This is a genomic window from Amycolatopsis benzoatilytica AK 16/65, from assembly GCF_000383915.1.
Classification (GTDB): domain Bacteria; phylum Actinomycetota; class Actinomycetes; order Mycobacteriales; family Pseudonocardiaceae; genus Amycolatopsis; species Amycolatopsis benzoatilytica.
The window spans coordinates 5,456,620-5,509,812 of the sequence record NZ_KB912942.1; the positions used below are offsets into that span (position 1 = coordinate 5,456,620).

Annotated in this window: 62 protein-coding genes (2 of these 62 cut by a window edge); 25 read left to right on the forward strand and 37 right to left on the reverse strand. The window is 70.1% G+C overall.

Annotated elements, in window-relative coordinates; genetic code table 11:
- The 5 genes from AMYBE_RS0125070 to AMYBE_RS0125090 form a co-directional block, all read right to left on the reverse strand.
- Positions 1–614, reverse strand: the 5' portion of a protein-coding gene (locus AMYBE_RS0125070) for a DUF4097 family beta strand repeat-containing protein (RefSeq protein WP_020662144.1). The gene continues 232 nt to the left of window position 1, outside the view; only the first 614 of its 846 coding nucleotides appear in the window; its start codon is at positions 612–614; its stop codon lies off the left edge, out of view.
- A 67-nt stretch (positions 615–681) separates the two neighbouring features.
- Positions 682–1,200: a YlcI/YnfO family protein gene (locus AMYBE_RS0125075; RefSeq protein WP_020662145.1), complete on the reverse strand. Its 519-nt coding sequence runs from the start codon at positions 1,198–1,200 to the stop codon at positions 682–684.
- A 416-nt stretch (positions 1,201–1,616) separates the two neighbouring features.
- Positions 1,617–2,849 (reverse strand): iron uptake transporter deferrochelatase/peroxidase subunit, encoded by a 1,233-nt coding sequence (gene efeB / locus AMYBE_RS0125080; RefSeq protein WP_020662146.1) that lies wholly within the window; start codon positions 2,847–2,849, stop codon positions 1,617–1,619.
- An 18-nt stretch (positions 2,850–2,867) separates the two neighbouring features.
- Positions 2,868–4,910: an iron uptake transporter permease EfeU gene (gene efeU, locus AMYBE_RS0125085; protein ID WP_027927982.1), complete on the reverse strand. Its 2,043-nt coding sequence runs from the start codon at positions 4,908–4,910 to the stop codon at positions 2,868–2,870.
- Positions 4,911–4,994: 84 nt separating this feature from the next.
- Entirely contained in the window at positions 4,995–5,561 is a 567-nt protein-coding gene (locus tag AMYBE_RS0125090) for a TetR/AcrR family transcriptional regulator (RefSeq protein WP_020662148.1), read from the reverse strand.
- Between the two features lie 70 nt (positions 5,562–5,631).
- Here AMYBE_RS0125090 and AMYBE_RS0125095 point away from each other — a divergent pair, with 70 nt between their 5' ends.
- Positions 5,632–6,213 (forward strand): dihydrofolate reductase family protein, encoded by a 582-nt coding sequence (locus AMYBE_RS0125095; RefSeq protein ID WP_020662149.1) that lies wholly within the window; start codon positions 5,632–5,634, stop codon positions 6,211–6,213.
- 87 nt (positions 6,214–6,300) lie between these two features.
- On the opposite strand, the gene AMYBE_RS0125100 is transcribed toward AMYBE_RS0125095, so the two are convergent.
- Together AMYBE_RS0125100 and AMYBE_RS42315 are read right to left on the reverse strand one after the other, a co-directional pair.
- On the reverse strand, positions 6,301–7,122 hold the full coding sequence (locus AMYBE_RS0125100) for an aldo/keto reductase (protein WP_020662150.1): 822 nt from the start codon (positions 7,120–7,122) through the stop codon (positions 6,301–6,303).
- A gap of 23 nt (positions 7,123–7,145) precedes the next feature.
- A complete protein-coding gene (locus AMYBE_RS42315) occupies positions 7,146–8,321 on the reverse strand; it encodes an MFS transporter (RefSeq protein WP_020662151.1) in 1,176 nt (391 codons plus the stop codon).
- A gap of 1,082 nt (positions 8,322–9,403) precedes the next feature.
- On the opposite strand from AMYBE_RS42315, the gene AMYBE_RS0125110 reads away from it, so the two are divergent.
- Entirely contained in the window at positions 9,404–9,679 is a 276-nt protein-coding gene (locus AMYBE_RS0125110) for an FCD domain-containing protein (protein WP_169515270.1), read from the forward strand.
- A gap of 91 nt (positions 9,680–9,770) precedes the next feature.
- Here the strand turns inward: AMYBE_RS0125110 and AMYBE_RS0125115 are convergent, their stop codons facing one another.
- Positions 9,771–10,226: a MarR family winged helix-turn-helix transcriptional regulator gene (locus tag AMYBE_RS0125115; protein ID WP_020662153.1), complete on the reverse strand. Its 456-nt coding sequence runs from the start codon at positions 10,224–10,226 to the stop codon at positions 9,771–9,773.
- Positions 10,227–10,296: 70 nt separating this feature from the next.
- Between AMYBE_RS0125115 and AMYBE_RS0125120 the strand changes: the two genes are divergently transcribed.
- Together AMYBE_RS0125120 and AMYBE_RS0125125 are read left to right on the forward strand one after the other, a co-directional pair.
- Entirely contained in the window at positions 10,297–10,689 is a 393-nt protein-coding gene (locus AMYBE_RS0125120) for a nuclear transport factor 2 family protein (RefSeq protein WP_020662154.1), read from the forward strand.
- 199 nt (positions 10,690–10,888) lie between these two features.
- Positions 10,889–11,236, forward strand: a complete 348-nt coding sequence (locus AMYBE_RS0125125; RefSeq protein ID WP_020662155.1) for a helix-turn-helix domain-containing protein — start codon at positions 10,889–10,891, stop codon at positions 11,234–11,236.
- 112 nt (positions 11,237–11,348) lie between these two features.
- Here AMYBE_RS0125125 and AMYBE_RS0125130 read toward each other — a convergent pair whose 3' ends face one another.
- The 4 genes from AMYBE_RS0125130 to AMYBE_RS0125145 form a co-directional block, all read right to left on the reverse strand.
- Complete coding sequence (locus tag AMYBE_RS0125130; protein WP_020662156.1) at positions 11,349–11,939, reverse strand: ClpP family protease; 591 nt, start codon at positions 11,937–11,939, stop codon at positions 11,349–11,351.
- A complete protein-coding gene (locus AMYBE_RS0125135; RefSeq protein ID WP_020662157.1) occupies positions 11,936–12,550 on the reverse strand; it encodes a ClpP family protease in 615 nt (204 codons plus the stop codon). The genes AMYBE_RS0125130 and AMYBE_RS0125135 overlap by 4 nt, the downstream gene beginning before the upstream one ends.
- A gap of 148 nt (positions 12,551–12,698) precedes the next feature.
- Positions 12,699–14,114, reverse strand: a complete 1,416-nt coding sequence (gene mptB / locus AMYBE_RS0125140; RefSeq protein WP_020662158.1) for a polyprenol phosphomannose-dependent alpha 1,6 mannosyltransferase MptB — start codon at positions 14,112–14,114, stop codon at positions 12,699–12,701.
- Positions 14,115–14,155: 41 nt separating this feature from the next.
- Positions 14,156–15,085, reverse strand: a complete 930-nt coding sequence (locus AMYBE_RS0125145) for a hypothetical protein (RefSeq protein WP_020662159.1) — start codon at positions 15,083–15,085, stop codon at positions 14,156–14,158.
- Positions 15,086–15,150: 65 nt separating this feature from the next.
- Between AMYBE_RS0125145 and AMYBE_RS0125150 the strand changes: the two genes are divergently transcribed.
- From AMYBE_RS0125150 to AMYBE_RS42325, 7 genes are all read left to right on the forward strand, one after another.
- The gene (locus AMYBE_RS0125150) at positions 15,151–15,690 is read left to right on the forward strand and encodes a PadR family transcriptional regulator (protein WP_020662160.1); all 540 of its coding nucleotides are present in this window, start codon (positions 15,151–15,153) and stop codon (positions 15,688–15,690) included.
- A gap of 87 nt (positions 15,691–15,777) precedes the next feature.
- Positions 15,778–16,923, forward strand: coding sequence for a WXG100 family type VII secretion target (locus AMYBE_RS0125155; RefSeq protein ID WP_020662161.1), 1,146 nt, complete (start codon positions 15,778–15,780; stop codon positions 16,921–16,923).
- 16 nt (positions 16,924–16,939) lie between these two features.
- Positions 16,940–17,266 (forward strand): hypothetical protein, encoded by a 327-nt coding sequence (locus AMYBE_RS42320; RefSeq protein WP_020662162.1) that lies wholly within the window; start codon positions 16,940–16,942, stop codon positions 17,264–17,266.
- Positions 17,263–18,066 (forward strand): ESX secretion-associated protein EspG, encoded by an 804-nt coding sequence (locus AMYBE_RS0125165; RefSeq protein ID WP_020662163.1) that lies wholly within the window; start codon positions 17,263–17,265, stop codon positions 18,064–18,066. Before AMYBE_RS42320 ends, AMYBE_RS0125165 begins: the two co-directional genes overlap by 4 nt.
- 29 nt (positions 18,067–18,095) lie before the next feature.
- Complete coding sequence (locus AMYBE_RS0125170) at positions 18,096–18,503, forward strand: YbaB/EbfC family nucleoid-associated protein (protein ID WP_020662164.1); 408 nt, start codon at positions 18,096–18,098, stop codon at positions 18,501–18,503.
- Complete coding sequence (locus AMYBE_RS0125175; RefSeq protein WP_020662165.1) at positions 18,500–18,808, forward strand: type VII secretion target; 309 nt, start codon at positions 18,500–18,502, stop codon at positions 18,806–18,808. Before AMYBE_RS0125170 ends, AMYBE_RS0125175 begins: the two co-directional genes overlap by 4 nt.
- Complete coding sequence (locus AMYBE_RS42325) at positions 18,805–19,704, forward strand: hypothetical protein (RefSeq protein ID WP_020662166.1); 900 nt, start codon at positions 18,805–18,807, stop codon at positions 19,702–19,704. Before AMYBE_RS0125175 ends, AMYBE_RS42325 begins: the two co-directional genes overlap by 4 nt.
- A 130-nt stretch (positions 19,705–19,834) precedes the next feature.
- On the opposite strand, the gene AMYBE_RS0125185 is transcribed toward AMYBE_RS42325, so the two are convergent.
- The 3 genes from AMYBE_RS0125185 to AMYBE_RS0125195 form a co-directional block, all read right to left on the reverse strand.
- Positions 19,835–21,286 (reverse strand): BTAD domain-containing putative transcriptional regulator, encoded by a 1,452-nt coding sequence (locus tag AMYBE_RS0125185; RefSeq protein WP_020662167.1) that lies wholly within the window; start codon positions 21,284–21,286, stop codon positions 19,835–19,837.
- Positions 21,283–22,362 (reverse strand): histidine kinase, encoded by a 1,080-nt coding sequence (locus AMYBE_RS0125190; RefSeq protein ID WP_020662168.1) that lies wholly within the window; start codon positions 22,360–22,362, stop codon positions 21,283–21,285. Before AMYBE_RS0125190 ends, AMYBE_RS0125185 begins: the two co-directional genes overlap by 4 nt.
- Before the next feature lie 241 nt (positions 22,363–22,603).
- Positions 22,604–23,767 (reverse strand): IS110 family RNA-guided transposase, encoded by a 1,164-nt coding sequence (locus tag AMYBE_RS0125195; protein ID WP_020658590.1) that lies wholly within the window; start codon positions 23,765–23,767, stop codon positions 22,604–22,606.
- A gap of 370 nt (positions 23,768–24,137) precedes the next feature.
- Here AMYBE_RS0125195 and AMYBE_RS0125200 point away from each other — a divergent pair, with 370 nt between their 5' ends.
- Both AMYBE_RS0125200 and AMYBE_RS0125205 read left to right on the forward strand, forming a co-directional pair.
- Positions 24,138–24,809 carry a TetR/AcrR family transcriptional regulator gene (locus AMYBE_RS0125200; protein ID WP_020662169.1) on the forward strand — a complete coding sequence of 224 codons (672 nt, stop codon included), beginning with the start codon at positions 24,138–24,140 and terminating at the stop codon, positions 24,807–24,809.
- Positions 24,810–25,045: 236 nt separating this feature from the next.
- The gene (locus AMYBE_RS0125205; RefSeq protein WP_020662170.1) at positions 25,046–25,939 is read left to right on the forward strand and encodes a C1 family peptidase; all 894 of its coding nucleotides are present in this window, start codon (positions 25,046–25,048) and stop codon (positions 25,937–25,939) included.
- A 71-nt stretch (positions 25,940–26,010) separates the two neighbouring features.
- On the opposite strand, the gene katG is transcribed toward AMYBE_RS0125205, so the two are convergent.
- Positions 26,011–28,245 (reverse strand): catalase/peroxidase HPI, encoded by a 2,235-nt coding sequence (katG, locus tag AMYBE_RS0125210; RefSeq protein ID WP_020662171.1) that lies wholly within the window; start codon positions 28,243–28,245, stop codon positions 26,011–26,013.
- Positions 28,238–28,693, reverse strand: a complete 456-nt coding sequence (locus AMYBE_RS0125215; RefSeq protein ID WP_020662172.1) for a Fur family transcriptional regulator — start codon at positions 28,691–28,693, stop codon at positions 28,238–28,240. The genes katG and AMYBE_RS0125215 overlap by 8 nt, the downstream gene beginning before the upstream one ends.
- 146 nt (positions 28,694–28,839) lie before the next feature.
- On the opposite strand from AMYBE_RS0125215, the gene AMYBE_RS0125220 reads away from it, so the two are divergent.
- On the forward strand, positions 28,840–29,670 hold the full coding sequence (locus AMYBE_RS0125220) for an SAM-dependent methyltransferase (RefSeq protein ID WP_020662173.1): 831 nt from the start codon (positions 28,840–28,842) through the stop codon (positions 29,668–29,670).
- Positions 29,671–29,741: 71 nt separating this feature from the next.
- On the opposite strand, the gene AMYBE_RS0125225 is transcribed toward AMYBE_RS0125220, so the two are convergent.
- Positions 29,742–30,434 carry a TetR/AcrR family transcriptional regulator gene (locus tag AMYBE_RS0125225; RefSeq protein WP_027927987.1) on the reverse strand — a complete coding sequence of 231 codons (693 nt, stop codon included), beginning with the start codon at positions 30,432–30,434 and terminating at the stop codon, positions 29,742–29,744.
- Between the two features lie 199 nt (positions 30,435–30,633).
- Between AMYBE_RS0125225 and AMYBE_RS0125230 the strand changes: the two genes are divergently transcribed.
- A complete protein-coding gene (locus AMYBE_RS0125230; RefSeq protein WP_020662175.1) occupies positions 30,634–30,867 on the forward strand; it encodes a hypothetical protein in 234 nt (77 codons plus the stop codon).
- Positions 30,864–30,995, forward strand: coding sequence for a hypothetical protein (locus AMYBE_RS46710; protein ID WP_020662176.1), 132 nt, complete (start codon positions 30,864–30,866; stop codon positions 30,993–30,995). The genes AMYBE_RS0125230 and AMYBE_RS46710 overlap by 4 nt, the downstream gene beginning before the upstream one ends.
- Before the next feature lie 242 nt (positions 30,996–31,237).
- Here AMYBE_RS46710 and AMYBE_RS0125240 read toward each other — a convergent pair whose 3' ends face one another.
- Both AMYBE_RS0125240 and AMYBE_RS0125245 read right to left on the reverse strand, forming a co-directional pair.
- Positions 31,238–32,032 carry an SDR family NAD(P)-dependent oxidoreductase gene (locus AMYBE_RS0125240; protein ID WP_020662177.1) on the reverse strand — a complete coding sequence of 265 codons (795 nt, stop codon included), beginning with the start codon at positions 32,030–32,032 and terminating at the stop codon, positions 31,238–31,240.
- Between the two features lie 137 nt (positions 32,033–32,169).
- Positions 32,170–32,913, reverse strand: coding sequence for a LysR substrate-binding domain-containing protein (locus tag AMYBE_RS0125245; RefSeq protein WP_020662178.1), 744 nt, complete (start codon positions 32,911–32,913; stop codon positions 32,170–32,172).
- A 44-nt stretch (positions 32,914–32,957) separates the two neighbouring features.
- On the opposite strand from AMYBE_RS0125245, the gene AMYBE_RS0125250 reads away from it, so the two are divergent.
- Positions 32,958–33,335 (forward strand): DUF5997 family protein, encoded by a 378-nt coding sequence (locus AMYBE_RS0125250; RefSeq protein WP_020662179.1) that lies wholly within the window; start codon positions 32,958–32,960, stop codon positions 33,333–33,335.
- Between the two features lie 123 nt (positions 33,336–33,458).
- Here AMYBE_RS0125250 and AMYBE_RS0125255 read toward each other — a convergent pair whose 3' ends face one another.
- The 6 genes from AMYBE_RS0125255 to AMYBE_RS0125280 all read right to left on the reverse strand — a co-directional run bounded on the left by AMYBE_RS0125255 (position 33,459) and on the right by AMYBE_RS0125280 (position 38,457).
- Positions 33,459–34,067, reverse strand: a complete 609-nt coding sequence (locus AMYBE_RS0125255; protein WP_020662180.1) for a response regulator transcription factor — start codon at positions 34,065–34,067, stop codon at positions 33,459–33,461.
- A 46-nt stretch (positions 34,068–34,113) separates the two neighbouring features.
- Positions 34,114–35,205, reverse strand: a complete 1,092-nt coding sequence (locus AMYBE_RS46715; protein WP_020662181.1) for a sensor histidine kinase — start codon at positions 35,203–35,205, stop codon at positions 34,114–34,116.
- A 4-nt stretch (positions 35,206–35,209) separates the two neighbouring features.
- A complete protein-coding gene (locus tag AMYBE_RS0125265; RefSeq protein ID WP_020662182.1) occupies positions 35,210–35,626 on the reverse strand; it encodes a hypothetical protein in 417 nt (138 codons plus the stop codon).
- 142 nt (positions 35,627–35,768) lie between these two features.
- Positions 35,769–36,638, reverse strand: a complete 870-nt coding sequence (locus tag AMYBE_RS45860) for a hypothetical protein (RefSeq protein WP_084470144.1) — start codon at positions 36,636–36,638, stop codon at positions 35,769–35,771.
- A 269-nt stretch (positions 36,639–36,907) separates the two neighbouring features.
- Entirely contained in the window at positions 36,908–37,597 is a 690-nt protein-coding gene (locus AMYBE_RS0125275; protein WP_020662183.1) for an alpha/beta fold hydrolase, read from the reverse strand.
- A gap of 86 nt (positions 37,598–37,683) precedes the next feature.
- A complete protein-coding gene (locus AMYBE_RS0125280) occupies positions 37,684–38,457 on the reverse strand; it encodes an AraC family transcriptional regulator (protein WP_020662184.1) in 774 nt (257 codons plus the stop codon).
- 86 nt (positions 38,458–38,543) lie between these two features.
- Here AMYBE_RS0125280 and AMYBE_RS0125285 point away from each other — a divergent pair, with 86 nt between their 5' ends.
- Positions 38,544–39,308: a sulfite exporter TauE/SafE family protein gene (locus tag AMYBE_RS0125285; RefSeq protein WP_020662185.1), complete on the forward strand. Its 765-nt coding sequence runs from the start codon at positions 38,544–38,546 to the stop codon at positions 39,306–39,308.
- A gap of 13 nt (positions 39,309–39,321) precedes the next feature.
- On the opposite strand, the gene AMYBE_RS0125290 is transcribed toward AMYBE_RS0125285, so the two are convergent.
- Positions 39,322–39,684 (reverse strand): ArsC/Spx/MgsR family protein, encoded by a 363-nt coding sequence (locus tag AMYBE_RS0125290; protein ID WP_020662186.1) that lies wholly within the window; start codon positions 39,682–39,684, stop codon positions 39,322–39,324.
- A 129-nt stretch (positions 39,685–39,813) separates the two neighbouring features.
- Between AMYBE_RS0125290 and AMYBE_RS0125295 the strand changes: the two genes are divergently transcribed.
- Entirely contained in the window at positions 39,814–40,347 is a 534-nt protein-coding gene (locus AMYBE_RS0125295) for a GNAT family N-acetyltransferase (RefSeq protein ID WP_020662187.1), read from the forward strand.
- Between the two features lie 172 nt (positions 40,348–40,519).
- Here AMYBE_RS0125295 and AMYBE_RS0125300 read toward each other — a convergent pair whose 3' ends face one another.
- The gene (locus AMYBE_RS0125300) at positions 40,520–41,152 is read right to left on the reverse strand and encodes an FMN-dependent NADH-azoreductase (RefSeq protein ID WP_027927990.1); all 633 of its coding nucleotides are present in this window, start codon (positions 41,150–41,152) and stop codon (positions 40,520–40,522) included.
- A gap of 81 nt (positions 41,153–41,233) precedes the next feature.
- On the opposite strand from AMYBE_RS0125300, the gene AMYBE_RS0125305 reads away from it, so the two are divergent.
- From AMYBE_RS0125305 to AMYBE_RS0125315, 3 genes are all read left to right on the forward strand, one after another.
- Entirely contained in the window at positions 41,234–41,710 is a 477-nt protein-coding gene (locus AMYBE_RS0125305; RefSeq protein ID WP_020662189.1) for a MarR family winged helix-turn-helix transcriptional regulator, read from the forward strand.
- A gap of 16 nt (positions 41,711–41,726) precedes the next feature.
- The gene (locus AMYBE_RS0125310; protein WP_020662190.1) at positions 41,727–43,310 is read left to right on the forward strand and encodes a non-homologous end-joining DNA ligase LigD; all 1,584 of its coding nucleotides are present in this window, start codon (positions 41,727–41,729) and stop codon (positions 43,308–43,310) included.
- A 96-nt stretch (positions 43,311–43,406) separates the two neighbouring features.
- A complete protein-coding gene (locus tag AMYBE_RS0125315; protein WP_020662191.1) occupies positions 43,407–44,402 on the forward strand; it encodes an LLM class F420-dependent oxidoreductase in 996 nt (331 codons plus the stop codon).
- On the opposite strand, the gene AMYBE_RS0125320 is transcribed toward AMYBE_RS0125315, so the two are convergent.
- On the reverse strand, positions 44,389–44,940 hold the full coding sequence (locus AMYBE_RS0125320; protein ID WP_027927991.1) for a helix-turn-helix domain-containing protein: 552 nt from the start codon (positions 44,938–44,940) through the stop codon (positions 44,389–44,391). The genes AMYBE_RS0125315 and AMYBE_RS0125320 overlap by 14 nt on opposite strands.
- 42 nt (positions 44,941–44,982) lie before the next feature.
- Between AMYBE_RS0125320 and AMYBE_RS0125325 the strand changes: the two genes are divergently transcribed.
- On the forward strand, positions 44,983–45,504 hold the full coding sequence (locus tag AMYBE_RS0125325; RefSeq protein ID WP_020662193.1) for a GNAT family N-acetyltransferase: 522 nt from the start codon (positions 44,983–44,985) through the stop codon (positions 45,502–45,504).
- A 42-nt stretch (positions 45,505–45,546) separates the two neighbouring features.
- On the opposite strand, the gene AMYBE_RS45865 is transcribed toward AMYBE_RS0125325, so the two are convergent.
- The 4 genes from AMYBE_RS45865 to AMYBE_RS0125345 form a co-directional block, all read right to left on the reverse strand.
- Positions 45,547–46,545 (reverse strand): hypothetical protein, encoded by a 999-nt coding sequence (locus AMYBE_RS45865; RefSeq protein ID WP_020662194.1) that lies wholly within the window; start codon positions 46,543–46,545, stop codon positions 45,547–45,549.
- Positions 46,542–47,105 (reverse strand): hypothetical protein, encoded by a 564-nt coding sequence (locus AMYBE_RS42335; protein ID WP_034289193.1) that lies wholly within the window; start codon positions 47,103–47,105, stop codon positions 46,542–46,544. The genes AMYBE_RS45865 and AMYBE_RS42335 overlap by 4 nt, the downstream gene beginning before the upstream one ends.
- 198 nt (positions 47,106–47,303) lie before the next feature.
- On the reverse strand, positions 47,304–48,293 hold the full coding sequence (locus tag AMYBE_RS0125340; RefSeq protein WP_020662196.1) for a glutathione S-transferase family protein: 990 nt from the start codon (positions 48,291–48,293) through the stop codon (positions 47,304–47,306).
- A 32-nt stretch (positions 48,294–48,325) separates the two neighbouring features.
- Positions 48,326–48,805, reverse strand: coding sequence for a MarR family winged helix-turn-helix transcriptional regulator (locus AMYBE_RS0125345; RefSeq protein ID WP_027927993.1), 480 nt, complete (start codon positions 48,803–48,805; stop codon positions 48,326–48,328).
- 103 nt (positions 48,806–48,908) lie between these two features.
- Between AMYBE_RS0125345 and AMYBE_RS0125350 the strand changes: the two genes are divergently transcribed.
- Positions 48,909–49,466, forward strand: coding sequence for a YceI family protein (locus tag AMYBE_RS0125350; protein ID WP_020662198.1), 558 nt, complete (start codon positions 48,909–48,911; stop codon positions 49,464–49,466).
- A gap of 76 nt (positions 49,467–49,542) precedes the next feature.
- Here AMYBE_RS0125350 and AMYBE_RS0125355 read toward each other — a convergent pair whose 3' ends face one another.
- The 4 genes from AMYBE_RS0125355 to AMYBE_RS0125370 all read right to left on the reverse strand — a co-directional run bounded on the left by AMYBE_RS0125355 (position 49,543) and on the right by AMYBE_RS0125370 (position 52,586).
- Positions 49,543–50,130, reverse strand: coding sequence for a TetR/AcrR family transcriptional regulator (locus tag AMYBE_RS0125355; RefSeq protein WP_020662199.1), 588 nt, complete (start codon positions 50,128–50,130; stop codon positions 49,543–49,545).
- Positions 50,131–50,173: 43 nt separating this feature from the next.
- Positions 50,174–50,725 carry a hypothetical protein gene (locus AMYBE_RS0125360; RefSeq protein WP_020662200.1) on the reverse strand — a complete coding sequence of 184 codons (552 nt, stop codon included), beginning with the start codon at positions 50,723–50,725 and terminating at the stop codon, positions 50,174–50,176.
- 71 nt (positions 50,726–50,796) lie between these two features.
- Complete coding sequence (locus AMYBE_RS0125365; RefSeq protein ID WP_020662201.1) at positions 50,797–52,296, reverse strand: alpha/beta hydrolase; 1,500 nt, start codon at positions 52,294–52,296, stop codon at positions 50,797–50,799.
- Positions 52,293–52,586, reverse strand: a complete 294-nt coding sequence (locus tag AMYBE_RS0125370) for a hypothetical protein (RefSeq protein ID WP_020662202.1) — start codon at positions 52,584–52,586, stop codon at positions 52,293–52,295. Before AMYBE_RS0125370 ends, AMYBE_RS0125365 begins: the two co-directional genes overlap by 4 nt.
- Positions 52,587–53,046: 460 nt before the next feature.
- Between AMYBE_RS0125370 and AMYBE_RS0125375 the strand changes: the two genes are divergently transcribed.
- Positions 53,047–53,193: the beginning of a sugar porter family MFS transporter gene (locus AMYBE_RS0125375; RefSeq protein WP_020662203.1), read on the forward strand. Its footprint extends 1,245 nt past the window's final position; the window shows 147 of its 1,392 coding nt (coding positions 1–147); it begins with the start codon at positions 53,047–53,049; its stop codon lies off the right edge, out of view.

Consider the following 53,193-nt stretch of genomic DNA (forward strand, 5'->3'; position numbering starts at 1 on the left):
TTGGACGTCTTCGCATCGACGCTGGCCTCCGCCGAGTCGACGGTGATGTCGCCGTTGGCCGAGCGCACCCGCACGTCGCCGGTCGCGGAGGCGATCGTGGTGTCGCCGTTGGAGTTCTTGACCGCCGCGGTGCCGGCGATCGGGCCGAGCTGGATCTTGCCGGAAGCGGTGGTGATCTCCGCGTTGCCCGCGATCTCCTCGACGGTGATGTGGCCGACCGAGGTGTCGACGGTCAGCGGGCCGGTCCGGTCCAGGCTGACGTTGCCCGCCGCGGTCTTGAACCGGGACTGGCCGAGTACGCCGGTGGCGGAGAAGCCGCCGGCCTGCACCTCGGCCGACACCCGGGAGCCGGCCGGCAGCTCGATGGTCACGTCGACCGAGCGGGTCTTGCGAGAGAAGTCGAACAGCCCCGCTTTCGGGCCGGTGACGTGCAACGTCCCGTTGCTGAAGTCGGCGCGGACCTGCTTGGCGGCCTTGACGTCGGACTCGTCGGATTCGTCGGTCGGCCGGACCTCGACGGTGGTGTCGGCGCGGTCGGCCGCGACGAACCGGACCTGGCCGACGCCGAGGTCGAGGGTGACGGCGATGGGCTCGGGCGTCTCGAATTTAGGCATGGTTGTCCCCTGACAGTGTTGTGATGGAACGTCTCCGCAGTTCAGAGACGTGGATGAAGAACGGGTTCTAGCGGACCCAGCCGGTGAAGCTCTGCTTGGCGAATGTTCCGGCTTCGGATGCGTCGAAACGCACTTCGCGCTCCGAGCGCAGGGCGGCGGACGCGGCGCGGACGAGCCACGCGTTGACCGACCGGCCCTCCTTGGCCGCGGCTTCCTCCACTGCGGCTTTGAGCTGTTCGGGCAGCCGGACGTTGATCCGGGCCGACGGGCCGTCCTCGGCGAACAGCGGTTCGGCCTCCGGGACGGGTTCGGCCGCCGGCGCGGCCGGCTGCGGGGTTTCGGCAGGCGGCGCGGTCACGACGAACTTCGGGTCGCGGCCGCGCAGGCGCAGCTCGACCGAACCGGGAGCCAGGTCCCGGGTGATCTCGTCGGCCGCGCCGGACAGCGCTTCCAGCAGGGTCATCCGGATCGCCGATTCGAGCGAGCCGGTCAGACGCTCGACCAGCGCACGCCCCTCTTCGCCGCCGGTTTCGGCCAAGGTGGCGAACTCGCGGCCGAGGTGATTCACGTACGTGGTGAGGTCCATGGCACCACTATGGCACACCGATGGCACCACCACAAGCCATCATGGCTCAATTTGGCACCACGATGGCTCAGCAGCCACTAAACCCGCAGGTCAGCAAGTGGCACCACCACAAAAATTGGCCACCTGACCGCCTACACCAGGCCGCCCTGTCCCGCCCCGCCCCGCCACCCGCACCCCAATGTGGCATTGGGTGCATCACACGCACCCAATGTGGCATTCGGTGCATCACACGCACCCAATGCGGCACTCGGTGCACCACACGCACCCAATGCGGCACTCGGTGCACCACACGCACCCAATGCGGCATTCGGTGCACCACACGCACCCAATGCGGCATTCGGTGCATCACATGCACCCAATGCCACATTGGGGCTCGTTGGGGCGTGCGGCCGGCGGATCGGGCACGGTGGTTTGGGCTAGGAGAACAGTCCGCTGGCGTACCAGTCGTCGCGGTCGCGAACACCGGGCAGCGTGAAGAAGTAACCGCCGCCGAACGGCTGGACGTAATCCACCAGCGGCTCGCCGGCCAGCCGTTCCTGCACGGTTTCGAACTGCCGCCGCACGTCCTGCTGGTAGCAGACGAACACATGCCCGGCCTGGAGCTGGCCGTTCGCGTCGACGCCGAGGTCATAGCTGTAGGAACGGCGCAGGAGACGCTGGTTCTCGGTTGCCGGGGTGCGCGGGTTGGCCATCCGGATGTGCGAGGTGAGTGGGATGACCGAGCCCTTCGGATCCGCCTGGTAGTCCGGGTCGTCGGTTTCGGCGTTCCCGTCGAGCGGCGCGCCGGAATCGCGGCGGCGGCCGAACATTTTCTCCTGCTCGTTGATCGACACCCGGTCCCAGAACTCGACCAGCATCCGGATCAGCCGGACCACCTGGTAGCTGCCGCCGCGCGCCCAGGCCGGCTCCGCCGGGTCGTCGACCCAGACCAGGCCGCTCGCCTGCCCGCCGACCGGATTCGCGGTGCCGTCCTTGAACCCGAGCAGGTTCCGGCCCGCGCCGGACGGCCGCGGCGGCGGGTTGTAGCCGTGCATCTTCCAGCGCAGCTGCATCGCGGCGCGAGTGTGCCGGGTGAGGTCGCGGATCGCGTGGTGCACCGTGTCCGGGTTGTTGGCGCACAACTGGATCAGCAGGTCACCGTGCATCCAGGCGGCCTCCGGCGAATCGTCCGGGAAGATCCGCATCGGAGTCAGCTTCTTCGGTTTGCGATCGGCGAGACCGACTTTGTCGAAGAGGCTGGAGCCGAACGAGACGGTGACGGTAAGGCCGTCGGCGGGCACCGCCGGGCCGAGCACGTCGCTGTCCGACGGCGGTTTGCCCACCCCGAGATTCGGCGGAGTACCGCCAGCGGTCAGGAAACGCGCGCGATCGGTGAGCGTGCGCAGGAGCGCGATCAGGTCCGTCTTGGAGCTGCTGAGCAGGTCGAAGGCCGCGAACGCCGCGGACGCCTGCTTCTCCGCCGGACTGGGCGTGAGCACACCGGACTGGTTCGCGCCGTGAAACGGGTGCTCGGTCGCCGGAGCCGGCGCGGCACCGGCGGCGCGTTCGTCCGCCTGGGCGCCGCCGATCAGTACGCCGCCGGTCAGCGCGGTGCCGGCCGCTCCGGCCGCCGCGCCCTTCAGGAAATTGCGGCGATTGACGTTCGTCACTAGGGATTCACCAGCCGATCAGTGGCTCGGAGGGACTTCGAGCAGAGTGGGTGCCGCGGAAAGCGTCTCGACGACCGCACCGGCCGCGCCGTTCACCGCCTGCCGCTGCGCGAGCGGCACGGCGCTCGGTGCGCGATAACCGGTGGCTGCCAACGCTTCGTGCAGCTTGTCGAGCTGTGCGGTCGCCTCCCGGACGAGGCCTGGGGAACGCTCGTTGAGCAGCGGAGCCAGCTCGGCGAGAACGGTACGAGTGACTTCGACGTCTGCATCCGTTGCGGCGTAGGCCATTGCGCTGCCTTGATCGTCCATTCCGGACAGATGGTCGCGGATCGCGTCTTCGAGGATCTCGTGCACACGGACCGTCAGCTTCGTCGGATCCCCCGCGACGTCGTCGGTGTCGAGTTTTCCGCGCAGCGCGGCGAGATCCGCGGAGAGCTTGTCCGCGACCGGGACCAGCGAAGCCGGCCCCTGGCCGTGCCACAGCCCGTACTCCAGCCGATGCAAGCCGGTGAAGCGGGGATCGGCCGCGCCGCCCGGAAGTCCATCGGGCAGCCCGTCGACCGCGGTACCGGCGTCACCGAAGCTGTTGTAGGAAGCGCCGACGCGTTCCCAAGCCACTTGAGCGGTGACCCAGTCCTTCTTCGCCGCGTCGGCGTTGCCCGCCGCCAGATCTGCGCGGACGGCACCCACGGCGGTCGCCACGGCGGCGAGCTGCTGCCCGGCGTAGCCGAGGTACTTCTTGTTCGGGCCGTCGAGGTCGCCGGTGGTCACCGGTTTGACTGCGGTGCCGACGGTTTCCTTGGCTCCGCCGCTGACCTGGACCGGTGCCGAGGCACTGGCGGGCTGGCCGGACATCAGGCAGCGGAACGTGTACTCGCCGTCGGCGAGCGAAGCGGACATCGTGGCGCTCGTCGCCGGCCCGATCGTCTCGATCTCGGCGACGATCGCGCCGCTGCTGTCGTCCAGCCGGATCTCGCCGGCGTTGGCGGTCTTGTTGGCGACCGTGATGCTCTGCGTGCCGGGCCGCGCGGACTTCCACTCCGGCGCGCAACCCTGGTCGGTCACCGAAACGGCTGCCGCGGAACCGGCCGCCGCGGACGGCAGGACCGCGATCACCAGCGCCGCCACCGCGACCGGCACCAGCACGAGCGCGCCCGCGACGATCGCGGTGTGCCTGCCCGCCAGCCGTTCCCAGCGCCCAGCCGCCTCGGCGGGCTTCTCAGCGGGCTTTTCGGCGGGCCGCCGCCCGGCCTTGACGAACAGCGGGACGACGACCGCGAGGTACCCGATCCAGGCCGCGACTTGCAGCACCGTCATCCGGGGGGTCAGCTCGGTGACGCCGCTGATCAGGGAAACCCACCAGGAGTTCGGGTCGACAGAGCCGGCGAGGTCGAACGCCACCCAGCTCTGGCCGGGCAGGACGCCGCCGTCCTGGAGGTCGCCGAGACCGTAAGACAGCACGCCGGCCGCGATGACGATCAGTACGAACGCCGTGCGGCTGAAGAAAACGCCGAGATTGAGCCGGACCGCGCGGCGGTACAGCAGCCAGCAGAGCAGGATCGCGATACCGAGCCCGAGTGCCGCGCCGGTCAGTGGCGCGACCGTGGCGCCGGACGCCTTCACTGCCGTCCAGAGGAACAGCGTGGTCTCCAGGCCCTCGCGACCGACCGCGAGAAACGCGGTGAGGGCGAGCGCTCCCGCACCGATCGCTGCCGCGCGTTCGACTTCGCCGCGCAAATGGGCGGAAAGCCCGACCGCGGTCCTTCGCATCCAGAACACCATGGCGGTGACCAGGAAAACCGCCAGCACGCTCAGCGTGCCGCCGACGATCTGCTGCGCACGAGAAGAAAGGACATCGGTGGAAAAGGTGAGAATAGCGGCGAAACTACCCGCTACGGTCACCGCGCCCAAAACGCCGAGCCATACCGGAGCGGTCGACACCGAGCCGTCGTCTGGCCGGATCTTGCGCAGAGCGGCCAGCAGGATGCTGACCACGAGGCCCGCTTCCAGACCTTCGCGCAAGCCGATCATGAGATTGGGAACCGCGTCTGCCCACTGCACGGAGATTACGATAGGCAAACCTAATTCGCGGGCCGACAGGGGCCCCGCGATCAGTGCATTTTTTCCACGCTTCTCTGAAAAGTCCTATTCGGTGGCCACGATCCGCTCGACCGCCGCGGCGATCAGCTCGTCGCGTTCTTCTTCGGAGAAAACGTCCGGCAGAGTGAGCTGCTCGACGATCAGCCAGTTCAGCGTGAGGATGAGGAGCTTGACCGCGGTCGCGTCGCCGGGGAGACCGGAGGCGAGGTGATACGAGACGTTCGCGTCGACGTCGGCACGGACCCGTACGGTGAGGACCTCGCGCAGTTCCGGCCGCCGCGTCGCTTCGAGGCGGAGTTCGAGCAGTGCGAGGTAACCCGTGCGGAACGCGGCGATCCGGCCGACGAGCTCGCGCATGATCTGGGCATACGCGGCGCGGTCGCGACCCGGCGGGATCGTGTCGTCGTCCGGCTGCAACCGCTCGTAGACCCGGGCACCGGCCTGCGTGAACAGCTCGTCGCGGTTGGCGAAGTAGTTCGACGCGGTGCCGACCGGAACGCCCGCCTCGCTGTCCACCGCGCGAAAGGTCAGCCCGCGGGCCCCCTCGCGGGCCAGCACCTCGATCGCGCCATCGACCAGTGCCGCGCGCCGCTCGTCGTTCCTGCGCACCATTGACACCACTCCAGTTGTAGTTGTACGGTTCAAACCACTTCAATCAGAGTACTATAAGCGGAGTTGGTTGATGCGAAAGCTCGTGTACTACGTGGCGGTCTCCCTGGACGGCCGCATCGCCGGGCCTACCGGAGAGTTCGATTTCTTCCCCCAAGGCGACGAGCAGCAGACCGCGTCGTACCTGGGGTTCTTGAACAGCCTCTATCCGGAGACCGTGCCCACCGCGTTCCGGCCCATGCTCGGTCTGGACGACCAGCCCAACCGGCGGTTCGACACCGTGCTGATGGGCCTGGCCACCTACCGCGTGGACCCGTCGGTCACCAGTCCGTACGCGCACCTGCGGCAGTACGTGGTGTCGAGCACGCTGAAGCCGGACGTCGACCCGGCGGTGACCGTGGTCCCGGGCGACCCGGTCGGGCTGGTGCAGTCGCTGAAGAAGGAGGACGGCCTGGACATCTGGCTGTGCGGCGGCGGAAAACTGGCCGGAGCACTGTTGCCGGAGATCGACGAGCTGGTGATCAAGAGCTACCCGGTGGTCGCCGGAGCGGGCGTGCCGATGGTGGACGGCGGGTTCGATCCGACGGCGTTCGAGGTGACAGAGCGAACAGCGTTCCCGAATGGGGTCACCGCAACCCGGCTGGTCCGGCGTTGAGCCGGCCCCGCGAGTCCGGTCCGGGAAGGGCCCCTGGAGGGAATCCAATTCCCTCCAGCGGCCCTTCCCGGACGGAGCGGGAGCGGGTCAGTTGAGCTGGTCGGGGTCCGGCCCGGTGCGCAGGCCGCGATCGGCGGCGGCGATCGCGGCGAGGTCGGCGTCGGAGAGGGAGAAGTCGAAGACGTCCAGGTTCTGCCGGATCCGGGCCGGGGTGACCGACTTCGGGATCACGATGTTGCCCAGCTCCAGGTGCCAGCGCAGCACCACCTGCGCGGCGGATTTCCCGGTGCGCCCGGCGATTTCGGTGATCGCCGGATCGTTCAGGACCGCCCCCTGGGCGAGCGGGCTCCACGCCTCGGTGGCGATGCCGTGCTCGGCGTGGAAGGCGCGCAGTTCCGCCTGCTGCAGGCCGGGGTGCAGTTCGATCTGGTTGACCGCGGGCACGAGGTCGCTGTCGTCGATCAGCCGCCGCAGATGGGCGGGCTGGAAGTTGGACACGCCTGCGGCGCGGATCCGGCCGTCGCGGGCGAGCTGTTCCAGGGCGCGCCAGGTGTCGAGGTAGCGGTCGCGGGCGGGGGTCGGCCAGTGGATCAGGTAGAGGTCGACCTGGTCGAGACCGAGTTTCGCAAGGGAGGCGTCGAAGGCGCGGAGCGTCGAGTCGTAGCCCTGGTCCGCGTTCCAGAGCTTGGTGGTGACGAACAGCTCGTCGCGAGACAGGCCGGACTCGGCGATGGCGCGGCCGACGCCTGCTTCGTTGCCGTAGATCGCTGCGGTGTCGATGCTGCGGTAACCGGCTTGGAGGGCACTGGCGACGGCGGCGGCGGTCTCGTCGTCGGGAACCTGGAAGACGCCGAAGCCGAGTTGCGGGATGTCGACGCCGTTGTTGAGGCGAACGGCCGGGACGGTCATGTCAGCTGCCTTTCGGATGGAAATCAGTACTGGACAAGGGTTTCGGCGGCAACGGGCGGTCGGCGTTCGAGCGCGGCCGACCAGACCGCGAGGCCGAGCGCCGAACCGGCGAGCGCGGTGCCGACCCAGTTCGGCGAGGTGTAGCCGAAACCGGCTGCGATCACGATGCCGCCGAGCCACGCGGAAAGCGCGTTGCCGAGGTTGAAGGCACCGATGTTGACCACGGAAGCGAGCGTCGGCGCGCCGTGCGCCTGGTCCAGCACCCGCTTCTGCAGCGGCGGGACGGTGGCGAAGCCGAGCGCGCCGACAAGGAAGATCGTCGCGGCGGCGAGGACCTTGCTGTGCGCGGTGAAGGTGAACAGTGCCAGGACGATCGCGAGGCCGCCCAGGCTGACGTACAGCATCGGCATCAAGCGGCGGTCCGCGAACCGGCCGCCGAGCAGGTTGCCGAGGAACATGCCGATGCCGAACAACACCAGCAGCCAGGTGACGGCGGCCGGCGAATAGCCGGCGACGGTGGTCATCATCGGCGCGATGTAGGTGATCGCGGCGAAGACGCCGCCGAAGCCGAGGACCGTCATCGCCATCGCGAGAATCACCTGGATGTTGCGGAACGCGGCGAGCTCGTGGCGAAGGTGCACTCCCTCCGGCCGCGGCAGGTCCGGGACGAGCTTCGCGACACCGGCCAGGCCGACGACGCCAAGCGCCGCGACGATGCCGAACGTGACCCGCCACCCGACCGCCTGCCCGACGAACGTGCCGAGCGGCACGCCGACGATGTTGGCGACGGTCAGCCCGGTGAACATGAACGCGATCGCCCCGGCCTTCTTCTCCGGCGCGACCAGCTCCGCGGCGACCACCGAGCCGATCCCGAAGAACGCCCCGTGCGCCAGCGACGCGACGATCCGCCCGGCGAGCATGACGCCGAACGCGGGCGCGACCGCGGACAACGCGTTCCCGGCGATGAACAGGCCCATCAGCAGCATGAGCATCGTCTTGCGGTTGATCTTCGTGCCGAGAACCGTCATCACCGGCGCCCCGGCGACGACCCCGAGCGCATACCCGGTCACCAGCATCCCGGCGGCCGGGATGGACACACTGAATTCACCGGCGATCTCGGGCAGCAGCCCCATGATCACGAATTCGGTGGTGCCGATCCCGAAGGCTCCGATCGCCAGCGCAACCAGCGCGAGTGGCATGACCCCGACTCCTCTGTGTCTGTCTGCAGTCCCGCGCGGCGGTCTCCGCGTCGTCGGCATGCTGCCGTTGCGGAGACGTTCTACGGGCTTCGTCAATAGTTGCACGTGCAGTTAGTTGCAGACGCGTGTTATTGACGGAGGTCACAGTAGAAGGCGGGCAGTGGTCAGCTGTCGCCTGCATGTCGTCGATTACATACAGTCGACCGTTGGTGGAAAGCCGGCCGCCCGGCGCCAGCCTCGACCATCAAGCCCGGCGCATGCCCAGAGCGTGCCGCAGGCGTCCGGCGATCCCTCGCGGACAGCGCCCGCCTCGACCGGCTCCGCGTTTCCGGGACGTCGAGGCCAAAGTCTTTGCTCACCACGGGTCCCGCGGTGAAGAGGGCTACGCGGGCCACCCTCAGCCGCGCTCAAGGAGATCTCGCGACGGAGGTCGGCGGGCCGCAGCGGCACCTCCAGCAGAGGCGCGACAGCATCGCGGGATTCGTCGAGAAGCACCCCGCAAAAGTCCGCTCCGATGCGAGAGCGGCCGCTATCCATCTCCGCACGCAACCCCCTGACGCAGCAGGTAATCCATGAGTCAGCGGCCTCAGAAGCTGTTCGCGATGGCTCCCCGTTTTGCTCCCGACCTCTTTACGCTGGCGATGCTCGGCCGGATGCGCGCGGCGGCCGACCCCGCTCCGACTGTCTGTCGAGCATCCACTGTGGACGCTGCTGCGGCGGCACAGCCGGATCGCGCGGCAACAAACTCGCCTGGCTTGACGTGCGCGCGGTCAGCGAGCTGACCCTGTCCGCCGCTGGCGAACCGGCGGCGCATCCGGTGCATCGACCTGGCGCGGCTCGCCTAGCCAGGACCGGCGGCGCAAGTGCTTCCCCGCACTCGCGCCACCGGCCTCAGCCGGCGAGCAGATCCTCCGGCACAATCCCCTCAACCGCAAGCTGTGCCTACCGCTCCGTCAGCACCGGCACTCGGCTGTCCGCCGCGTTATGCGTCACCTTGGCGGTCGCCCTGAGGAATTTCCCCGCCGGGCGCAGGAACCGCACCCGATCACCGCCGTACGCGGACTCCGCGCACAGCTGCGCGGGTGAGCCAGATTCCGGGGAATCCGTTCCTGTCCCGGATATGGGAGGTGCTGGAGCCGAGCCTGCGTACGCCGCGGGCAGGCGCGGACCCGTTGTCCGACCGGGATTGGCAGGCCCTGGCGGACGAACACGGCCGGCTGGTTTCGCTGTTGCGGGAGCGCGACGGGGAAGCCGCCGCGGACGCGTTCGCGGCGCACGCGGCGGGTTTGCCCCTGGAACCGGATTCGGGGGCGCAGAAGAAGAAACCCGCGCGCGGAAGCACGGCGCGAAAGAAGTAACCCCGCGAGACGCACGGATCGAATGCCGCGCGATCCGAGCGGGGCGCGAAATACCCAGATCGAAGGCCGCGCGATCCGGCCGGCGTGCCGTTTACGACGCGTCTGATTCCCGCTCCGCCAGCACCTTTCCCAGCAATCGCAAGAAAGTCTCCCGTTCTTCGCCGGTCAACGGTGCCATCAGCTCGTCCTGCACCTCGTCCAGCGCCTTGTCCAGCCGCTTCACCTGCCGCGCGCCCGCCTTGGTCAGGTGCACGATGTTGCGCCGCCCGTGGTCCGGGTCCGGCGTGCGCTCCGCGTACCCCGCCTCGGCCAGCTGGTTGACAGCCGCCACCACGTCGCTGCGATCCACCCGGCACCGCCGCCCCAGCTCCGCCTGACTCGCCGGGCCGAACTCGTCCAGCGCGGCCAAGATCCGGTAGTGGTACCCGCGCGCGCCGGCCGCGGCGAAGCCGTCGGAAACCAGTCGCCGCACGTGCACGGACAGCTGGGTGACCAGCCAGCTCGGCCGCTTCGTCAACCGTCGCAGGATTTCGTCCATGCCGGCCATGCTATCAGTGTTGGCGGAACCAACAACTTTGCTCTATTGTTGGTCGCACCAACATTGAAGGAGACCGGACATGCAGACCCTCGACCGCCTCGACATCGCCGACCTGTTCGCCCGCCTCGCCCGGACCCTGGACGAGCACCGGCACGACGAACTCGACCGCGTCTACCACTCCGACATCGCCGTCCACTCGCCGCGCGGGGAGTTGCGCGGGCTCACGGAGGTGACCGAATTCCTGAACGCGCAGCACACCGACCTCGCCCAGCACGTGCACAGCGACATCCTGATCGACGTCGACGGCGACCGGGCGACCGCGACCGCCAACCAGCTCGTCTACTTCTACCGCGAGGGCGAACCGCCCCACCGCCGCAGCGGACTGAGGCTGACCACTGCCGCGGCCCGGACCGCGGACGGCTGGCGGTTCACCGAGATGGGCATCAGCCCGTCCTGGATCCAGGACGCCTGAGAACAGCCGGTGCCCGCACCCGGGCGCGGGTGCCAGGTCCGGAAAGCCGTGAAGGGAACATTGAGGGACTCTGAGTCCCTCAATGTTCCCTTCACGGCCGGCGGCTCAGCCGGGCGCGCCTTGCCCGCCACCCCTGCCCCGTTCTGCCGTGAGCGGAACAGCTGTCGCTCGCGCCCGCGCGGATGCGAGGCTGGGGCCTATGGCGGACATCCTTCCTTTCCACCAGCGCCGCGCCCCCGCTCCGGACGACGAGGCAGAGCCGCTGTGGCGCGAGGTGCTGGGCCGGAACCTCCGGGCAGCCCGCGAAACCCAGGGCGAACGCCTGATCGACGTAGCCCAGCGAGCCGGTATCTCGCCCCAGTACCTCTCGGAGATCGAGCGCGGCCGCAAGGAACCGTCGAGCGAAATGATCGCCGCGGTGACGGGTGCGCTCGGGGTGAATCTCGCCGGGCTGCTGATCGGCATCACGGGCGACCTGAGCCGGATCAGCGTGGTCGGCCCGCGGCCGGCCGGCCGCCCGGCCGGTCCGCTGCTGATGGCCGCTTAGCCTCCCGGCACGGCACCCGGCTGAGGTGGCCGCCTGTTCCGGAGTCCGGTTGCCGGCCGGACCCCCAGACCGGCTGGCGACCGCGCGGAACACCTCAGCCGGGCGCGCCCGGTCAAGGCCGGCTGTCGATCACCTGGTCAGCCAGCCCGTAAGCCACTGCTCCCGCGGCGTCGAACACCCGGTCCCGGTCGGTGTCGTGGCGCAGCTCCGCCACGTCGTGTCCGGTGTGCTTGGACGTGATCTCCTCGAGCTGCGTCCGCACCCGCACCACCTCGTCCGCCTGCAGGATCAGGTCCGGGATGGTCCCGCGGCCCTGCGCCGCGGGCTGGTGCAGGACCACCCGGGCGTGCGGCAGCACCGACCGCTTCCCCTCCGCGCCCGCGGCGAGCAGCACCGCACCGGTCGCCACCGCCTGGCCGACGCAGGTCGTCGCCACCGGAGCCTTGATGAACCGCATCGTGTCGTACAGCGCCAGCATCGCGGACGGGTCGCCGCCCTCCGAATTGATGTACAGGTTGATTTCCTGGTCCGGGTTGTCGGACTCCAGGAACAACAGCTGCGCGATCAGCGCGTTCGCGACACCGGAGTCGATCGCGGTGCCCAGATACACGATCCGCTCGGACAGCAGATGCGAGTAGACGTCCATGATCCGCTCGGTGCCCGCGCTGCGCGTCACGACGTTCGGGATGGTGTAGGTGCTCATGCTCGGACCCCCAGGCCCATCGCGTGCGTGCGCACCGGAACGACCTGTTCCAGGCGGTCGACGAGGTGATCGATGAAGCCGTAGTCCAGCGCTTCGCCCGCGGTGTACCACCGGTCGTGCAGGGAGTCGGCGAAAACGCGGTCGAACGGCTGTCCGGTGTCTTCGGCGATGAGACCGAGGACGGTGTCCCGGGTGTGGCGCAGGTCGTCGGCTTGTACCTCGACCTCCACCGCCGATCCGCCGATCCCGGCGGAACCCTGGTGCATGAGGATCCGCGCGTGCGGCAGCGCGTACCGCTTTCCCGGAGTGCCCGCGGACAGCAGGAACTGCCCGGCGCTGCAGGCCAGCCCGATCGCGAGGGTGGACACGTCGCACGGCACGAGCCGCATCACGTCGCGGATGGCCAGCATCGACGGGACGGATCCGCCCGGCGAGTGGATCCACAGCGCGATGTCCTTGACCGGGTCCTCCCCGGCGAGGGACAGCATCTGGGTGGCCAGGACGGTTCCGTTGTCGTCGTCGAGCACCCCGTCCAGGACCAGGACGCGCTGGCTCAGGAACCGTTCCCGGAGCCGCTGGTCGAACATCGGCTGAGTCGATTCGTTGCTCATGCTTCGACCATGCCGCCGCGGACCGGCCACTGTCCGCCGTTGCTGCTGCCAGCGGATCTGCTGACAGCAGCGCGAAGTCAGCGACGCTGGTCGGCGGGATCGTTGCATAGCTCGGCGGCGCACGGACGGCGTCCGGCGGCTCTGTGTCCTAAGTAGATTCTTGATTCTTTCGCATCGCGAAGAACGCCAGGACCACCACCGCGATTCCGATCAGGTATCCGGCGACCAGCAGCCCGATCCGTCCGCTGAAGTTCCCGCCGATCGGCGGCAGCACCACGGAGAACACCGCGAGCAGGCTGATCAGCGTCGCGCGAGCCCGGCCGGCCGGCAGCGAAGCGGCGAGCGGAACCGCCGCCCACAGGAGGTACCACGGCTGCACTGCCGGTCCGAAGACCACCAAAGCGGCGAGCATCAAGCCCAGCGAGCGCACCGCGTCGATCCGGCCGGTCCATTGCCAGCGCAAGGCCACGACGATGCCGGCGGCGGACAGCACGTAGCCGATGATCTTCCCGACGCCGATCATGGTCTGCGTGAGGTGCGCGCCGAACAGCGACCCGATTCCGCCTATCAGGAAGCCGAACCAGTTCGTCGGGGCCATCCAGCTGTTGACCTGGCCGGAGGTCGTCAGCGCGGAAATCCAGCTGAAGCCGATTCCGGTCGGCAACGAGACGACCGCCGACACGGCGGCGAAGAGCACCAGCATCGCCGCGCCGCACAGAAGGAAGTCGGGCAGCCGCGCACGGCGGCGGGCCAAGGCGGTGCCGACCGCGGCGAGGGCGACCAGGGCGGGCAGCTTCACTTCCGCTCCCAGTGCGATCAAGATGGTGCCGCCGGCCAGGTGGGGCCAGCGGATCCGGTCCCCGACCGCCTCCAGCGCGATCGCGGTCCCGGCCGCCATCAGGCCGAGCATCAGCGAGTCGTTGTGCATCCCGGCCACCACGTGCCACAGCACCAGCGGATTGAGCACGCCCAGCCACAGCGCCGATGCCGGAGAGACGCCCGCGACGGCCGCCAGCCGCGGCACCGCCCATCCGATCAGGAGCAGGCCGGCGATCTCCACGAACCGGTGCAACGCGATCCCGGCGACGAGATTTCCCTGGGAGAGCTGGGCGATCAATCGTTCCACGCTGCCGAAGAGCGGCCCGTACGGAGACGGCGTCTCCCGCCAGTAGACACTGACCCGGCCGAGAATGTCCGAAGCTGGCCCCAAGCCCTGCAAGGGACCGACCGCGTTGACGTCGTGCCCGTTGGCCGCCACCGCGCCCTGTGCCAGGTAGCTGTAGACGTCCCCGCTGAACAGCGGCGGCACGGCCAGCAGCGGAGCGCACCAGAGCGCCAGGGTGCCGCGCAGCCAGGAAACCGTCCGGTCCGCCCTGCTCAGCAGGACCCACGCCAGCGTCACCAGGCCCACCCCGGCGATGCCCGCGGCGAACGGGACCAGCCCGTAGCGGCTGGTCCAGACCGCGACGGTGAGGAGCACCGCACCGGCGAACCCCGTCCAGCGGAGGGTTGCCGGAGGCGCGAACCCGAGGAACTTCGGAAGGGTGACCTGCTGCGTGCTCATCGAGGGCCTTTGGGCGACATGGGACGATCGTAGTGGGGCCGTCAGCCCGCCTGTTCCGCGATCAGCTCCCGCACGAGCCGGTAGGCGGGTTTCGGCGAGTAGTCGTCCCGCAGCAGGCCGAACCGGTTCTCCCGCGGCCCGGTCGAGAGGCCGTCTCGCAGGCCGAAGAGTTCATAGGTATCCACCAGAACCTCGTCGGCGAGCGAAAACACCGTCCGCGCAACCGTTTCCAGCACCCGCGCCTGCTGCTCCTCCGAGTGTTCCGGCCCGGTCGGCCAGCCGGTTTCGGTGATGTGTATCGGCACCGCGGCCGGAATTCCCAGCGCGGTCGCGGATTCCCGGAACGAGCGCACGACGTGCGCGACCGCGCCGGGCAGCACCTCGGACGGCATCGGGCGGAAGACGTCCGGGAAGAAGTCCAGCCCGAGGAAATCGATCTGTGCCAACGAGTCCGGGTCGACCGCCGCCGCGACCGCGGCCCAGAACGGGTCGCCGGGCAACGCCACCGCCGCGTTGAAGCCGATCGCGACGTCGACGCCCAGCCGCGCGCGTTCCGCCACCGCGGCCGCCAACCCGGCGGCCAGCGCCTCGTAACAGCCCGGATTGCCGCCGTCCAGCGGCGCGGGCATGTTCACCTCCTCGCACACCTGCAGCTTCCCGCCGCCCAGCTCGGCGACTTCGCGGACCGCTCCGCGGACCTCGGCAGCGAATCCCGCCACGTCGCCGCCATAGCCGAGGACGTAGTCCACCACCCGTCCGTCGCCCAGGTACGGTGCCGGATCCGGCGGCGTCGGCTCGTGCGGGCCGCGATAGGTGCGGTAGCAGCGCACATAGAAGCGCCGGGCGCCCTTCGACAGGTCTCGCAAGGCTTCCGCGGTGCGCTCGATGTCCTCCGGCGGCGCGTCGACGAACGTCTCCAGCCGCACCAGGTCCTTCGCGACCACACCGGGCCACACTCCGAAAGCGATCAAGGTTCCTCCAGTAGTCGTATACGAGCAAGGTACTCGTATACGACTAACTGCGCTACCCTGGCCGGGTGCCGACGAACGCCCTGGACAACCCGCTCGTGCTGCCGATGCTCGGCCTGCTCGTGGAGACGCCGCGCCACCAGTACGCGCTTCTGCGCGAGCTGCGCGACCGCTACCCGTTCCTGAACGCGAAGACCTCGACCGTCTACACCCTCGTCGCCACGCTCACCCGGCACGGCCTGATCGAGCCCGCCGCGGAAGGCGACCCGCAACCGGTCCGGCTGACTCGTGCCGGGCTCACCGACTTCCGCGACCGGATCGAGCGGCAGCTCGCCGACGCCGACCCGAACCTCGACTCCCGGTTCCTGATCGCACTCGCCTACCTCGGCGCGCTGCCGCCGGACCACGCCGTCACCCTGCTGCGCGACCGGGCCCGCCGGGTCCGCGACCAGCATCGCGAGCTCGCCGAAACGCTCCAGAAGGCCGATGTGCCGGAAATGCACATGCTGGAGGCGCATTTCCTGGCTTCCCGGCTGCGGCACGACGCCGACTGGCTCTCCCGCACCGCCGACCGGATGGCCGCCGGAGACCTCGTCCCGCCTCGGTGAACCGCGCTTTCATCGCAATTTCATCAACTGCCCCTACCGTGCGCGAGTGCCTGGCGAGAGCTCGCCGGGCTGACCGAAGGTGGGGGTATGACCGGCCAATCCGGATCTGTGGTCGACGCCGCGTCGGCTGGGGTGGAGAACTTGGCGGACACCGCGCTCGCCGGGCTGGGCAAGGCAGGGCCGGTCGGTGCCCTGGCCCGGCCGGTGGTTTCCGCGCTGCGCAACGTGTGGGAGGGCTACTTCGGTGCGCCGGTCCCGCCAGGCAGCACCAACTGGAACGCCTACTCGCACGAGCAGCTGTACCAGATGCTGTGGGACAAGGCGGACGTCGGCGACGTCAGCACCGTCGCCGCGGAATGGCAGCGGCACGGCAAGGCGATGCAGTCGCACGCCGAATCGCTGAAGTCGGAGCAGGGGACGCTGCAGGAGAATTGGAGCGGGCAGGCCGCGGAACGTGCGTCCGGACGGCTCGGATCGCTCGGCGAGCGCGCGTCCGGCATCAGCGACCGCGCCGGCACGGTCGGGCACGCTGCGCAGAACGCCGGCGACGCGCTGGCCGTCGCGCGCAACACCATGCCGAAGCCGCCCGGCGACCCGACTGGGGGCGCGGTCGCCGCTGCGGCGGCAGGAGCTGGTGCGGGCGCGGCGATCGGCGGCATCCTCGGGGCCGGGGCCGGCGGGATCGGGGCCGGTCCGGGTGCGCTGATGGGCGCGGCGATCGGCGCGGTCGCGGGCGGCGGGGCGAGCCTGTTCGCCTCGAACGTCGCCGCGGCCGAGCAGAAGGCCGAGGCGGTGCACGTGATGCAGCGCTACGAAAGCAGCCTTGGCAAGAGCTCGCACGCGATCAACCCGCCGCCGGCCGGTGCGACCACCGCGGATTCCTACGGCGCGGATGATTCGACCACCGCGTCCGGCTACGTCGGGCCGGGCGGGGCGGGGACCAGCAGCGGCGGGATGCCGTGGGGCGCGCTGACCACGGCGGCGCCGGTCGAGTCCGGGCTGTCCGCGGGCTTGCGCTCGACGCTCGGCATGGAGAGCGCGATGCTCGCCCGAAACGCCGCGATGGCGGAGATGGCCGCGGCACGCGCGGGCGCCGGCAACGGGATGATGCCCGGCCGCGGCGCGAACGCCTCCCAGGAGGAGGAAGAGGTGCACGAGAACAAGATGCCGGTGCTCGACCAGCCGCTCCTGCACCCCGAAGACAAGACGATCAGTCCGGTGATCGGGCTGTGAACGACAGGAGCATCCGATGACCCGCCACCAGGTCGAACCTCAAGCGCTGGACCGGCAGGTCGCGGCGCTCGGCAGGCTCGGCGAGCAGACCGGCGAGCTGGTCGGCTCGGCGGGCCGGCTGGCCGAACGGATCCCGCAGCTCGGCACCGCGCCGCCCGCGCTGCACCTGGCGCAGCGGCTGCGCGAGGCCGCCGGGCAGGCCGGGCTCAGCGGGGAGCTCGGCGCCGCGGACACCGAGCTGACCGGGTTCCACGAGGCGCTGCAGCACGGCATCCGGCACTACCAGGAGCACGAATCCGGGGTGCAGGAGGCGTTCCAGCGGCTCGAGCGGAGGGCGGAATGACCGCCGCGCTCCCGCGCACCGGGGACGAAACCGTCCACATCGGACTCGTCGAGGCCGATCTGCTGGCCGCGCACGCCGGGGCGGGCTGGCCGTTCCCGTTGCAGGTGCCGTTTTACGGCCGGATCGACGGCGAACGCGAGATCTTGTTCGGCACCGCCGGGCAGACGCTGCGGGCGCGCGGTCTCGCCGACGACGCCGGTCCGGACGGACTGGCCGCCGAAGCCGTGACCGCGTTGCGCGAGCGCCGCGGCGTAATCGACTTGGTGATGGCGGACGCCGAGGGGGCGACCGCCATCACCGCACTCGTATACCGCTCCTGGGCGCTGATCTGCCGGCAACGCCGCGGCGAGAACACCCTCTCGCTGCGCCGAGTGCCGGAAACCGGCCTGGTGGACGCGGTGCTGGCGGAGATCCCGGAGACGAACGCGGCCCGCACCATGCCGGTCACGCTGCCCGCACACGCGGTCGACGCGACGCTGGCGCTCACCGAAGACGACGACGAGGACGACACGTCCCGCGCCATCCGGCTGCGAAACCTCGTCCGGGACAGCGGCGGCGACCCGATGGCGCTGGACAGCCTCGTCGGCCTGGTCGTCCCGCTGACCGGCCGCGGCCAGCTCGGCGCGACCCGCGACGGGCGCACCCGTGCGGGCCTGGAACTGTCCTGGGTGGACGGTCCGCGCGGCCGGGTCCGGGTCAACCGCCCGGACGACGGCTGGCTCAGCGTCAACTCGCTCCGTTATTCCGACCTGCGGTTCGCCCTCGGCGAGCTGGCCACGATCGCGCGCCGACCGCGATGACCGCACCGAATCCGAGGAGAGAACCTTCCGTGCCGACCCAAGACTCGGCGGCCTGGCTCGCCGACTACCAGCAGAAACTGTCCCGGATGCAGGCGAACGCCGAGGCGGCCAGCGCGAGCCTGACCCATGTGGGCGGACGCGCCGCGTCCCCGCGCGGCGAGGTCGAGGTCGAGGTCGGCCCCAGCGGTGCGCTGACCGACCTGCGGCTGAGCCCGGCCGCCCGGGCACTGGAGGCGGACGCGCTCGCCCGGCTCATCCTCGCCACCGTGCAGGAGGCGCACCGCCAGGCCGGCGCGCAGGTCGTGGACATCATGACCGAGTACGTCGGCGACGGCCCGGCGCTGCAACTGGTCCGCGACAACATCCCGGCCGCGGCCGGCGCCACCGCCCCGCGCCAGGAGGACGACTACTTCTCCCACCCCGGGATCATCTCGTGACCGCCGGGTTCGAGGTCGACCCGGCGCAGCTGCGCCGGCATGCGGCGACCGTCGGCGACCTGGCCGACCGGCTCGGCAACGTCGCCCGCAGCGCCCCGGCCGGGCTCGGCGACCAGGCGCTCGGCATGTTCGTCCAGTTCCTCACCGCCGGGCTGCAGGCCGCGGTGGGCAAGACCAACGACGCCGTCGCGCACGCGTCGTCCACTGTGGACCAGGTGAGCGCGAACCTCACCCGGGCCGCGGAAAGCTACGAACGCCGGGACCAGCACACCGCGGTTTCCCTGCCCGGGAAGGACCTGCCATGACCGGCACAGACTCCGGCCAGCTGCTGGCGGACCTGAAGACCACCACGAAAGCCGTCGAGAACCAGGACTGGGTGTCGGCCGGGCTCGGCGGCGCCAGCACCGCGCTCGACCTGCTCGGCGCGTCCCAGGACCCGCTCGCCGCGCTGACCTCGGCCGGCTTCGGCATGGTCACCGAACTGGTGCGGTTCCTGGAAGAACCGCTCAAGCAGTTGCAGGGCAACCCGGACTCGGTGTCGTCGCACTCGCAGGGCATGGAAGGCGGCGGACAGCAGGTGTCGTCGGTCGCGGACGACTACCGGCAGTCCTCGGGACCGGAAACGTCCGGCTGGAAAGGCGATTCGGCGTCCGGCTACCGCGACACCAGCTCGCAGCACGCGGACTGCGTCGAGGCGGTCGGACAGGCCGGCATCGCGATGGCGAAGGCGGCCACCGGGGCCGGGAAGGTCGTCGCCAAGGCGCAGCGAGAGGTCGGCGGGCTGATCTCGGAAGCGGTCGGGAAGATCGTCGAGCTGATGACGCAGGCGTTCGCCGCGGCGCAGGCGACGTTCGGTGCGAGCATCGCGGCGGCGATCCCGCAGGCGGTCGCGATCGCCACCGAGTACGGCGGGCAGATCGCGCAGAAGCTCGCCGTACTGCTGTCCGATTCGGACAACCTGCTGCAGCTGATCACCTCCGTGACGCAGGGGCTGGAAGCGGCTACCCAGTTGATGACCAAGCTGAGCGAGGCGTCCAAACAGGACAGTTCGTCCTCTCCGGATTCCTCGGCCGCGGATTCTTCGTCGCGATACTCGGCGGCTTCGGACGCCAGCTACCGTGATCCGTCCTCTTCGGCCCTTTCGGACTCGGCGGATTCCGACTCGCATTACACTCCGCTCAGCACGACCGTCCAGAGCTGACGAGCTCGACTTCGTTTTCGAGAATCCGTGAGGGGCCCCTTGCCGGAATCAGATTCCGGCAAGGGGCCCCTCACGGACATTCAGGTGAGACGCCGGGCGCCTGCGCCCGGCGTCTCGGTCCCGTGTGCACTCACGAGGGACCCTGATCCGAGCTGAGCACCACCCGCAGCTCCCGGACCAGCTCGGTCCCCGGTTCGACGCCCAGATCCGCGCGCAACCGCTCCCGCGTCCGCCGATGGACCGCCAGCGCGTCCGCCCGCCGCCCGCCGCGATGCAGTGCGCGCATCAGCAGCACCGCGAGCGGTTCCCGATGCGGATGGACCGCGAGCAGGGCCGACAGCTCGTGCACGACGTCGTCCGTGCGGCCGAGCTGCAGCTGCAGGGATGCCTTGTCCCGCACCAGGCTCAGCCGCCGCTCGGTCAGCCGCAGCCGCTCGCCCTCGACGAACGGACCCGGCAGGCCGGCGAGCGGCTCGCCGTGGAACAACGACAACGCCCCGGCATACGCGTCCACCGCGGCCGCCGGATCGCCGCCGCGCGCGGCCGCCGACGCCTCCGCGATCCGGTCCGTCAGCTCCGTGACGTCCAACCGCACCCGATCGCCGGCGAACCGATATCCGCCACGATCGCTGCCAATGACGGAGTCTTCGGTACGTTCGCCGGTCGAACGCAGACATTTCCGCAGCCGGTGCACGTACACCGGCACCACCCGCCCGCCGGTCCCCGGCGGCTCCAGCCCCCATACGCCGTCCAGCAGCTCGCCCGCGCTGACGGTCGTCCCGGGCCGCAGCACCAACGCCGCCAGCAACGCCTGCTGCCGCACCGGTCCTAGATCGAGCAGCCGGGTGCCGCGCCACGCCCGCAGCGGACCCAGCACGCTGAACTGCAACGCGTCCGGCGCGACCGGAACCGAATCCCCGCCCGGCGTCACCAACCCGTGGTCGAAGGCGTAGACAATCGCCGCCGCCCGGTCGCGCAGCCGCAATTTCTCGCGGACCCGCGCGAAATGCGCTTCCACGGCACCGGCCGAAACCGACAGCGCCCCGGCGGCTTCCGCGTCCGTCATCCCGCGTGCCACCGCCGTCAGGACGTCCAGTTCGAGCGGCGTGAGGAGTCCGGACGGCAGCACCGGCCGCTCCGCCGCCGCGCGGTAGGTTCTCAGCACTCGTCCGGTCACCGCCGGATCCAGCCACGCCTCCCCCATGGCGACCGCCCGCACCGCGCGAATCAGGTCCTCCGCCGGCGAATCTTTCAGCACATAGCCGACCGCGCCCGCGCGCAGCACTCCCGCCAGCAGCTCGTCGTCGTCGAACGTGGTCAACGCCAGCACCGGCGGCCGCCGACCGCTCGCCCGCAGCCGCCGGGTCGCCTCGATCCCGTCGACCCGCTTCATCCGCAGGTCCATCACGACGACGTCGATCCCGCCGGCTGCTTCGAGCGCCGCCGGCACCTCGTCCCCGTCCGAACACTCGCCCGCGATCACGAAGCCCTCGCGCTCCCGGAGGATCAACCGCAGTCCGGCCCGCACCAGCTCCTGGTCGTCGACCAGCAGCACCCGCACTTCCCCGGCGGCAACGGTCACGACGCGGCCCCGCGCGCCAGCGGAACCGTCACGTCGACCACCCAGGCGCCGTCCTCCGGCCCGGCGGTGAGCCGAGCGCCGAGCTGTTCGGCCCGCGCGGTCATCCCGGCCAGTCCGGAACCTCCCGGGTTCAGCGGCCCGCCATCATGTCCATTGCGGACGGTCAGATGCGCCTCCGCCGCTTCAATCGTCAAATGCACCAGAGCTTTCGTCGAGGGCGCGTGTTTGACGACGTTCGCCAGCGACTCCTGCACGATCCGGTAGAGCCCCAGCCCCACCGCGGACCCGACCGCGGTCACATCACCCTCCAGCTCGTAGTCCACGGCCAGCCCGGCCGCACACGTCTCGGAAACCAGCACGGCGACGTCGCCGGCCCCCGGCAACGGCCGGGTGCCCGACGAGTCTTTCGACAGGAGCCCGACCGTCCGCCGGATGTCGGCCATCGCCGCCCGCCCGACGCGCTCCGCCTCAGTGAGCGCGGCGACCGCCTCGTCGATGTCGCGATCGGTGCTCAACCCGTGCCGCGCCCCCGTGACGTGCAGCAACGTAATGCTCAACGAATGCGCCACGACGTCGTGCACCTCGCGCGCGATGCGCTGCCGCTCGCCCAGCATCGCCTGCTCCCGCACTGCCTCTTGTTTACCGCGCTCGGCGTCCAGCGCGCGCACGTACCAGCGCAGCATGAACCCGGCCGCGAACCCGACGAGCACCCCGAGCACGTACACCGGATACCCGACAAGCCCGACGGTCGCCGCCGTGACACTCAGCAGCCCGACCGCGCCCGCGGCGCCCGCGAGAGCCATCCGCGCCGACGCGATCGAGGACAGCTCGCCGGCCAGCACGAACAACGGCACCGGCGCGAAATCGGGTACGACCGGATGGGTGAGCAGGACGCCGACCCCGGCGAGCATCCCGAGCGCCTTCACCCAGGACGGAACCAGCCGCCCGGTGACGGCCCAGAACAGCGACGACCCCATCGCGAGAACGAACCCGCCGAGCGCGACGGGCAGTCCGGTGCCGACCCGCTGGACCACCGCGCCGATCAGGCCGGCCCCGGCGAAAGCGGTGGTGCCCACCGGAACCCACCAGGGCAGCGTGAGGCCGGATTGGGCAAGGCCCGCGTCCAAGCGGCTCTTCAGGCGGTCTCTCGCTCTCTCCCACACGGGGTCCAGCCTAGGAAACGCCGGGAAGGCGCGCTGCTCGCGGCGGGATTTCGGCGAGTTCGGGCACGGCTTGGAGCGAAAACCGGCAGGTTCGGAGCCCGGTTGCTGCCCGCCGACGTCCGTGAAGGGCCCCTTGAGGGTTCCTCTGTGTTTGTCAAGCTGCTGGGTTCGGTGTCGTAGAGTTGTGGTTGGCGGGTCCGGGAAGTGACTTGTCCGAAGAGCCGGCCGTCGGGGTAGGGCTGGTCGCGCTGGATGTCAGAGTCGCCCCCGCGTGTCCTCCCGGGCCCGCCGCTCGTGTCTGCCGGCGCTGGTCGGCGATCATGACTCGCCAGACGTGGTCGGCCAGACGGCGTTTCAGGCAGCGCATCGCTTCTTTGTGAGTCTTGCCCTCGGCGATCTTGCGGTCGTAGTAGAGGCGTCCTCTGGTTCCGGACATGCGCACCTGGGTCAAGGCGATCGTGTGCAGGGCATTGTTCAGCTTGCGGTCGCCCTGGCGCGACAGCCGGTGCCGCGCCGTGCCGGCGCTGGCGATCTCGATCGGCGCCGCGCCGGCGTGGACGGCGAAGGCCGCTGCTGTCGGGAACCGCGAGGCGCGACCGGTGCGCCCGATCAGCCGCGCGGCCACCACCGGGCCTATGCCGACGACGTCGGGCAGGCTGCTGCCGGAATCGGCGACGGCCTGCTGCATGCGCTTCTGGTTCGTCTTCACACGGGTGTCCAGTGCGCGGATGTCGGCGACCAGGTCCCGCGCGAGGTCCTTGCGGGCCTGCTCCGCCGGAGAGGCCGGCCGGACCCGCGCCAGCATCGCGGCCGCCTGGCCGGCGGTCAGGTCGGCGGGTGCGCCGCCGGGCATCAGTTCGCGCAGCAGGGCGTGCAGCTGGTTGACCGTCCGGGTGCGTTGCCGGGTGAGGTTGGTCCGCCGCTCGTCGAGCATCCCCAGCACCGTCGAGAGCCCCTCGGCGGTCACCGGGGTCCCGTCGCCCTGCAGCGCTGCCACGCTGGCCGCCGCCGCGGCGTCCAGGGCGTCGTTCTTCCGGCGGCCCCGCGAGAGCTGCCGCACCCGCGCGGTCGCGGTCGCGGGGACGTCCACGACGGTCTCGCCCCGCGCGGTGAGCCACTGCGCCAGATGACGGCCGAGCCCCCAGGCGTTTTCCACCGCCCAGCGGCGTTGCCCGAACCGCCGGGCCCAGACCAGCAGCTTCCGGTATTCCGGCAATGCCGCGTCGATGCGGACGGTGTCCAGCGTCGCGTCGCTGCCCGGGTCGAGCGCCGCCGCAGTGTGACTGGACTTGTGCGGGTCGACTCCGATCACGACCATCAACCGCGTTCCTTCCTCGTCAGATACGGGAAACCGCGGTCGACATTCCGACTTTCAGCTTGTGGTGCCCGAACCTCTGTTGAGTCAGACCGCAGCCGGTGCCGGACCAGGACACACACCCTCAACGAGCCAGCCCGCACAAGGGCGGCAGGAATCTCACGAGCGATCCCAGCCCGGCACTTCCGGCAGACTACGACCAGTGATCAGCCAGCCAATCCAACCGGTCACCACATACAAGTCGGAATCTGAGTCCGGCAAGGGGCCCCTCACGGACGTCGGGGCAGTTGAGGATGTCGGGGCCCACGACGGACGTCGCCGGGTACCTGACTGAACCGTCTCCCCGCCGTCCGCCATCGCTTACCATGGCCGGATGACCGCGAATGCCTACAATCGCCGCGAGCGCCCGGCCAAGCCCGCGCTGAGCCGCGAAGGCATCGTCGCGACCGCGCTGGCCATCGTCCGCGACGAAGGCACCGAGCGCATCACCATGCGCCGGCTCGCGAAAGAGCTGGACACCGGACCCGCTTCGCTCTATGTGTACATCCGAGACACCGACGAGCTGCACGCCGCGGTGCTGGACGAACTGCTCGGCCAGGTCGCCGCGCCGGCCACCGGGCCCTGGCGCAGTCGCTTGTGGACGGTCATCTCGACCTACCGCGACATCCTCTACGCCTACCCCGGCCTCGCCCGGGTCGCCCTGGTGACCCCGCTGACCGGACCGAACTACCTCAAAACGGTCGACACCGTCCTCGGTCTCCTCGCCGAAGCCGGCATCCCGGCCGCGCAAGCCGCCTGGACGGTCGACTTGCTCCTGCTCGTCGCCACCGCCAGCGCGGTCGAACACGGCACCCGCGCCACCAGCCCGACCGCGGACCAGGCGCACGACACCCTCGCCGAGACCGTTCGGTCGATCTCCCCGCGGACCCACCCGCACATCGCCGCCGCGGGCGAGAACCTGTTGTCCGGCGACGGGGACGCGCGTTCCCAGTGGGCGATCGACACTCTGCTCAACGGCGCCCGCACCACCCCGCTGCCGGACTGAACCCGGCCGAGTGGTCTAAACCTCAGCACTCCGGCGAGTCCACAATGGACGCACGGCCGATATCTGCGGTTACCGCCGGAATGTCCGCTTGATCGATTCCCGCAGTTCGCATACTTGATCGCCTCCCTCCTTTCGTAGGTGTCCGCGGAATAACCCGCCGATCTACCTTTACTGCGTTCTCCCCGCACAAAATCCCCGTCCCCGCTTCTTTTTCGGCATGCCCGAAGGAGTTCAGAATGCAACTCGGAAAAACGCCTGCGGTGCTTTCCCTGCTCGCTGCCGCCGGCCTCGCCGCCGCACTGGGCGCCGGCCCCGCCGCCGCGGCCGTCCAGCACCATCCTCAGCACCAGAAGCACGGCCTGGGCCTGAACATCGCCGGCCTGCGCGCCGCACAGACCCGGATGCACGCCCACACCGCCACCGCTCAGGCGGTCCACCCGCGGGCCACCGCGGAGCTCCCGTCCAGCGGCGATCTCACCCAGTACGCGAACGCGCCGGGCGACCAGGGCCAGGTCGGCTCGTGCGTCACCTGGGCCACCGGCTACACCGGCTACGGCGTGCTGATGAACGAGCAGGGCATCAGCGGCGGCCCGATGGCGCCGATGTTCATCTACAGCCAGATCGCGAAGGGCAACGACCAGGGCACCTGGGCGAGCGTCGCGCTGCCGATGGAACAGCAGCAGGGCATCGACACCAAATCCGACTACTGGCAGGGCGATTTCGACTACACCACTCAGCCCGACCAGAACGAAAAGGCGAATGCCGCACAGTACAAGCTGTCCGGCTTCACACAATTGTCGACCAGCGGCACCGCGGCCCGCAACGATATCGAGAACGCCATTTCCCAGGGCGAGCCGGTGGCGATCGGGTTCACCGTGCACCAGAGCTTCATGGACCTGAACAGCCAGACCGCGAGCGACTACTCCTACCTGCCCGGCGACTCCAGCAGCGACCCGGTGGTCGGCGGCCACGAGGTCACCATCGTCGCTTACAACGACCAGGGCGTGAAAATCGAGAACAGCTGGGGCTCCGGCTGGGGCGACAGCGGCTTCGTGACTGTGCCGTGGAGCTTCTTCAACACCGGCGACGTCGACGAGGTCAACGCGATGGGCAAACTCGTTCAGGGCTGATTTTCCGCATCCCCACAAAGAAAACGGCCCCGGGACGCGAGTCCCGGGGCCGTTTTCCGTTGCTGCTCAGGTCACTTGACGTCGAACCGGTCGGCGTCCATCACCTTGTGCCACGCGGCGGCGAAGTCGCGGACGAACTTCTCGTTCGCGTCGTCGCTCGCGTAGACCTCGGCAAGCGCCCGCAGCTCCGAGTTGGAGCCGAAGAGCAGGTCGATCCGGCTGCCGGTCCACTTGGGCTCGCCGGTGGCGAGGTCGCGGGCCGCGTAGTGCTCCGGGTACTCGCCCTCCTCGGCCGCGGTCCACTCGATGCCCATGTCGAGCAGGTTCACGAAGAAGTCGTTGCTCAGCACGCCTTCGCGCTCGGTGAACACGCCCTCCTTCGAGCCCTGGTGGTTGGCGCCGAGCACGCGCAGGCCGCCGACGAGCACGGTCATCTCCGGCGCGCTGAGGCCGAGCAGGTTCGCCCGGTCCACCAGCTGGTACTCCGACGGCAGCCGCTTGCCCTTGCCGCGGTAGTTGCGGAAGCCGTCCGCGGACGGCTCCATCGCCGCGAACGAGTCGGCGTCGGTCTGCTCCTGGGTGGCGTCGGTGCGGCCCGGGGTGAACCCGACCTGCAGGTCGACGCCGCCGTCCTTGGCGGCCTTCTCGATCGCCGCGACGCCGCCCAGCACGATCAGGTCGGCGAGGGAGACCTTCTTGCCGCCGGACTGCGCGCTGTTGAACGCTTCCTGCACGCCTTCCAGCGCGGTCAGCACCCGGGCCAGCTCCTCCGGCTGGTTGACCTCCCAGCCGCGCTGCGGCTCGAGGCGGATCCGGGCGCCGTTCGCACCGCCGCGCTTGTCGCTGCTGCGGAAGGTCGAGGCGGACGCCCACGCGGTGGAGACCAGCTGCGCCACCGAAAGACCCGAGGCGAGGATCTTCGCCTTGAGGTCCGCGATGTCCGCGGCGTCGACCAGCTCGTGGTCCACCGCCGGGACCGGGTCCTGCCAGATGAGCTGCTCGGACGGCACCAGCGGGCCGAGGTAGCGCTGGATCGGGCCCATGTCGCGGTGGGTCAGCTTGAACCAGGCACGGGCGAAGGCGTCCGCGAACTGGTCCGGGTTCTCGTAGAACCGGCGGGAGATCGGCTCGTAGATCGGGTCGAAGCGCAGCGCCAGGTCCGAGGTCAGCATGCTCGGCGCCCGGTTGAGGTCACCGGTCTCCGGGTCCGGCACGGTGCCCGCGGCGGCGTTGTTCTTCGGCTTCCACTGCTTCGCGCCGGCGGGGCTTTCGGTGAGCTCCCACTCGTAGGTGAACAGGTTGTGGAAGAACCAGTTGCTCCACTTGGTCGGGGTCGGGGTCCAGGTGACCTCGAGCCCGCTGCCGACCGCGTCGCGGCCCTTGCCGCTGCCGAAGTCGCTCTTCCAGCCGAGGCCCTGCTGCTCGAGCGGGGCGCCCTCGGGCTCCGGGCCCTTGTGCGATTCGGGCGCCGCGCCGTGCGTCTTGCCGAAGGTGTGGCCGCCGGCGATCAGCGCGACGGTCTCCTCGTCGTTCATCGCCATCCGGCCGAAGGTCTCGCGGATGTCGCGAGCCGAGGCCAGCGGGTCCGGGTTCCCGTTCGGGCCTTCCGGGTTGACGTAGATCAGGCCCATCTGCACCGCGGCCAGCGGCTTCTCCAGCTGGCGGTCGCCGGTGTAGCGCTCGTCGCCCAGCCAGGTGCGCTCCGGGCCCCAGTAAACGTCGTCGTCGGCTTCCCACACGTCCGCGCGGCCGCCGCCGAAGCCGAAGGTCGGGAAGCCCATCGTCTCCAGCGCGCGGTTGCCGGCGAAGATCATCAGGTCGGCCCACGAGATCTGCTTGCCGTACTTCTTCTTGACCGGCCACAGCAGACGACGCGCCTTGTCCAGGTTCACGTTGTCCGGCCAGCTGTTCAGCGGCGCGAAGCGCTGCAGGCCCTGGCCCGCTCCGCCGCGGCCGTCGTCGATGCGGTAGGTGCCCGCGCTGTGCCAGGCCATCCGGATGAACAGCGGGCCGTAGTTGCCGAAGTCGGCCGGCCACCAGTCCTGGGAGTCGGTCAGCACCGCGTCGACGTCGCGAGCCAGCGCGTCCAGGTCGAGCCCGGCGAACGCTTCGGCGTAGTCGAAGCCGTCGTCCATCGGGTTCGCGGCGGGCGCGTGCTTGCGCAGGATTTTCAAGTTGAGCTGGTTGGGCCACCAGTCAGGGATGACGGCAGAATCGGACGAGCTGCCCAGGGCCCCGCCCGTCACGGGGCAGCGGCCCGCGGTTTCCTTCACTGCGCCGGCTTCGGCGTTCGGGCTGTCAGACACGGGATTCCTTCCGGAGTTCTGGATCAGTTGCGGCAGAACAGTCAGGGCATTGGCCCCAGTAGACGACCTCGGCCTCGTCGATGACGAAACCGTGGGCTTCGGAAGCGGTCAGGCAAGGCGCTTCGCCGACCGCGCAGTCGACGTCCGCGATGGCGCCGCACGAACGGCACACGACATGGTGGTGGTTGTCCCCTACCCGGGCCTCGTACCGCGCGACCGAGCCGGGCGGCTGGATGCGCCGCAGCAGCCCCGTCTCGGTCAATGCGCGCAGCACGTCGTAGACGGCCTGGTGAGACACCTCGCCGAGGTCTGCGCGCACGGCGCCGATGACGGACTCGGTGTCCGCGTGCGCGTTGGCGTGCACCGCGGAGAGCACGGCCAGCCGAGGGCGCGTGATCCGCAGCTGCACGCCGCGCAGCATCTGCTCGAAGTCCGAGGTCGTCGGCATGCCGGTGAGTCTGCCGCATTTTCTGGAATGAATCAAGAATCAGTCACCCGGTCAGTGCTTCCTCCTCCTGGCGGTCCGGCGACGCACCGGGCGGGCTACTGTGAGTAGACCAAAGAGACGTCCGACACATCCGAGGTGACGCAAGAATGACCGAGGCCGTCGAATCGCCCAGCTCGCACCCCGTCGGGGTCGACATCACGCGTGCGAGCATCGCCCGGGTTTACGACGCAGCACTGAACGGCACCAACAACTACGAGATCGACCGTCAGGTGCTCGCCCAGGTCGCCACCGTGGCCCCGGAGGTCAATGACCTCGCCTGGTCCAACCGCAACTTCCTGATCCGGGCCTGCCGGTTCCTCGCCACCCAGGGCCGGATCACCCAGTACCTGGACTGCGGTTCCGGCCTGCCCACCGCGGAGAACACCCACCAGGTCGTGCAGCGGATCCAGCCCGAGGCCCGGGTGCTCTACATCGACAACGACCCGGTGGTCCTCGCGCACGGCCGCGCGCTGCTGGAGGAGAACGACAAGACGAAGTTCGTCGACGCGGACATCTTCAAGCCCGAGCAGATCCTGGAAAACGAGACCGTCCGCGAGTTCCTCGACTGGACCCAGCCGATCGCGCTGCTGCAGAACGGCACTCTGCACCACTACCTCGGCGACGACTACGACCAGCTGATGCAGACCTACATCGACGCGCTGCCGTCCGGGTCGTTCGTCGGGATCGCGCACTTCCTCGACCCGCAGACGCCCGAGCACAGCGAGATCGCCCGGCGGATGGAAGACAAGTTCACGCACAGCCCGATGGGCAGCGGGGTGTTCCGCACCTGGGACCAGATCGCCAAGATGTTCGGCGACACCGAACTGGTCGAACCGGGCCTGGTGCTCTGCGACGACTGGTGGCCGGACGGTCCGCGCTACCACGCGCTGAACCAGGTTCAGGAGTGCATCGCGGGAGCCGTTGGCCGCAAGCCCTGACCCGCGTTTTCGCGCTGTCGCGCAGTCCGTGAAGGGAACATTGAGGGACTCTGAGTCCCTCAATGTTCCCTTCACGGCGTTTCGCCCACCCGGCGGAAGTCCAGCTCGGACAACGGGGCGTCCGGGTTGAGCGCGATGCCGTTCGCGCGCAGAGTGTCGTCGATGATCGACCAGACCCAGCGGGCCAGCAGGTCGCGCAGATCCGCCCGCTCGATGCCGCGCGGCGCGTCGAGCCAGCGCGCGGTGGCCGACTCGACCAGTCCGACCAGTCCGTACGCGATGGTCTCGCCGATGTTCTGGTCCACGCTGAACAGGCCGAGGTAGTACTCGAACAGCGCGGTGAGCTGCCGCGCGATGGCGGTCTTGACGTCCGCGACCACGTCGCGCGGGCCGGTCACCGACTGCCGCATCAGGTATTGGTAGAGCTCCCGATGTTCGGAGAGCCATTCGATGTGCGCACCGATCGTCGCGTGCACCATGCCTCGCGCAGTATGCGAAGAGCCCCACAGCGGGGTGAATTGCGCGCCGATCATTTCCGCCGCGCGCAAGGCGATGGCACGCTGCAGGTCCGCGGTGTCGGCGAAGTGCTTGTAGATGCGCGTGCGCGCGACGCCGGCTTCGTCGGCGATCTGCTCGGTGGACGCCTCCGGCCCGTAGCGGGCGATCGCGCGCATGCCGGCTTCCACGAACTCGCGCCGCCGGCGTTCCCGCTGCCCTGCCCACCGGGCGGCCCGCCCGTCGGGCGGAGTACCTGAGGAGGTCATCCACGCGAGTGTATCGGCGGGTCAAATACCGGATACGCCACTGTACCTGTTACTGTGAGTGCAGAGGGATGACGGTCAGTGTCCGGTTGCGCGTGGGTGACGGGTATCACCGTCCAGGAACGCGTCATCGGCACGCGGGGAGCGAGTCGCGTCGGTGAAGCGAGCGTCGCCCACACGGGTGGCGTGCAGGGAGGAACACATGGACGGCGAACAGCACCGGCCGGAACTGTCCACCGGCCACCGGGTCACGTACCTGGTCGGTCAGCGCACCGGCAGGCGGCAGCTGTGCCGGCGCGGGGTGGTCACCGGCTCCCCGGTCGTGGACGAAGGCACCGAGGTCACCTGGGTCCCGGTCCAGGTCGACGGAACGCACGACGAGGCCCCGCAGTGGATCACGGCCGACGCGATCATCGACGTGGTGAGCACCCGATGACCGCCGCGGAGAAAGCGGCGACGCCGATCTTCGACGGCGTCGTCGCGGAGGCCGGTCTGGACTGGCCGGAGGACGAAACGACGGGCGGGCCGGCGGACGAGGGGAAGCGGGCCGGGGCCGGCAAGTAGACCGGCTCCCGGTCCTGGAGCAGACCGGGGCGGGGCCCGGCCAGCAGACCGGATCAGGGGCCGGAAAGCGCGCCCGGGTCGGTGGTCCCGGAAAGCGTGCCCGGCTGACCGCTTCGGCACGACAGCGCGACCGGCGCGTCGCCACGACAGCGCGACCGGTGCGTCGCCACGATGGCGCAGCAGGTTCCCGCCGCGGCGAAACGCCGGCTCGGGCCGTGCGACTCAGTAATCGGCCGTTCGGCTCAGTAATAGATCGAACCGGGGACGCCACCACCGGCCGCGATGGCGTCGCCGTTGATCGCGACGCTGCGCGGGGAAGCAAGGAACGCCACGACGTCCGCCACCTCGGCGGCGGTGACCAGCCGGCCGTTGCTGACCCCGGCGGCGAGCCCGTTTTCCAGTTCCGCCACGGAAATCCCACGCTTCGCGGCGATCGCGGCGAACTTCTCCGGCGTCTGCTCGGTCACCGTGTATCCGGGGTGCACGACGGTCACGGTGATGCCGTGCGGGCCCAGTTCGTCGGCAAGGTTCTTGGTCATCGCGGCCACCGCGACGTTGCGGATCGAGCCGAACGTGGACCCGGCCAGCCGAGCGTTCAGACCGCTGACGTTCACGATCCGGCCCCAGCCGCGCTCCCGCATCCCGGGCGCGAGCGCGCGGGCGCAGCGGAGGTAGCCGAGGACTTTGGTTTCGATTTCGGTGCGCAGGTCTTCGTCTCGCAGTTCGGCGAGCGGAGTTCGGACACCGGTCGACGCCGGGGCCGCACAGTTGACCAGCACGTCCGCCGCGCCGAATTCGGCTCGGACGCGTTCGGCCATCGCGGCGACCGCGGTGTCGTCGGTGGTATCGGTGGGCACCGCGACGACCTTCGTGCCGTGCTTGCCGAGGCGCTCCGCCACGGCCGCGAGCGCTTCGGCGTCCCGGGCGACGAGCGCGAGGTCGGCGCCCTCGGCAGCCAGGACCTCGGCGACCGCGAGCCCGATGCCCCGGCTCGCTCCGGTGACTACTGCGCATTTGCCGCTCAGGCCGAGATCCACGGTCTTTCTCCCTATGTCAGCGCCGCCGGTGACCGGCGGGTGTCCCAGACGTCGGCCGCGCTCGCCGCTCGGCCTAGACGTGATCAACACCCGCGTCGGCGCCGATCTTCCCGCCGCTCGCGCGCGAGCCGCCCGGCTCAGCGCCGCCGGCGCGGCTTGCCCCGCCCGCCCGGCTTCGGCCCGCCGCGGCGACCGGCCGGCTCGCGCCGCTGTTGCTGCGGCGCGCGCTTCGCCGGTGCGGCGGCCTTGCCTGTCTTCGCCTGCGTTTCCTGCTGCCCGCGGGTGCTGTTGACGGTCCGGCCGCGGACGATGCCGATGAGCTGCTCGACCAGGTCACTGGTCTGGTCCTCCGGCCAGGACAGCGCGACGCGCGACTGCGGCGCGTCGGCAACCGGCCGGTAGGTGAGGTCGCGGCGATGATGCAGCCGGGCCAGCGACTGGGGCACGACCAGCACGCCGACCCCGGCGGCGACCAGCTCGACGGCGTCGCCGGTGGTCTCCGGGCGCTCCAGCGCGGGTCGGCCCGGCAGCTGGTCCCAGCCGAGCGGGTCGTCGAGCGGATGCAGGACAAGCTCGTCGTCGAGGTCCGCAATGGACACTTCGTCGGCCGCCGCGATCAAGTGGTCCTTCGGGACGACGACCACGCTGGTCTCGGTGTAGAGCGGGATCGCGTGCAGCCCGTCGCGGTCGCCGGGCAACCGCAGCAACGCGGCGTGCGCGCCTCCGTCGCGGACCAGCCCGGCGGCTTCCGCCACGGTGGTCGCGACCAGGTCGAGCGGCACTTCGGGATGGCGTTCGCCCCAGATCCGGACCCACTTCGCGGGGGTCGCACCCGGGACGTAGGCGAGCCGGAACGCCGGGGGCTGCTCGGCTGCGGTCACCTGGCCAGGCTACCGGCGCGACCCCGCCGGTTACGCTAGTGGGCATGACGGCGCAGAAGACTCCCCAGACCATGAAGCCGGCGACGGCAGCGAAGAAGCTGGGCGTCTACCTCGAAGCGACCCCGGAGGAGTTCCGCGCGGGCGCCGTGTCTCGCGACGAGCTGAACGCCCTGCAGGCCGATCCGCCGGAGTGGCTGCGCGACCTGCGCCGCAACGGCCCGCACCCGCGCCCGGTGGTGGCGGCGAAGCTGGGCGTGTCGATCGGCGGCCTGGCCCGCGGCGGCGTCACCGAGGCGCTGACGACCGAGCAGATCGAGGCGCTGAAGACGGACAACCCGGACTGGCTCCGGCGCGAACGCGACACTCAGGCGGAAGTCCGCCGCGAAGCGGCCCGGGTCAAAACGGAAGCCACGGACTCCTGACCGTCCACTCCGGACTCACCACCGCGCGCTCCAGCAGTCCGTGAGGGGCCCCTTGCCGGAATCTGATTCCGGCAAGGGGCCCCTCACGGACGTCGAATCCCGCGCGGGTTGCCGGACCGACGCTCAGAGCCAGCCACGGTCGTCCGCCACCCGGAGCGCCTCCATCCGGTTGCGGGTCCCGGTTTTCGCGATCGCCCCGGACAGGTAGTTCCGGACGGTGCCCTCCGACAGGTAGAGGTTCCCCGCGATCTCCGCCACCGACCCCCCGGCCCGGGCCGCGATCAGCACGTCCCGTTCCCGCGCCGTCAACGGCGATTCCCCGGCGGCGAGCGTCGCGACCGCCAGCGCCGGATCCACCACCCGCTCGCCTCGCACTACCCGGCGGATCGCGTCCGCCAGCGTCTCCGCCGGCGCGTCCTTCACCACGAACCCGACCGCGCCCGCCTCCATCGCGCGGCGGAGGTAGCCGGCCCGGCCGAACGTGGTCAGGACGACCACCCGGCAGTCCGGCACCTGCTCGGCCAGCACTGCCGCCGCGGCGAGGCCGTCCAGCCCGGGCATCTCGATGTCGAGCAGGGCGACGTCCGGACGGTGTTCGCGGGCCGCGTCCACCACCTCGTCGCCCCGGCCCACCTGGACGACCACGGAGAAGTCGTCCTCCAGGTCGAGCAGCGTGCCCAGCGCCTGCCGGACCAGCGCCTGGTCGTCGGCGAGCAGCAGCCGGATCGTCATCGCGGTGCCTCCGTTCCTAGGTTCACCGGGCCGGTCACGCCCGCCGTCACCGCGTCTCGACCTCATCCGCGCGCTCCCCCACAGTGACCCGCAATCGCCATCCTCGCGGCCGCGCCGGACCCGCTTCCATCCGCCCGCCCGCCGCCGATACCCGGTCTCGCAAGCCGGAAAGCCCGTTCCCCGGCCCGCCCGCGGCACCCACCCCGTCGTCGCAGACCTCCACCGAATCCGCCGAAACCGTGACCGTGCAGGTCGTCGCCCGCGAATGCCGGACCACGTTCGTCAGCCCTTCCCGGACGACCCAGCCGAAGAGCTCCTGGTGCGGCCCGTCCGCGGCGGTCGGAAGATCTGCGACGATCCCGGCCGCCCGCAACAGTTCCCGGCCGCGAGCGAGTTCGCCGGCGAGGGTCACGTCGCGGTAGCCGGACACCGCCGCCCGCACGTCCGCCAGCGCCTGCCGCGACAACTGCTCGACCTCGCCGATCTCGTCGGCCGCTCGCTCGTCCCCGTTGGCCGCGAGCCGCCGGGCGAGATTGCTCTTCACCGTGATCGCGGTGAGCGAATGGCCCAGCAAATCGTGCAGGTCCCGGGAAATCCGGGACCGTTCCGCGTCCGCCGCCAGCCGTTGCACCTCGGCCCGCGCCTGCACCAGCGCCCGGTTCACCCGCAACGCCTGCGCGAACGCGACCACCACCAGCACCGTGAACACCAGCGCCGCCGCTTGCGCCCAGCCTGGCGCGTCGCGCCAGACCGCCCACGGCACCAGCACCGTCGCCCCGGCCGCGACTGGCACGATCGCCATCCCCCGCCGCGGCAACCTCGGCACGGCGAGCGAAACAATCACGGTGAGCAGGTAGAACGCGTTCGCGTGCGCGATCGGGAGCACCGCGCCGAACACCAGCGTCAGCACTCCGAGCAACACCCAGAACTCCCGGCTCCGGAGCCGGAACGCGGCATACGCGGCGCCGGCGTAACACCCGCAGAACGCCACCAACAGCACGACCGCGGCCGGCTGGCCCGCGGTCTGGGCGAGGACGATCAGCGGGTACACCAGGAGGCCGGCGTCCAGCGTCAGCCGGCGCCAGCCCAGCACCCAGCGTTGCGCGTCGGAATCGGGGCCGCGGTCCACGTTCGGCACGCTACTAGGCGAACAGCGAGCGCACGTGCCGTCCGTTGGCCAAGACGACCACCGCCAGCAGGAGCAGCCCGCAAACGCCCTGTTCGAGCCTGATCCACAGGGGCAGGAACCCGGGAATCGACACGATCACGATGATCGCGACCGTCATCACCGCGGACACGATCCGCAGCCTCAGCAGCGCTCTCTTCGACCCGCGGGCCGCGCGCGCGGCAAAGAGGAAGGTGAGCAGTGCGCTGGCGGCCACGATCGTAGCACGAACCCAGACGACGTCGGTGACCATCGACGGGTTGTCGCGGAAAAGGAAGATCGCGCCGAGGGTGAGCACGCTCAGCGCCAGGTAGGAACCAGTCAGCACCCGCATCGCCCGGATCGCCGGATCGACGCGAAGCTGCTCGGAAACCGTTGCGGTACGGGGATTCATGACTGTCCTTTCCGGACCTTGCGCGGCCCGGCGGCTCCGGTTCCGCTTACCCGTCCCATGGTGGCCGGACGGGCAAGCGGCCCGTAGTGTCACCGCGCACCGGCGCGCGATGACATTTGTCAGAACCCGGTCATCCCCGGCGTCAGGCGTTGACGCGCGGCCCGATCGCCGCGCCGGCGACGATCAGCAGGCCGCCGGCGAGCAGCAGGTAGCCGCCGAGGCCGAGCTGCGAGAAGTCCTTCGAGAACATGGTGACGACTCCGGCGATGTGGATGATCAGCATGACCACCGCGCGACCGCCGAAAACCGCGCGATACCACCAGAAATTGGCCTGGTTCAGCTCCCGGCTGCGGATGCCGCTCAGCCACCAGGCGGACCGTTTGCCGCGCAGCGCGCCGAGGGTCCACGGGAGGCTGCTCAGCAGGCTCACCACGACGACGAGGAAGGAGATGAACCGGACGTAGTAGGCGGAGAACCCGTCGGCCGCGGCGGGAAGGTTCTGGAAGATGTCGAGGAAACTGGCCGACGACGACTGCCCGGCGATCGTGACAGTGACCCACGGAACGAACAGGGCGACGATCTGCAGCAGGCAGCCGAGCGCGGCGGGAATGGCGCCGAGGCCGGGCAGGGTCAGCGGCCCGGGATTCTGCTGTGGGTAGGACTGTGCCGGATAGCCGGGCGCGGGATAACCCTGTGCCGGGTAGGGCGGCTGGCCGGGCGGGATCTGACCGGGGTACGGGGGTTGGCCGGGCGGGACGTGACCGGGGTGCGGGGGCTGACCGGGCGGGACCTGACCGAATTGCGGCGGCTGGCCTGGCTGGCCCGGCGGTACTTGGCCCGGCCGCGGCTGCGCGGGATACGGCTGGCCCGGCGGTACAGCACCGGCCTGCGGGTACCCCGCGCCGGCTTGCTGCGGATAACCGCCCGGAGCGGGATGCTGCCATCCCGGCGGAGCCGCACCCGTCTGCTGCGGCGTGCCCGGCTGGTGCTGTGGACCCCCTGAGGTGCTCATGGCCGCGATGGTAACTCCCCGGCTGTCCGCGCGAACGGTGAAAGCCCGACCACGCGCCCCCGGCTAAGCGGGGTCTCACTTGGTGCGGCTCGTCCGTGAAAGGCCCCTTCAGGGAATCCAAGTCCCTCAAGGGGCCCTTCACGGACATCCGAAGGCTGATCCCCGACACCCCGCCATGAGACACGCTAGTCCCGCCAAGCCCGCCTCCGCGCTCCCGGGCGGCACAAAGCCCAGCCGCGAAGCGACAGCGGCCGGGCTCCGCCGGACCGTCACCGAGCGGCGCGAAGGATCAGTTCCGTCACCGCTTCCGGCTGCGAGACCAGGACCGCGTGCGAGGCGCCCGGCACCTCGACGATCTCCGCTTCCGCGCGTTCGGACATGAACCGCTGGGCGGCCGGCGGGATGTTCTTGTCCGCGGTCGGGATCAGGCTGTAGACCGGGAGTTCCTTCCACGCCGGGGCCGGGGACGCCGCGTCCAGCGCCGCCGCGGCGACCGGGCGCTGGCCGGCCGCCATCAGCCGGGCCTGGGACTCAGGGACGTCGGCGGCGAACTGCTGGTGGAACAGCTCCTGCCGGACGTAGAGGTCGACGCCGCCGGCCACGGCGACCTGTTCGAGGGTCTCGCCGAGCGTCCCGCCCGGGTACTTCGCGGCGAGCTCTCCGGCGCTTTCGCCTTCGTCCGGGATGAAGCCGGCGACATAGACCAGCGCTCGCACCTGCGGACGGCCGACCGCGGCCGCCGAGATCACCGAACCGCCGTAGGAATGACCGACCAGCACTACCGGGCCCTCGACGCTGTCCAGCACCGACCGCACGTAGGCCGCGTCCTCGGCGACTCCGCGCAGCGGGTTCGCGACCGCGATCACCCGGTGCCCGTGCGACTGCAGCCGCTCGATTTCCCCGTTCCAGCTGGACGAATCCGCGAACGCGCCGTGCACCAGAACGACAGTGGCAGTCATTTGAAACTCCTCGTGGTCAAGAACCGAACACGAGCAACCGTACAACTAAGTTGTGCACTATCAAATAGTATCCAATGTGTCTCCGCTCACTCGCCGGCAGAACCGCGGTAGACACGAGGCGGCACGCCGAGCAGGCGGGCGAACATCGTGGCGAACGCGGCGGGGCTCTCGTACCCGAGCGTCGCGGCGACCTCGGCGACCGGACGGTCCGCGGCGAGCAGCGGGAGCGCGTGCAACACGCACGCCCGCTCTCGCCAGCGCGCGAAACTCAACCCGGTTTCCGCACTGAACAGCCGATGCAGCGTCCGTTCGCTCACGTGCAATTCGGCAGCCCAGCGCGCTGGCGAAGCATGCACGTCCGGAGCGTCCGAAAAGGACTGGCACTGGGCGCGCAGCCCTTCGTGCCGCGGCCAAGGCAGTTCGAGCGGCAGCGGCACGCAACGGGAAATCTCGTGCAGCAAAAGAGAAACCAGGGTGGCATCGCGGCCTCGCCGCGGATACTCCGGCGCGACATCGACGGCGGCGCGAAGCAGTTCGCGCAGCAGCGGCGAGACGTCCACCGCCCGGCATCGGCGCGGGAACCAGGGCACCGCCGACGGCTCCAGGTACAGGCTGCGCGTGGTCACGTTCGACATCACGACGCTGTGCTCGGTCTCCGGCGGGATCAGCACCGCCCGCCGGGTCGGGACCGTCCAAGTGCCGTCCGCGGTTTCGACGCGCATGGAACCCGTCGCGCCATAAAGGAACTGCGCCCGCCGGTGGCGATGGGCCGGCAGGACGTGCTCCGGCGGGTAGTCCGTGCTGATCGCCAGCACGGCGCGGGGAAGAGCGTCGACTTCGGCCAGCGGAACGTTGCGCATGCGTCCAGGGTAGGTGTCCGATCCTCGAAAGAACCTGGCAAATCTTCGAATGCACGCCGCACCGGTACCGGCCTACCTTGAGGCCAGTGCTGACCTCGATCCTTGTTCTTCTGCTCTTCGGCTGCCTCAGCGGCGTGACGACCGTGCTGTTCGGCTTCGGCGGCGGATTCGTGACTGTGCCCGTCGTCGCGGCGGTCACCAGCCGAGGCGACGCGATGCACGTCGCGGTCGCGACTTCCACCGCGGTGATGATCGTGAACGCCGTGAGCGCGACCGTCCTGCAGGCACGCGCGGGCCGGCTTCGGCGCGACTATCTCTGGCCGCTCGCCGCGTTCGTCGCAGTCGGCGCGCTCGCCGGTTCGGCGGCGGCGAGCTTCGCCGGTGACGGGCTGCTGCGCGTCCTCTTCGTCGTCTATCTGGCGGTGACCATTGTGGACAGCCTGGCACGCGGCGGTTTCCTCCACCCGCCGGGAGAGCCGCGTCCGTTGAACAAACTCACAACGACCGCGGGCGGCGTCGGAATCGGCGCGGTGGCGAGCTTTCTCGGTGTGGGCGGGAGCGTGCTGACGGTGCCGCTGTTGCGCCGCAAGGGACTGCCGATGGCGGACGCGACCGCGATGGCGAACCCGCTGAGCGTCCCGGTCGCGGTCGTGGCCACCGCCGTCTACGCGACCGCCGGCAGCGGCGCGACGGGCTACCTCGACCCGGTCGCCGCCGCGGCGCTGCTGGCCGGGTCGCTGCCGGCCATCGCGCTCGCCCGCAAGGTCGCCGACCGGCTGCCGGACCGGGTGCACGCGGTCGCGTACGTGGCCTTGCTGGCGGCCGCGTTGATCGCGGTGGCGGTCAGCTGAGCCGGCTCGCGCCTCAGTCCTGCCCGAGGACCGATCGCACCGTCTCTTCGTCCCGGGCGACGACTGTGGTGCCGTCGTCCGCGGTGATGATCGGCCGCTGGATCAGCGCCGGATTCCCGGCCAGCGCGGCGATCCATCGTGGACGGTCGGCCGGTGTGCGCGGCCACGATTTCAACCCGAGTTCACCAGCGATTTTCTCGCCGGTGCGAGTGATGTCCCAGGGTTCGAGCCCGAGCCGGTCGAGCACCGCGCCGAGCTCGGCCTCGGTGGGAGGTTCCTCCAGATAGCGGCGCACGGTGTACTCCGCGCCTGCCTCGTCGAGCAGCGAGACGGCTGAGCGGCACTTGGAACAACGCGGGTTCACCCAGATTTCCACCAGCGCAGTCTACGTCCCCCGCTTGTCCGGGAAAGGCCCCTATCGTGCGGAGTCGTTGCCGGACAAGCCCCTTCGATGCGGTCTGCGTCACCTGCCCGGCAAGCCCCGATCGGGCGTACCGTTTCAGGCATGACCATGCCGCTGACCACCGACCGTCTCGTGATCCGGGACTGGTCGGAAGAGGACGCCGAAGCCGCCTACGCGATCTACGGGTCTTCCGACGTCACGCACTGGCTCACCCCGGCGATGGACCGGGTCGCCGACGAAGCCGCGATGCGCTCGGTGCTGCAGGCATGGCAGGAAGCCCAGCCGAACCTCATCCCGCCGCGCGGCCGCTGGGCGGTGGAGCGGAAGTCGGACGGGAAGCTGATCGGCGGCTTGGCGATCCGGCTGCTGCCGCCCTACCAGGAAGATCTGGAGCTGAGCTGGCAGCTGCACCCGGACGAGTGGGGCAACGGGTACGCGACCGAGGCCGCCCGGGCGCTGGCCGAGTGGGCGTTCCGGCAGGACGACTGCGACGAGCTGTTCGCGGTGGCCCGGCCCAGCAACTCGCGGGCGATCGCGACCGCGCAGCGGATCGGGATGCAGTGGGTCGGGGAAACGACGAAGTACTACGAGCTGCGGCTGCAGGTCTACCGGATCCGGCAGAGCGACGTGCTTTAAGCGGCCATCCCGCGACGCGAGACGACCGGCGTATCCGCGGCACGAACCGAAACCGCGCGGTGTCGCCTTCTTTGCCGTGAAGGGAACATTGCGGGACTCAGAGTCCCGCAATGTTCCCTTCACGACACACTCGCCCGTCCCGGGGAAAGCCAGCCGCCCCTCCGCCGCCTGGTCAGCGGCCAACCCCCACCGGAGCCCACAGCCGGTCGATCGCCGCCTCCGCGGCAGCCAAGCTCTCCGCCGCCCTCCCCCGAAACTCCGCCAGCGCCGGATTGACGTCCGCCAGCGTGAACTCCGCGGTGATGAACCGCGGCGCCAATCCCGTCAGCGACAAGCCGTGCGGCAGCCATCCCTCCGCGTGGTCCCATCCGTGCCGCGGCGCGCCTTCCTGGTACCCGCCGCCCCGGCTGGCAAGTACCACCAGCTCTCGTCCGCCCAGCACCTTCGGGTCATCGCCGGCGCCGGCGATGATTCGGTCCACCCACGCCTTCACCGAGCTCGGCGCGCCGTAGTTGTACAGCGGCAGTCCCAGCAGCACGACGTCCGCCGCCAGCACCTCCTTCACCAGCTCCTCCCCGATCCGCGCCGCGGCCGCCAGTTCGGGCGTGCGGTTTGCCTCCGGTGTGAGCCGGGCCGTCCAGGCCGTCGCGTCCAGGTGCGGGACCGGGTCGGCACCGAGGTCCCGGTAGCCGACCGTGCCGCCCGGGTTCGCCGCTCGCCAGGCCGCGGCGGCCCGTGCGGTCAGTGCGCGGCTGACCGAACGGTCGCCGCTGATGCTGGAGTCGAGCTGCAACAAGTGCGCCATGTCGATGACCATCCGTAGATAGTTTGTGTAAGACAAACTATTTATAGCACGACAACCGCGGGCGTCTCGTAGACTGGACCGATGGCTCAGGTGCCGCTGGTCGCCCAGACCCCGCGCAGGTCCGGTGCGCTGCTCGAGCACTTCGCGCGCCGCATCCGGATGCGGGCGGAAACCGTGCTGGCCCCGTTCGGGTTGCGACCCCGGCATCTGATCGCGCTCACCGTCCTTCGCACGCGCGGGTCCAGCACCCAGCAGTCGCTCGCGCAGATCCTCGAGATGGACGGCACGAACGTGGTCGGCCTGCTCAACGACCTCGAGGCAAGCGGGCTCATCGAGCGGCGGCGGTCGCCGGAGGACCGGCGGCGGCATGTCGTCGAACTGACCGAGCGCGGCACGCAGGAGCTGGCCCGGGCGGAGGCCGCGCTGGCGGCCGTCGAGGACGAAGTCTTCGCCGCGCTCGACCAGGAGCAGCGCGAGCAGCTCTACAGCCTGCTCTTCCAGGCTGCTTCCGGGATGGTGGACCCGGGCATCTGCGCGGAGGAGACGCCCGGCTGCTGAGAGGAGAGGCCCCACGATGGACGGCGCCGCCGAGCGGTTGGCGAAGTACCGGGCGATGCGGAACTTCTCGAAGACCGACGAGCCGTCCGGGACGAACGGTCCGCAGGCCGCGGGCAACCGGTTCGTGGTGCAGCGGCACCGGGCGCGCCGCCGGCACTACGACTTCCGGCTTGAGCTCGGCGGCGTGCTGGTCAGCTGGGCGGTGCCGAAGGGGCCGACGCTGGATCCGAAGGCACGCCGGATGGCCGTGCACGTCGAGGACCATCCGCTGGAGTACGCCGATTTCGAGGGCGTCATCCCGCGCGGCGAGTACGGCGGCGGAGACGTCATCGTCTGGGATCGCGGCCGGTGGGAAGCCGTCGACACCGACGACCCGGAACAGGCCCTCGCGGACGGGAACCTGCACTTCGACCTGTTCGGCGAGAAGCTCGCCGGCCGGTTCGTGCTGATCCACCCGAAGCGCGACGGCGACGGAAAACAGTGGTTCCTGCTGCACAAGCAGGACGACCACGCGAGCGCCGGATGGGACGCCGAGGACCACCCGAAGTCGGTCAAAAGCGGGCTCACCAACGACGAAATCGCGGCCGCGCCGCCCGCGGTGTGGCGCTCCGACCTGCCGGCGGCCGAGGCGGAAGTACCGCTGCATCCGGTGTACCAGCCGGCGTCCGAAGCAGAACTCGCCGCGCTGAAAGAGCTTGGCGGGCAAGGGACCTGGACGGTCGCCGGGCGTCAGCTGAAGCTCACCAACCTGGACAAGGTGCTGATCCCGGACGATGAAGACCCGGTCACCAAACGGGACCTGGTCGAGTACTACACCCGGATCGCGCCGACCATGCTCCCCTATCTGGCCGGCCGCGCGCTCAACACCAACCGGTTCCCCGGCGGTACCGGCAAACCCGGGTTCTGGCACAAGGAAGTGCCCGCGCACGCGCCGAAGTGGCTGCACCGCTGGCACTACGAGGCAGCCGGCCACGGCGACGTGCAGCAGTATCTCGTGCCCTCCGGGGTCGCAGACCTGGCCTGGCTGGCCAACTTCGCCGCGCTGGAGCTGCACGCCTGGACGTCGCGCACCTCCGACGTCGAACACCCGACCTGGACGCTGTTCGACATCGATCCCGGCGCGGACACGTCGTTCGACGACGTGCTCGTTCTCGCCCGCCTGCACCGTGCGGCGCTCGACCACTTCGGCTTGATCGGGCTGCCGAAGGTGACCGGCCAGCGCGGCATCCAGATCTGGGTGCCGGTGGAACCGGTCTACACCTACGCGGAGACCCGGGCCTGGGCGGAGACGGTGTCCAAGTCGATCGGGCGGATCGTGCCGGAGCTGGTCAGCTGGGCGTGGCACAAGGACCGCCGCGGAGGCCTCGCCCGGCTCGACTACACGCAGAACGTGCTGAACAAAACGCTGGTCGCGCCCTACAGCGTGCGGCCGAGGCCGGGCGCTCCGGTCTCCGTCCCGCTGGAATGGGACGAGCTCGACGATCCAGCGCTCGCACCGGACCGGTGGACGATCCGGACGGTGCTCGACCGGGTGGCGACGATCGGCGATCCGTTCGCGAAGCTGCTCGACGTGCACCAACGCCTGCCTCGGCTGTCGTGAAGATCCCGGCCGCCGCGCTTCCCAGACCGGAACACGGACCTCGGCCCGGCGGAAACCAGCGCGCGGCTGGAGCTGCTCCAGGCATACCGTCTAGCCATGCGCTTCGGAATCTTCGTCCCCCAGGGCTGGCGGTTCGACCTCGTGGGCATCGAGCCCGCCGACCACTGGGCGACCATGCTCGACCTCGCCCGCCACGTCGACCAGGGCCCCTGCGAGTCCCTCTGGGTCTACGACCATTTCCACACCACTCCGGTCCCGAGCGGCGAAGCCACGCACGAGGCGTGGAGCCTGATCTCGGCTTTCGCCGCGACCACGAGCCGCGTCCGGCTCGGCCAGATGTGCACCTGCATCGGCTATCGCAACCCGGCGTACCTGGCCAAGGTCGCCGCCACCGCCGACCTGATCTCCGGCGGGCGGGTCGAGATGGGCATCGGGGCCGGCTGGTACGAGCACGAATGGCGTGCCTATGGCTACGGGTTCCCGCGCGCCGGCGAGCGGCTGGCCATGCTGGAAGAGGGCGTGCAGATCATGCGCGACCTGTGGACCAACGGCGAGGCCACCTTCGCCGGCGAGCACTTCCAGGTCGACGGCGCGCTTTGCCGGCCGCTTCCGTTGCAGGAAGGCGGGATCCCGCTGTGGATCGCCGGCGGCGGCGAGAAGAAGACGCTGCGCACGGCGGCGAAGTACGCGTCGTACACGAACTTCGACGGCAGCCCGGACGGGTTCGCGCGCAAGTCGCAGGTGCTGGAAGCGCACTGCAAGGACGTGGGCACCGACTTCGGCCGGATCACCCGCTCCGCGAACTACAACGTGGTGATCGGCGAGACCGAGAAGGACGTGCAGGACAAGCTCGCCTGGATCCGCGCGCACCACGAGCCGCACCTGCCGGCCGAGAAGCTGGAGACCACTTCCCGTCAGTACGCGAACGGCCCGCTGGTCGGCACGCCGGAACAGATCGTCGAACGTCTGAAGGGCATGGAAAAGCTCGGCATGACGTACGCGATCACGTACTTCGTCGACGCGGCCTATGACCGTTCCAGCATCGAGCTCTACACCAACAAGGTGATCCCGGAGCTGCTCAGCGCTTCGTGAGCACCACCAGGTAGCGGCACGGCTGCCGCCCGGTGTTCTCGTACGCGCAGTCCACCGGGCGGCCCAGCTGAAGGCAATCGCCTTGGGCCAGGTCGTGCACGGTCTCGCCCTCGTGAAACCGCAGCTCGCCGGACAGCACCCAGATCTGGTGGTCCGCGACGACGTAGGAGCTGGCCGGGAAGTTCGCCTTCGCGCCGGCCGGCAATTCGACTTCGACCAGTTCGGTGCCGCCCGGCGGAGAAACCGCGCGGCGCAGGTAGCCGGTGACCGGGTCCTGCCAAGTCGGCTGGTCGGCGCGGCGGGACAGGCCCGGGTCCTCGCCCTCCGCGCGGGCGACGAGCTCGGACAGGGTGAGGCCGAGCGCGCTGGCGAGCCTGCTCAGCAGCACCGCGGTCGGCTGCGCCTCGCCGCGTTCGATTTTCCCGATCATGGCACGGGAGACGCCGGAGCGTTCGGCGAGCGTGCCGGCCGAAAGCTCCCGGTCTTGCCGGGCCGCGCGCACCGCCGCGGCGAGCGAGGCGGACAAGGGATCAGTCACAACTGTCGACTATAGCAGCGGATAATGTCTACTATCGTAACCATGCTGATCCGACCTGCCGAAGACCGAGACGCCGAGGCGTGCGCGGCGATCTACGCGCCGTACGTCCGGGACACGGCGATCACCTTCGAGACCGAGCCGCCGACGCCCGCGGAGATGGCGGTGCGCATAGCGAACTCGGCCAAGACGCATGCCTGGCTGGTGCTGGAAATCGACGGCGAGGTCGTCGGCTACGCCTATGGCAGCCCGTACAAGGAGCGCGCGGCCTACCGGTGGTCCTGCGAGGTGAGCGTGTACCTGGCGGCCGGCCGACGCCGCGCGGGCGGCGGAAAAGCCTTGTACGAAGCCCTTTTCACCCGGCTCGCCGAACGCGGGTTCCGGATGGCGGTGGCCGGCATGACACAGCCGAACGAGCCGAGCGTCGGCCTGCACCGGGCGATGGGGTTCGAGCTGATCGGCACCTACCGCCAGATCGGCTGGAAGCACGGAGCATGGCGCGACGTCACCTGGATGCAGCGCGAACTCACGCCGGCGGGCAAGGAAGCTCCAGCGGAGCCCGCCTGAAGTCTCGCTCGCGTCCTGGCCGAGAAGAACCGGCTCTGCCGCTCACGAGTCGCCGCCGAGGTCCAGTTGCTCGATGTCGTGCTCGAGCCGGGCGCGCCAGGCCCACTTCGGCTCCGTCCAGTCGGTGTCCGACGGCGGCGGTTCCCCCAGCGGCAACGCCTGATCGACCACCCCGTGCGTCACCCGGTAGGCCAGCGTCGACGTCGCCGCCCGGATCCACTTGTCGCCGGTCGCTCCGGACGGCGGAGCGACGCCGAACGCGTGCGTGAACCACACCGGCAGCAGCGCGCTCGACCCGATGGCGTCGGTGATCCGCTCGCGCAGCCGGGTGTGCAGCTCTTCCCAGTCCCGTTCGGATTTCTCGATCTGCGGCAGCACCCGGGTCCGCGTGACGTCGTCGGCGGCCAACGCCTGCCGCGCCGCTTCGGCGTCCTCGGCCGCGGCGGGCAACTGCCGGTCCAGCACGCCGCGTCGCCGAGCGACCACTTCGGACAGCCGGGACTCCGCGTCGTCGCGTTCCGGCGTGCCGCGCTCGGCCTTCGCCAGCATTTCCAGCACCGCGATCAACGCGTCTTCACTCTGCGCCAACGCTTCCCGCGCCTGCGGCAACCGGGCGACATCCTCTTCGTACGGCCGCCGCTGCGCCGACGTGAGCAGCTGCGCGGCGAGACTGTGCCTCCGTTCCGCCCCCGCGGCGAGCTGTCGCAGCTGCGGGCCGACGTTGTCCAGGTCCACCACCGGGACCTTCTCCGACACCCGCACCGCGCGTTCGAGCACGAGCAACCGCTGCCGGAGCCGTTCGAGCTGCTTGGCCGTGCGGTCCAGCCGCGCCTCGTGCCGCGCGTGCGACTCGGTGAACGAATCGATCGTCTCGCGCAGGTCGGAAAGCTCGCGGCCGGTGCGGTTTTCCAGGTTGTCGACAGCCTCCCGCACGCCCCCGACGCTGTCGGTGAGCGCGGCGAATTCCGGGTCGTCCTCGGTGATTGGCTCGCCGTCGGCCGGGTAGTACTCGGTGCCGCGGTAGTACTCGGAATAGGTCATCGGGTCTCCTGCACCAGGAGGGCCACCGTCGCCGCAGCGGCGAGCGCGGCCACGATCACCACCACTGTCTCGCCGGTCGGCCCGGCCCCGATCAGCGCGACCGCTGTCAGCACCGCGGCCAGCGCCCCGGCGTACGCGGCGCGCAATCGCCGGCTGACCATCAACGGCGTCGGCCCGAGCGGGCCGAACGCGATCCGCAGCCCGCCGCCCAGCAGCGGCAGCGCGAGCAGCAGCCACACCGCGCCGAGTGCGCCGAACAGCATCATCGCGCCGCTCACCATGCCGACCGCTACCGGCGCGACCGCCAAGTACAGCGTCGTCCGCTGCACCTTCCCGCGCTTCGCTTCCAGCCGAGCGAGCCGAACCTGCTCGACCGCCACGTCGACTTCCTGCTCGGTGCGCAGCAGCGCTTCCGCACGCTCGACCAGCGCGTCGAGCGTCTCGGTGCGCTCGTCGTCCACCTGGCTCGGCAGCTGCGCCAGGCCCGCGCGCATTTCGCGGCGAAGCGTGGCCGCGCGCGCCATGGCGTGGTCCCGCTGGTCCTCTGCAGGGGTAGTCACGTGGACACTGTAGGTACGAAGCGCGCCGAAGCCCGGCAACGACGCGACTTCGACCCGGCGCTTCTTGCCGCGGACCTTGCTCGCGGGTCGGTGCCCGCGAAACTCAGAGCCGCGCGGTGCGGTCCGGAAGTCCGGGAAGGACTCCTTGAGGGAATCTGATTCCCGCAAGGAGTCCTTCCCGGACTTCGGCGGCCGCGCTCAGGCAGCCAGCTCCGGCACTCGTTCCCCCGCCGGCGGCGGACCCGGCGGTGTCCCGTCCCCGAACGGCCGCCCGCCCAGATCCGCTCGTCCGTGCGGGGTCAGCCAGCCGGTCTCCACCGGCCCGAGCGGCACGATCCCGGTCGGGTTCACGTTCCGGTGCACCACGTAGTAGTGCTCCTTGATCTGGCCGAAGTCGATGGTGTCCCCGAAACCGGGCGTCTGGAACAGGTCCCGCGCGTAGGCCCACAGCACCGGCATCTCGGCGAGCTTCTGCCGATTGCACTTGAAGTGCCCGTGATACACCGCGTCGAACCGGACCAGCGTGGTGAACAGCCGTACGTCCGCCTCGGTGATCGTGTCGCCGACCAGGTAGCGCTGTCCGGCCAGCCGGTCGGACAGCCAGTCCAACCGGGCGAACAGCGTGCGGTACGCCTCTTCGTAGGCTTCCTGCGACGTCGCGAAACCCGCTTTGTACACGCCGTTGTTGACGTCGCGGAACACCTTCTCCGCGACATCCTCGATCTCGTCGCGCAGCCGCTCCGGATACAGCTCGGGCGCCCCGTCGCGGTGGTAGGCACCCCATTCCAGCGACAGGTCGACGGTGATCTGCTTGAAGTCGTTCGTCACCAGCTGCCCGCTCGGGACGTCCACAATGGATGGGACGGTGATCCCGCGCGGGTAGTCCGGGTACCGCGCGAAGAACGCTTCCTGCAGCCGCTCGATGCCGAGCACCGGATCGCGGCCGCCCGGGTCGAGGTCGAAGGTCCAGCTGCGCTCGTCGTGCGTCGGCCCGCACAGGCCCATCGACAGCGCGTCCTCCAGGCCGAGCAGCCGGCGCACGATGGACGCGCGGTTCGCCCACGGGCAGGCCCGCGCGATCACCAGCCGGTAGCGGCCCGGCTCGACCGGCCAGCCGTCCCGGCCGTCGGCGGTGATCCGGTCGGCGACGTAATTCGTGTCTCGCTTGAACTCACCCTGGTCGGGCATGCACAACCTTTCGTCGGCAGGACGGGGCGGGACTAGGCCGGGCACTGCAGGTCGTCCGGCGGCTCCAGCGCGGCGGCCAGCCGGGCGAGGATCGGGCCCGCGGCGCGGACCTCGTCGGACGAGAGGTGGTCGAACAGGAACGTGCGCACCCGCTCCAGATGCCCCGGATACGCGGTGGCGAGCTTTTCCCGCCCCAGCCCGGTCAGCTCGGCGTGCGCGGCGCGCCGGTCGGTCGGGCACTTCACCTTCTTCACCAGGCCGCGGCGCACCAGGCTCTCCACGACCCGGCTGATCCGGCTCAGCGAAAGCGCGGCGACGTTCGCCAGGTCGGTCAGCCGCAGCCGGCCGGACGGAGCTTCGGAGAGCGAGACGAGCACGGTGTAGTCGGTGAGCGAGATGCCGGTCTCGTTGACGAACTGGTCGTCGAGCGCCCTCGGCAGGACTGTGACAATCCTCGCCAACGGACGCCACACGGCCTCTTCTTCGCTGGTCAGCGGCATTCGATCCACCATGTCGGGGAGTATATCGAATACTTGCTCGCGCAATCAGCTATTGTGGGCTACAGTCGTGGTTGAACGCTCAACCAAGGACGTCGAACCCGAAGGAACAGAACACATGACCAGCGCGACCACCTACGCCCACCTGACCGGCACCTACACGATCGACGCCAGCCACAGCCGCATCGGCTTCGTCGCTCGCCACGCCATGGTGACCAAGGTCCGCGGCTCGTTCAACGAGTTCGACGGCGCCTTCACCGTCGATGGCGAGGACCCGGCCAAGTCCAGCGCGAACATCACCATCCAGACCAAGAGTGTCGACACCCGCAACGCTGACCGCGACGGTCACCTGCGCACCAACGACTTCCTGGCCATCGACGATTTCCCGACCATCACGTTCGTCTCCACCGCCATCGCGCAGACCGGCGAAGACACCTTCGACGTGACCGGCGACCTGACCATCAAGGACGTCACCAAGTCGGTCACCGTGCCGTTCGAGTTCGGCGGCGCCGCGAAGGACCCGTTCGGCAACGACCGCATCGGCTTCGAGGGTTCGACCTCGATCAACCGCAGCGACTACAACGTGAAGTTCAACGCCGCGCTCGAGACCGGCGGCGTGCTGGTTTCGGACAAGATCACCCTGGAGTTCGAGATCTCGGCGGTCAAGAACTCCTGACCCCGCCTCGCCTGAGGTTCGTGAAGGGAACTCTGAGGGATTCCAAGTCCCTCCGGGTTCCCTTCACGGCGTTCGGTCAGGCGGCGCGAATGCCCTCGATTCCGTACTCGAGCGCGGCTTCCAGATGTTCCGGTTCGCCCGTGGTCAGCAGCATCAGGACGCCGCCCTGCACTCCGGCAAGCAGCGCCGACGCGGCTCGTTTCGCGTCGACGCCTGGGCGAGTCTCGCCGGCCGCCTGCAACTGCTCGATCCCGGCGGTCAGCTCCGCCAGCCAGCGCCGCGTCATCTGCGACACCACGGCCTGCGCTCCCTCGGTGTTACGGCCGATCTGCGACATCACCACGTTCAGCGGGCAGTGCTTGCCCTGCTCGGTGTAGTGACTCACGACGATCTCGCGCCAGGTGTCGAAGTCCTCCCACGTGCGCAGCGACCCCAGCACCGGCTGCTGCACCTGAAGAACCCGGTCCGCCTCCCACCGGGCGACTGCCAGCAGCAGCTCCTCCTTGCCGTCCGGAAAGTAGTGGAAAAGCTGGCTTTTGCTGGTCCCGGTGCGCGCCCGGACGTCGTCCAGCGTCGTCGCGAGCACCCCACGCTCCCGGATCTCGGCGGCCGCGCCTTCCACGATCCGCTGCCGAGTCGCTTCGCCCTTGCGCGTGAGCGCCATCGCCCGCCTCCCGAATGGACCAGTCAGTCCACTCTACCCGGGTTCAGAACGCCGCGCCGCCGTCCGCCCACGAGGTCTGCCCGAAGTCCTCGTCGTCCACCGGCGCCCGGCGGGCCCGCGGTGGCACCGGCTCCTGCGGCACGGCCTCCGCGACCGCTTCCGGCTCCTCCGCCGCCGGCTCTTCCGCCGCCTCCGGAGTCCCGCCGGGCCAGACGCACGGCGACGTCGCGCCCAGGTAGAGCTTGCCCAGCTCGTTGGCCTGCAATGACATGTCGAACCCGTCCCGCTCGTTGCGGGCGAAGACGTACTGGTCGGCCGGGCGCCGGTCGGTCAGCACGGTGAACCCGTGCCCCTGCCACCATTTCAGCACCGCGTCGAACTGCGCCGCGAAGGTGTCCGGCTTCAGCCCGGTCACCTCGTAGGTCGCCGAGATCTCGAACCGGCCGGCCGGGCCGTTGTCGGTCGGGTCGGTGCATTCGGAGCGGTTGCGGGAGAACAACTGCCGCGCCGCCGACGAGGGCAGCGCGGCGAACGCGTCGCGCACGTACGCCTCGACCTGGTCGCGGGCTTCGGTTTCGGTGATCGTCGGATTCATGGCTCCACCTCCGGGGGAGCAAGCGGCTAGGGGCAGCACGGCCAAGCAGGCGAGCGCCGCGCGACGCGGCGTCACGCCGGCAGCCCGGCGATGATTCTGCCGAAACTGCGCAGCGACGGATTGTTGTCTTCCCAGTATTGGCTGTGCGCGGCACCGGACAGCCCGCCCTCGTACCACGGACCCTTGTCGCCAGGCGCCGAGGCGAAGACGTCGCCGCCGAAGCCGTTGCCCGCCGGGTCCGGGCCCAGCGGGTCGAAGCCGGCGACGCCGATGTTGGTGATCTTGATCAGGTCGTGCTGCGCGACCGTCGAATGCACGTGCTGGCCGACTTGATCCTGCGGAACGCCGTTGAGGTGCAGCTGATTCGCGTGGTCGACGCCGACACCGGGGCTGCCGGCGAAGATCAGGTCGTCGGCGTTGAGCCCGCCGTCGCGGGCGGCGTGCCCGATCACCGTCGTGCCGTAGCTGTGGCCCAGCACCGTGTTGTGCGACGGCGCGCCCTCGTGGGAGGCGCGCAGGCCGTCCTCGAACTTCTGCAGCGGCACCTTGCCCCCGTCCGCGTACTTCTCGCTGGCGGCATCGGTGAGTTCGTTCGGCGCGTCGTAGCCGACCCAGGTGATCACCGCCGTCGACGGCGAACCGGCCATCGTCGCCGACTGCCACATCTTGTCCGAGCGGCCCAGATCGCCGCCGATCTTGGCCAAGTCGCTGCCGGTGCCGGGGACATAGGTCGCGACGTTCGCCGCGGTGTCCGGGTTGCCCGCCGCGACCACCGCGGTGCCGTCGCCGCTGGTGTCGAGCGCGACGAGGAACGCGGGCGGTTTCCCGTCGCCGGTCGCGGCAAGCCGGTCGCGAATGGCGGCGAGACCGCGCTGTTTCGGGTCGTCGGCGGCCAGCTTGTCGATTTCCTGCTGCAGGACGACCCGATTGGCCGAGTCGCGGTCGACCACCGGGATGCCGTCGAGGTTGCGGATCAAGTCCGGGTTGTCGCGCAGGATCGAGGACTGGGCCGAATCGGACAGGCTGTCCCACCACGCGCGATTCTCGGCCGCCGTGCCGTTGGGCTTCGGCCTGCTGGTCGTCGCCATCGCCAGCGCGACGGTGCCGCCGCTGCCGCTTTCGCCCCGCGTCGCGCGATCGAGCACCACGGTGAGGTCCGCGTCGATTTCGGCGGCCTCCCGAAGAACCTGCCCGACCCGGTCGGCGATCTCGCCCTGCCGCTCGGGCTCGCCGGATACCGTTCCGCTGTCGTCGATCCGCATTCCGTTGCGGACAGCGAAATCGTCCAGTTCGCGGGCGGCCGAGACGACCCGCTCGACGCCCGGCTGCGCATCGCTCACCCCGCGCCGCACCGCGGCAACGTCAACGGTCAACTGCCGCAATTCCGCGCTCAACGCGGTGCCCTTGGCCGTCGCCGCGTCCGCGGCCGCACCCTGCCAAGAGCCGAACTTCGTCATGGCGTCGGCATCGTCGTTCGCCTGCGTGAGCTTGGCGGCCCGGTCGCCGAGCGCGTCGACCGCCGCCGCGAGCTGAGCCGGGTTCCAGCGCCGGACGTCGCCCCAGGTGATCACCGGCCGGCCGCCGCGATGTCGTGGGTCGCGGATTGGTCGGCGTCCCGGTAACCGGAACGCGCCTGATCCAGACCGGTCGCGTACGCCTCGGTGCCGGCCGTCCACTTCGGAACGGTGCCGCCCCAAGCCGCGGCGAGCCGATCGGCGGCGGCTACGCTCGTTCCACCGGAGAGCCCGACGTCGGCGAGCGCACCCGCGAGGTCGGCCGCCCGCACTGTCGCCGCCGCTTGCCGCGCCCGACCGGCCGCGGTCGCGACCTCCGCCGGTACGACCTCGAAACCCGTTCCCATGCTTGTCTCTCCCCAGCGAGATGACCGGACGACCGGTACGACGGGCACGTCCGCTGACCGGTTCCCCGCGGGACGACCTTTGCGCAAACTCGGGCGGTGCCGACCACGACGCGCCCGGACCCCTGCTCTGACCTGCGAAAACGCCCACCTAGCGTGTCCACATATGTGAATGCTAGTCACGTGACTGAATAGTTATCAGCCCGCGTCTTGCTCGCTGGTGACCGGCGTGTGACTGTGTACGGCGAAGTTCGTACCGGATACGGCCGGAACGCCCGCGACGAGGAAAGGCGTTGCGCGGCGGGGGAATCGGCCGTCCCCGCAGACCCGGGCCGGACCGGCCCGGCCGGCACTGTCCCACTACCCCACGCTCCGACCCCCACTCGCCCGGCCCGGACGGCGCTGGCCTCTCGCGGCAGCAGACCAGGACCGGCCGGCCATCCCGGAAAGAGACGGCTCGGCAATGACACAGACAGCCGCAGCGCGGCGGCCCATCGGCAGGACCACGCTGTACTTCTTCGGTGCCCTAGGCGGCATCCTGTTCGGTTACGACCTGGGCGTCATTTCCGGGGTGTTGCCGTTCATCGGGAAACTCTGGAGCCTGTCCGGC

What these genes read in the sequence shown, in the direction of transcription:
- AMYBE_RS0125075 (WP_020662145.1), bottom strand. Translation starts at nt 1,200, where the DNA reads ATGGACCTCACCACGTACGTGAATCACCTCGGCCGCGAGTTCGCCACC.
- AMYBE_RS0125090 (WP_020662148.1), bottom strand. Translation starts at nt 5,561, where the DNA reads ATGGTGCGCAGGAACGACGAGCGGCGCGCGGCACTGGTCGATGGCGCG.
- AMYBE_RS0125095 (WP_020662149.1), top strand. Translation starts at nt 5,632, where the DNA reads ATGCGAAAGCTCGTGTACTACGTGGCGGTCTCCCTGGACGGCCGCATC.
- AMYBE_RS0125100 (WP_020662150.1), bottom strand. Translation starts at nt 7,122, where the DNA reads ATGACCGTCCCGGCCGTTCGCCTCAACAACGGCGTCGACATCCCGCAA.
- AMYBE_RS42315 (WP_020662151.1), bottom strand. Translation starts at nt 8,321, where the DNA reads ATGCCACTCGCGCTGGTTGCGCTGGCGATCGGAGCCTTCGGGATCGGC.
- AMYBE_RS0125115 (WP_020662153.1), bottom strand. Translation starts at nt 10,226, where the DNA reads ATGGCCGGCATGGACGAAATCCTGCGACGGTTGACGAAGCGGCCGAGC.
- AMYBE_RS0125120 (WP_020662154.1), top strand. Translation starts at nt 10,297, where the DNA reads ATGCAGACCCTCGACCGCCTCGACATCGCCGACCTGTTCGCCCGCCTC.
- AMYBE_RS0125125 (WP_020662155.1), top strand. Translation starts at nt 10,889, where the DNA reads ATGGCGGACATCCTTCCTTTCCACCAGCGCCGCGCCCCCGCTCCGGAC.
- AMYBE_RS0125130 (WP_020662156.1), bottom strand. Translation starts at nt 11,939, where the DNA reads ATGAGCACCTACACCATCCCGAACGTCGTGACGCGCAGCGCGGGCACC.
- AMYBE_RS0125135 (WP_020662157.1), bottom strand. Translation starts at nt 12,550, where the DNA reads ATGAGCAACGAATCGACTCAGCCGATGTTCGACCAGCGGCTCCGGGAA.
- mptB (WP_020662158.1), bottom strand. Translation starts at nt 14,114, where the DNA reads ATGAGCACGCAGCAGGTCACCCTTCCGAAGTTCCTCGGGTTCGCGCCT.
- AMYBE_RS0125155 (WP_020662161.1), top strand. Translation starts at nt 15,778, where the DNA reads ATGACCGGCCAATCCGGATCTGTGGTCGACGCCGCGTCGGCTGGGGTG.
- AMYBE_RS42320 (WP_020662162.1), top strand. Translation starts at nt 16,940, where the DNA reads ATGACCCGCCACCAGGTCGAACCTCAAGCGCTGGACCGGCAGGTCGCG.
- AMYBE_RS0125165 (WP_020662163.1), top strand. Translation starts at nt 17,263, where the DNA reads ATGACCGCCGCGCTCCCGCGCACCGGGGACGAAACCGTCCACATCGGA.
- AMYBE_RS42325 (WP_020662166.1), top strand. Translation starts at nt 18,805, where the DNA reads ATGACCGGCACAGACTCCGGCCAGCTGCTGGCGGACCTGAAGACCACC.
- AMYBE_RS0125195 (WP_020658590.1), bottom strand. Translation starts at nt 23,767, where the DNA reads ATGGTCGTGATCGGAGTCGACCCGCACAAGTCCAGTCACACTGCGGCG.
- AMYBE_RS0125200 (WP_020662169.1), top strand. Translation starts at nt 24,138, where the DNA reads ATGACCGCGAATGCCTACAATCGCCGCGAGCGCCCGGCCAAGCCCGCG.
- AMYBE_RS0125205 (WP_020662170.1), top strand. Translation starts at nt 25,046, where the DNA reads ATGCAACTCGGAAAAACGCCTGCGGTGCTTTCCCTGCTCGCTGCCGCC.
- AMYBE_RS0125215 (WP_020662172.1), bottom strand. Translation starts at nt 28,693, where the DNA reads ATGCCGACGACCTCGGACTTCGAGCAGATGCTGCGCGGCGTGCAGCTG.
- AMYBE_RS0125220 (WP_020662173.1), top strand. Translation starts at nt 28,840, where the DNA reads ATGACCGAGGCCGTCGAATCGCCCAGCTCGCACCCCGTCGGGGTCGAC.
- AMYBE_RS0125225 (WP_027927987.1), bottom strand. Translation starts at nt 30,434, where the DNA reads ATGACCTCCTCAGGTACTCCGCCCGACGGGCGGGCCGCCCGGTGGGCA.
- AMYBE_RS0125230 (WP_020662175.1), top strand. Translation starts at nt 30,634, where the DNA reads ATGGACGGCGAACAGCACCGGCCGGAACTGTCCACCGGCCACCGGGTC.
- AMYBE_RS46710 (WP_020662176.1), top strand. Translation starts at nt 30,864, where the DNA reads ATGACCGCCGCGGAGAAAGCGGCGACGCCGATCTTCGACGGCGTCGTC.
- AMYBE_RS0125250 (WP_020662179.1), top strand. Translation starts at nt 32,958, where the DNA reads ATGACGGCGCAGAAGACTCCCCAGACCATGAAGCCGGCGACGGCAGCG.
- AMYBE_RS0125255 (WP_020662180.1), bottom strand. Translation starts at nt 34,067, where the DNA reads ATGACGATCCGGCTGCTGCTCGCCGACGACCAGGCGCTGGTCCGGCAG.
- AMYBE_RS0125265 (WP_020662182.1), bottom strand. Translation starts at nt 35,626, where the DNA reads ATGAATCCCCGTACCGCAACGGTTTCCGAGCAGCTTCGCGTCGATCCG.
- AMYBE_RS45860 (WP_084470144.1), bottom strand. Translation starts at nt 36,638, where the DNA reads ATGAGCACCTCAGGGGGTCCACAGCACCAGCCGGGCACGCCGCAGCAG.
- AMYBE_RS0125275 (WP_020662183.1), bottom strand. Translation starts at nt 37,597, where the DNA reads ATGACTGCCACTGTCGTTCTGGTGCACGGCGCGTTCGCGGATTCGTCC.
- AMYBE_RS0125280 (WP_020662184.1), bottom strand. Translation starts at nt 38,457, where the DNA reads ATGCGCAACGTTCCGCTGGCCGAAGTCGACGCTCTTCCCCGCGCCGTG.
- AMYBE_RS0125295 (WP_020662187.1), top strand. Translation starts at nt 39,814, where the DNA reads ATGACCATGCCGCTGACCACCGACCGTCTCGTGATCCGGGACTGGTCG.
- AMYBE_RS0125300 (WP_027927990.1), bottom strand. Translation starts at nt 41,152, where the DNA reads ATGGCGCACTTGTTGCAGCTCGACTCCAGCATCAGCGGCGACCGTTCG.
- AMYBE_RS0125305 (WP_020662189.1), top strand. Translation starts at nt 41,234, where the DNA reads ATGGCTCAGGTGCCGCTGGTCGCCCAGACCCCGCGCAGGTCCGGTGCG.
- AMYBE_RS0125310 (WP_020662190.1), top strand. Translation starts at nt 41,727, where the DNA reads ATGGACGGCGCCGCCGAGCGGTTGGCGAAGTACCGGGCGATGCGGAAC.
- AMYBE_RS0125315 (WP_020662191.1), top strand. Translation starts at nt 43,407, where the DNA reads ATGCGCTTCGGAATCTTCGTCCCCCAGGGCTGGCGGTTCGACCTCGTG.
- AMYBE_RS0125325 (WP_020662193.1), top strand. Translation starts at nt 44,983, where the DNA reads ATGCTGATCCGACCTGCCGAAGACCGAGACGCCGAGGCGTGCGCGGCG.
- AMYBE_RS45865 (WP_020662194.1), bottom strand. Translation starts at nt 46,545, where the DNA reads ATGACCTATTCCGAGTACTACCGCGGCACCGAGTACTACCCGGCCGAC.
- AMYBE_RS0125340 (WP_020662196.1), bottom strand. Translation starts at nt 48,293, where the DNA reads ATGCCCGACCAGGGTGAGTTCAAGCGAGACACGAATTACGTCGCCGAC.
- AMYBE_RS0125345 (WP_027927993.1), bottom strand. Translation starts at nt 48,805, where the DNA reads ATGGTGGATCGAATGCCGCTGACCAGCGAAGAAGAGGCCGTGTGGCGT.
- AMYBE_RS0125350 (WP_020662198.1), top strand. Translation starts at nt 48,909, where the DNA reads ATGACCAGCGCGACCACCTACGCCCACCTGACCGGCACCTACACGATC.
- AMYBE_RS0125355 (WP_020662199.1), bottom strand. Translation starts at nt 50,130, where the DNA reads ATGGCGCTCACGCGCAAGGGCGAAGCGACTCGGCAGCGGATCGTGGAA.
- AMYBE_RS0125360 (WP_020662200.1), bottom strand. Translation starts at nt 50,725, where the DNA reads ATGAATCCGACGATCACCGAAACCGAAGCCCGCGACCAGGTCGAGGCG.
- AMYBE_RS0125370 (WP_020662202.1), bottom strand. Translation starts at nt 52,586, where the DNA reads ATGGGAACGGGTTTCGAGGTCGTACCGGCGGAGGTCGCGACCGCGGCC.